At 65.8% G+C, this 57,671-nt stretch carries 51 protein-coding genes, 1 tRNA gene and 2 pseudogenes (1 of these 54 cut by a window edge); 32 read left to right on the top strand and 22 right to left on the bottom strand.

The genetic code is table 11. The features are described 5' to 3' along the window. Positions 1-136, bottom strand: the 5' end (the start) of a protein-coding gene (gene aceE / locus LY41_RS03715; protein WP_253862388.1) for a pyruvate dehydrogenase (acetyl-transferring), homodimeric type. It extends 2,672 nt beyond the left edge of the window; 136 of the gene's 2,808 nt are visible here — the first part of the coding sequence; the start codon lies at positions 134-136; its stop codon lies beyond the left edge, outside the window. Positions 137-682: 546 nt separating this feature from the next. On the opposite strand from aceE, the gene LY41_RS03710 reads away from it, so the two are divergent. The 5 genes from LY41_RS03710 to LY41_RS03690 all read left to right on the top strand — a co-directional run bounded on the left by LY41_RS03710 (position 683) and on the right by LY41_RS03690 (position 3,669). Next, on the top strand, positions 683-1,108 hold the full coding sequence (locus LY41_RS03710) for a DUF3052 domain-containing protein (RefSeq protein WP_253862387.1): 426 nt from the start codon (positions 683-685) through the stop codon (positions 1,106-1,108). 124 nt (positions 1,109-1,232) lie between these two features. Beyond that, the gene (locus LY41_RS03705) at positions 1,233-1,694 is read left to right on the top strand and encodes a peroxiredoxin (RefSeq protein WP_253862386.1); all 462 of its coding nucleotides are present in this window, start codon (positions 1,233-1,235) and stop codon (positions 1,692-1,694) included. A 46-nt stretch (positions 1,695-1,740) separates the two neighbouring features. Beyond that, positions 1,741-1,812: transfer RNA gene (locus LY41_RS03700), tRNA-Val, on the top strand. Positions 1,813-2,149: 337 nt separating this feature from the next. Continuing rightward, positions 2,150-3,040, top strand: coding sequence for a tyrosine-type recombinase/integrase (locus tag LY41_RS03695; RefSeq protein ID WP_253862385.1), 891 nt, complete (start codon positions 2,150-2,152; stop codon positions 3,038-3,040). A gap of 62 nt (positions 3,041-3,102) precedes the next feature. Then, positions 3,103-3,669: a GntR family transcriptional regulator gene (locus LY41_RS03690; RefSeq protein WP_253862384.1), complete on the top strand. Its 567-nt coding sequence runs from the start codon at positions 3,103-3,105 to the stop codon at positions 3,667-3,669. 11 nt (positions 3,670-3,680) lie between these two features. Here the strand turns inward: LY41_RS03690 and LY41_RS03685 are convergent, their stop codons facing one another. From LY41_RS03685 to LY41_RS03610, 16 genes are all read right to left on the bottom strand, one after another. Beyond that, positions 3,681-4,319, bottom strand: coding sequence for an NUDIX hydrolase (locus LY41_RS03685; protein WP_253862383.1), 639 nt, complete (start codon positions 4,317-4,319; stop codon positions 3,681-3,683). Positions 4,320-4,440: 121 nt separating this feature from the next. Then, positions 4,441-6,978: a bifunctional FO biosynthesis protein CofGH gene (locus LY41_RS03680; protein WP_253862382.1), complete on the bottom strand. Its 2,538-nt coding sequence runs from the start codon at positions 6,976-6,978 to the stop codon at positions 4,441-4,443. 52 nt (positions 6,979-7,030) lie between these two features. Continuing rightward, positions 7,031-9,307, bottom strand: a complete 2,277-nt coding sequence (locus tag LY41_RS03675; RefSeq protein WP_253862381.1) for a xanthine dehydrogenase family protein molybdopterin-binding subunit — start codon at positions 9,305-9,307, stop codon at positions 7,031-7,033. After that, positions 9,304-9,777: a (2Fe-2S)-binding protein gene (locus LY41_RS03670; protein ID WP_308292196.1), complete on the bottom strand. Its 474-nt coding sequence runs from the start codon at positions 9,775-9,777 to the stop codon at positions 9,304-9,306. Before LY41_RS03670 ends, LY41_RS03675 begins: the two co-directional genes overlap by 4 nt. A gap of 8 nt (positions 9,778-9,785) precedes the next feature. Further along, complete coding sequence (locus LY41_RS03665; protein WP_253862380.1) at positions 9,786-10,646, bottom strand: FAD binding domain-containing protein; 861 nt, start codon at positions 10,644-10,646, stop codon at positions 9,786-9,788. Between the two features lie 279 nt (positions 10,647-10,925). Further along, the gene (locus tag LY41_RS03660) at positions 10,926-12,065 is read right to left on the bottom strand and encodes an XdhC family protein (protein ID WP_253862379.1); all 1,140 of its coding nucleotides are present in this window, start codon (positions 12,063-12,065) and stop codon (positions 10,926-10,928) included. Positions 12,066-12,181: 116 nt separating this feature from the next. After that, the gene (locus LY41_RS03655) at positions 12,182-12,742 is read right to left on the bottom strand and encodes a YybH family protein (protein WP_253862378.1); all 561 of its coding nucleotides are present in this window, start codon (positions 12,740-12,742) and stop codon (positions 12,182-12,184) included. 65 nt (positions 12,743-12,807) lie between these two features. Next, positions 12,808-13,779 (bottom strand): DUF1028 domain-containing protein, encoded by a 972-nt coding sequence (locus LY41_RS03650; protein ID WP_253862377.1) that lies wholly within the window; start codon positions 13,777-13,779, stop codon positions 12,808-12,810. After that, a complete protein-coding gene (locus LY41_RS03645) occupies positions 13,776-14,588 on the bottom strand; it encodes an alpha/beta fold hydrolase (RefSeq protein WP_253862376.1) in 813 nt (270 codons plus the stop codon). Before LY41_RS03645 ends, LY41_RS03650 begins: the two co-directional genes overlap by 4 nt. Then, positions 14,581-15,714 carry a vWA domain-containing protein gene (locus LY41_RS23785; RefSeq protein ID WP_253862375.1) on the bottom strand — a complete coding sequence of 378 codons (1,134 nt, stop codon included), beginning with the start codon at positions 15,712-15,714 and terminating at the stop codon, positions 14,581-14,583. The genes LY41_RS03645 and LY41_RS23785 overlap by 8 nt, the downstream gene beginning before the upstream one ends. A 63-nt stretch (positions 15,715-15,777) precedes the next feature. Next, positions 15,778-16,659: an AAA family ATPase gene (locus tag LY41_RS03635; RefSeq protein ID WP_253862374.1), complete on the bottom strand. Its 882-nt coding sequence runs from the start codon at positions 16,657-16,659 to the stop codon at positions 15,778-15,780. A gap of 98 nt (positions 16,660-16,757) precedes the next feature. Continuing rightward, entirely contained in the window at positions 16,758-17,084 is a 327-nt protein-coding gene (locus LY41_RS03630) for a hypothetical protein (protein ID WP_253862373.1), read from the bottom strand. Positions 17,085-17,153: 69 nt separating this feature from the next. Beyond that, on the bottom strand, positions 17,154-17,495 hold the full coding sequence (locus LY41_RS03625) for a purine-cytosine permease family protein (protein WP_253862372.1): 342 nt from the start codon (positions 17,493-17,495) through the stop codon (positions 17,154-17,156). Between the two features lie 20 nt (positions 17,496-17,515). After that, positions 17,516-17,908: a purine-cytosine permease family protein gene (locus tag LY41_RS03620; protein ID WP_253862371.1), complete on the bottom strand. Its 393-nt coding sequence runs from the start codon at positions 17,906-17,908 to the stop codon at positions 17,516-17,518. A 30-nt stretch (positions 17,909-17,938) separates the two neighbouring features. Further along, positions 17,939-18,115, bottom strand: coding sequence for a hypothetical protein (locus tag LY41_RS03615; RefSeq protein WP_253862370.1), 177 nt, complete (start codon positions 18,113-18,115; stop codon positions 17,939-17,941). Between the two features lie 246 nt (positions 18,116-18,361). Next, the gene (locus LY41_RS03610) at positions 18,362-19,972 is read right to left on the bottom strand and encodes a PucR family transcriptional regulator (RefSeq protein WP_253862369.1); all 1,611 of its coding nucleotides are present in this window, start codon (positions 19,970-19,972) and stop codon (positions 18,362-18,364) included. A 112-nt stretch (positions 19,973-20,084) separates the two neighbouring features. Here LY41_RS03610 and LY41_RS03605 point away from each other — a divergent pair, with 112 nt between their 5' ends. The 13 genes and pseudogenes from LY41_RS03605 (at position 20,085) to LY41_RS03540 (ending at position 32,659) form a co-directional block, all read left to right on the top strand. Beyond that, entirely contained in the window at positions 20,085-21,179 is a 1,095-nt protein-coding gene (locus LY41_RS03605; RefSeq protein WP_253862368.1) for an S-methyl thiohydantoin desulfurase family protein, read from the top strand. After that, on the top strand, positions 21,163-22,725 hold the full coding sequence (locus LY41_RS03600) for a hydantoinase/oxoprolinase N-terminal domain-containing protein (protein WP_253862367.1): 1,563 nt from the start codon (positions 21,163-21,165) through the stop codon (positions 22,723-22,725). Before LY41_RS03605 ends, LY41_RS03600 begins: the two co-directional genes overlap by 17 nt. A 34-nt stretch (positions 22,726-22,759) precedes the next feature. Further along, complete coding sequence (locus LY41_RS03595) at positions 22,760-25,147, top strand: xanthine dehydrogenase family protein molybdopterin-binding subunit (protein ID WP_253862366.1); 2,388 nt, start codon at positions 22,760-22,762, stop codon at positions 25,145-25,147. Next, a complete protein-coding gene (locus LY41_RS03590) occupies positions 25,144-26,007 on the top strand; it encodes an FAD binding domain-containing protein (RefSeq protein ID WP_253862365.1) in 864 nt (287 codons plus the stop codon). Before LY41_RS03595 ends, LY41_RS03590 begins: the two co-directional genes overlap by 4 nt. 11 nt (positions 26,008-26,018) lie before the next feature. Next, positions 26,019-26,528 (top strand): (2Fe-2S)-binding protein, encoded by a 510-nt coding sequence (locus LY41_RS03585; protein WP_253862364.1) that lies wholly within the window; start codon positions 26,019-26,021, stop codon positions 26,526-26,528. Next, a complete protein-coding gene (locus LY41_RS03580; RefSeq protein ID WP_253862363.1) occupies positions 26,525-27,130 on the top strand; it encodes an SRPBCC family protein in 606 nt (201 codons plus the stop codon). The genes LY41_RS03585 and LY41_RS03580 overlap by 4 nt, the downstream gene beginning before the upstream one ends. A gap of 49 nt (positions 27,131-27,179) precedes the next feature. Next, the gene (locus LY41_RS03575; protein ID WP_253862362.1) at positions 27,180-28,166 is read left to right on the top strand and encodes an LLM class flavin-dependent oxidoreductase; all 987 of its coding nucleotides are present in this window, start codon (positions 27,180-27,182) and stop codon (positions 28,164-28,166) included. Between the two features lie 21 nt (positions 28,167-28,187). Beyond that, a complete protein-coding gene (fgd, locus tag LY41_RS03570; RefSeq protein ID WP_253862361.1) occupies positions 28,188-29,231 on the top strand; it encodes a glucose-6-phosphate dehydrogenase (coenzyme-F420) in 1,044 nt (347 codons plus the stop codon). 226 nt (positions 29,232-29,457) lie between these two features. After that, a complete protein-coding gene (locus tag LY41_RS24175) occupies positions 29,458-29,673 on the top strand; it encodes a hypothetical protein (RefSeq protein WP_443678869.1) in 216 nt (71 codons plus the stop codon). Further along, positions 29,588-30,269, top strand: a pseudogene (locus LY41_RS03565) (alanine dehydrogenase); the annotation flags it as partial. The gene LY41_RS24175 and the pseudogene LY41_RS03565, both read left to right, overlap by 86 nt. Positions 30,270-30,311: 42 nt before the next feature. Continuing rightward, positions 30,312-31,593: pseudogene (locus LY41_RS23975) on the top strand (IS256 family transposase). A gap of 3 nt (positions 31,594-31,596) precedes the next feature. Continuing rightward, entirely contained in the window at positions 31,597-32,046 is a 450-nt protein-coding gene (locus LY41_RS03545) for an alpha/beta hydrolase (RefSeq protein ID WP_253862358.1), read from the top strand. Positions 32,047-32,059: 13 nt separating this feature from the next. Continuing rightward, positions 32,060-32,659 carry an LppA family lipoprotein gene (locus tag LY41_RS03540; protein WP_253862357.1) on the top strand — a complete coding sequence of 200 codons (600 nt, stop codon included), beginning with the start codon at positions 32,060-32,062 and terminating at the stop codon, positions 32,657-32,659. A gap of 492 nt (positions 32,660-33,151) precedes the next feature. On the opposite strand, the gene LY41_RS03535 is transcribed toward LY41_RS03540, so the two are convergent. Beyond that, positions 33,152-33,802 carry a TetR/AcrR family transcriptional regulator gene (locus tag LY41_RS03535; RefSeq protein ID WP_308292195.1) on the bottom strand — a complete coding sequence of 217 codons (651 nt, stop codon included), beginning with the start codon at positions 33,800-33,802 and terminating at the stop codon, positions 33,152-33,154. 266 nt (positions 33,803-34,068) lie between these two features. On the opposite strand from LY41_RS03535, the gene LY41_RS03530 reads away from it, so the two are divergent. The 3 genes from LY41_RS03530 (at position 34,069) to LY41_RS03520 (ending at position 35,946) form a co-directional block, all read left to right on the top strand. Beyond that, complete coding sequence (locus LY41_RS03530; RefSeq protein ID WP_253862355.1) at positions 34,069-34,359, top strand: hypothetical protein; 291 nt, start codon at positions 34,069-34,071, stop codon at positions 34,357-34,359. Between the two features lie 196 nt (positions 34,360-34,555). Continuing rightward, the gene (locus tag LY41_RS03525; protein ID WP_253862354.1) at positions 34,556-35,701 is read left to right on the top strand and encodes a serine hydrolase domain-containing protein; all 1,146 of its coding nucleotides are present in this window, start codon (positions 34,556-34,558) and stop codon (positions 35,699-35,701) included. 59 nt (positions 35,702-35,760) lie between these two features. Then, on the top strand, positions 35,761-35,946 hold the full coding sequence (locus tag LY41_RS03520) for a hypothetical protein (RefSeq protein WP_253862353.1): 186 nt from the start codon (positions 35,761-35,763) through the stop codon (positions 35,944-35,946). 277 nt (positions 35,947-36,223) lie between these two features. Here LY41_RS03520 and LY41_RS03515 read toward each other — a convergent pair whose 3' ends face one another. Further along, entirely contained in the window at positions 36,224-36,871 is a 648-nt protein-coding gene (locus LY41_RS03515) for a winged helix-turn-helix transcriptional regulator (protein WP_253862352.1), read from the bottom strand. Positions 36,872-37,111: 240 nt separating this feature from the next. On the opposite strand from LY41_RS03515, the gene LY41_RS03510 reads away from it, so the two are divergent. Further along, positions 37,112-37,543, top strand: coding sequence for an SRPBCC family protein (locus LY41_RS03510; RefSeq protein WP_253862351.1), 432 nt, complete (start codon positions 37,112-37,114; stop codon positions 37,541-37,543). A gap of 151 nt (positions 37,544-37,694) precedes the next feature. Here the strand turns inward: LY41_RS03510 and LY41_RS03505 are convergent, their stop codons facing one another. Next, positions 37,695-38,891, bottom strand: coding sequence for a hypothetical protein (locus tag LY41_RS03505; RefSeq protein ID WP_253862350.1), 1,197 nt, complete (start codon positions 38,889-38,891; stop codon positions 37,695-37,697). A 304-nt stretch (positions 38,892-39,195) separates the two neighbouring features. On the opposite strand from LY41_RS03505, the gene LY41_RS03500 reads away from it, so the two are divergent. The 10 genes from LY41_RS03500 (at position 39,196) to LY41_RS03455 (ending at position 55,801) form a co-directional block, all read left to right on the top strand. Beyond that, positions 39,196-40,662, top strand: coding sequence for an ABC1 kinase family protein (locus LY41_RS03500; RefSeq protein WP_253862349.1), 1,467 nt, complete (start codon positions 39,196-39,198; stop codon positions 40,660-40,662). Positions 40,663-40,721: 59 nt separating this feature from the next. Continuing rightward, complete coding sequence (locus tag LY41_RS03495; RefSeq protein ID WP_253862348.1) at positions 40,722-41,342, top strand: cysteine dioxygenase; 621 nt, start codon at positions 40,722-40,724, stop codon at positions 41,340-41,342. 208 nt (positions 41,343-41,550) lie between these two features. Next, positions 41,551-42,582 (top strand): hypothetical protein, encoded by a 1,032-nt coding sequence (locus tag LY41_RS03490; protein WP_253862347.1) that lies wholly within the window; start codon positions 41,551-41,553, stop codon positions 42,580-42,582. Positions 42,583-42,769: 187 nt separating this feature from the next. Then, a complete protein-coding gene (locus tag LY41_RS03485) occupies positions 42,770-43,840 on the top strand; it encodes an MFS transporter (RefSeq protein WP_253862346.1) in 1,071 nt (356 codons plus the stop codon). A gap of 329 nt (positions 43,841-44,169) precedes the next feature. Continuing rightward, on the top strand, positions 44,170-45,153 hold the full coding sequence (locus LY41_RS03480) for a DUF1702 family protein (protein ID WP_301296477.1): 984 nt from the start codon (positions 44,170-44,172) through the stop codon (positions 45,151-45,153). A gap of 22 nt (positions 45,154-45,175) precedes the next feature. After that, positions 45,176-47,062: a CRTAC1 family protein gene (locus LY41_RS03475; RefSeq protein ID WP_253862344.1), complete on the top strand. Its 1,887-nt coding sequence runs from the start codon at positions 45,176-45,178 to the stop codon at positions 47,060-47,062. Next, the gene (locus LY41_RS03470) at positions 47,059-48,105 is read left to right on the top strand and encodes an RnfABCDGE type electron transport complex subunit D (RefSeq protein ID WP_253862343.1); all 1,047 of its coding nucleotides are present in this window, start codon (positions 47,059-47,061) and stop codon (positions 48,103-48,105) included. The genes LY41_RS03475 and LY41_RS03470 overlap by 4 nt, the downstream gene beginning before the upstream one ends. 21 nt (positions 48,106-48,126) lie before the next feature. Further along, complete coding sequence (locus LY41_RS03465) at positions 48,127-53,928, top strand: type I polyketide synthase (protein ID WP_253862342.1); 5,802 nt, start codon at positions 48,127-48,129, stop codon at positions 53,926-53,928. Position 53,929: 1 nt separating this feature from the next. Next, positions 53,930-54,340, top strand: coding sequence for an acyl-CoA thioesterase (locus LY41_RS03460; RefSeq protein WP_253862341.1), 411 nt, complete (start codon positions 53,930-53,932; stop codon positions 54,338-54,340). Between the two features lie 48 nt (positions 54,341-54,388). After that, positions 54,389-55,801, top strand: coding sequence for an MFS transporter (locus LY41_RS03455; RefSeq protein WP_253862340.1), 1,413 nt, complete (start codon positions 54,389-54,391; stop codon positions 55,799-55,801). Between the two features lie 52 nt (positions 55,802-55,853). On the opposite strand, the gene LY41_RS23780 is transcribed toward LY41_RS03455, so the two are convergent. After that, positions 55,854-56,903 (bottom strand): GlxA family transcriptional regulator, encoded by a 1,050-nt coding sequence (locus tag LY41_RS23780; protein ID WP_372493113.1) that lies wholly within the window; start codon positions 56,901-56,903, stop codon positions 55,854-55,856. A gap of 32 nt (positions 56,904-56,935) precedes the next feature. Continuing rightward, positions 56,936-57,535: a cysteine hydrolase family protein gene (locus tag LY41_RS03445; protein ID WP_253862338.1), complete on the bottom strand. Its 600-nt coding sequence runs from the start codon at positions 57,533-57,535 to the stop codon at positions 56,936-56,938. Between the last annotated feature and the right edge of the window lie 136 nt (positions 57,536-57,671).

The following is a 57,671-nucleotide window of genomic DNA, read 5'->3' as shown; positions in this document are numbered from 1 at the left end:
AGTCGAGCCATTCGCCGGTCTCCTCCGGGTCGATGTCGGGCAGGTGCGCCGCCAGGCCGTTGCGGATCACGTGGACGCGCGCCGGGTTGCCCTGGCCGGCGTTGTTATGCCCGGCCTTGTCGTTCTGCGGGGCCAAGGGGTCTCCTCGCCAGTCGTCGCTGTTGTTTCCAGCTTCTCGTCACTGTTGTCACTGCGTTCTCCGGGGCCGCCGTCCTCCTGGGCCCGCCGCGACCGGGTGCGCGCGGGTGTTCGGCGCTCATCCGGCGGGCCGGGTACGGATTCGGTGTGGTCACCCGGTGTGGGCCGTTCGAGGGACATGGTCGTCGCATCCACGAGCCGTGTCATCGCTACTCGGTGGTAACGCTGACGCGGCGGTTTCCCGGTCATCGGCCCCGGTCAGCCCCCTGTCGGGGACTGCTGAGCCCACCCTAGACCCGCCGCGGTCGCGGCGTGCGTCGAGTCGGTTCCATGCCTCTTCTACGCGCGCGCGTGCGCGCGCGTCAACTCCGGCGCCGGTAGGACCGCGGCAGGTCCGGCGTGCGATGCTGGGCACGGGCGAAGTGCCGGATCCGGTGTGGACGGTTGCATCGGAGCCGCGCTCAGTGTTCGCTTGACGCAACCGTGCAAGCAGTGCGGCCGGAATCCGCCGGTCGCACACGTCGTTCGTTGGAGGATTGAAGTCGTGGTCGCCGCGGGAGACGCTGATCAGCACAGCGTCGCCGAGAGGCTTGGCATCAAGCCGGACATGGTGGTCCAGGAGATCGGCTGGGACGAGGACGTCGACGACGACCTGCGCACGGCCATCGAGGAGCACACCGGCGCGGAACTGCTCGACGAGGACGCGGACGAGGTGATCGACGTGGTTCTGCTGTGGTGGCGGGACGGCGACGGCGATCTCGGCGACGCCCTCGTCGACGCCAGGGCACCCCTCGACGACGAGGGTGTCGTGTGGGTGCTGACCCCGAAGACCGGGGAGGCCGGTCACGTCGAGCCCAGTGACATCGCCGAGGCCGTGCCGACCGTCGGCCTGTCGCAGACTTCCAACCTGTCGGTCGGCGACGGCTGGACGGCGACGCGGCTCGTGCCGCGGTCCACGTCCCGTCGCTGAGCGCACGGGCCGCCGGTCACCGGCGCCCGATCATGCCCGGGCCGCCCGCGTTAGGGTGGACGGGCACATGCGGCCGCGCCGGGTCTCGGCGGGCCGGACGAGCACGCGCGCGAGAGGAATCTCTATGGCGGTCGAGGTCGGTTCGCAGGCCCCGGACTTCACGCTGAACGACTACAACAAGCAGGAAGTCACTCTGTCGTCGTTCCGCGGGGACAAGCCGGTCCTGCTGGTCTTCTACCCGTTCGCGTTCAGCGGCATCTGCCAGGGTGAGCTCTGCCAGCTCCGTGACGAGTTCGCCGACTACGACAACGAGGGCGTGCAGGTTCTCGGCGTCTCGGTGGACACCCCGTTCTCGCTCAAGGCGTGGGCCGAGCAGCAGGGCTACCAGTTCCCGCTGCTGTCGGACTTCTGGCCGCACGGCGACGTCGCCACGAAGTACGGCGTGTTCAACGACCAGGCCGGTCTCGCGGTGCGCGGTACCTTCCTGATCGACACGGAGGGTGTCGTCAAGTACGCCGAGGTGAACCAGCCCGGCGAGCCGCGCGACCAGGAGGCCTGGAAGAAGGCCGTCGCGGAGCTCGGCTGACGAGTTTTCTCGGGTGGCCGGTGCCGCAGGCGCCGCCACCCGTGACGGGCGCATAGCTCAGCGGAAGAGCACCTGCCTTACAAGCAGGGGGTCGCTGGTTCGAACCCGGCTGCGCCCACCGTTGTGACCTGGGAAAATGCCGGTTCGGGGCCCAAACTGGGTTACAGTGGAATCGATGGCAGGATCGAAGACTTTCCGGAGGAAGCGCCAGCAGGGTGTCATCGACACCCTGGCCAGTGGCGCGCTGCGCGTGGACGCGGGCGTGGACCCGGTGACCAAGCGCCGCCCCGGCGGATACGCCGGACAAGGACGCGGAGGCCGAGAAGGTTCGGATTCAGCTGCTCAACGAGGTCTACGAACGGCGCAATCCCAAGACCGCGGCCAAGGTCAGCCAGCTCGTCGAGCGTTACCTCAATGACTTCGACGGCGCGTGGAGCACGGTAGAGAACTACTGGTTGCTGTGGCAGAAGCACGTCGAGCCGTTTATCAGCGACGAGAAGGTCGGTGACGTCGATGCCGACACGCTCGAGTCGCTGTATCGGGAATCGAAACGTTGCCGCGAGCATTGCACCGGCCGGTACGTCCAGCACCGCACTCCTCGCCAACACGAGTGCGACCAGCGATGCCGCCAGCATGTGTGCACACCGCTAGGCACGTCCGCGCGGCGACAGATCCACTGGCTGCTGTCCGGAGCGTTCCGTGGTGCGGTGCGCTGGAAGTGGATCACTGAGAACCCGGTCAAGGACGCGAAACCGGTATCAGCGCCGGTTCCGAAGCCGCAGCCGCCCACGCCCACCCAAGCGGCCGCCATCGTGAACGCGGCGGCCGCACGTGACACGGACTGGGCGACGTTGGTCTGGCTGGCCATGACGACCGGGGCACGGCGTCATGAGCTGTGCGCGTTGCGATGGACCGACGTGATGACCGAAGACGATACGACCGTCCTGTGGATCCGGCGCGGCATCAGCAAGGACGACGATGGCCAGTGGGCTGAGCAGGACACGAAGACCCACCAGCAGCGTCCGGTGACGCTCGATTCGGAAACGGCAACGGTGCTGCGTGAACACCGAGACAGATGCGAACGTCGGGTTGCGGAGGTGCATGCTGGATCAGCGTCCGGGCTTGCGGAAGGCGCCTTGCTGTTCTCGCCAGCCGTGGACTATGTCCGGTTCTGCACTCCGGGCGCGATTACCCAGCGGTTCGACACGATGGTCGGGAGGCTGGAGATCGACACAACCTTTCACAAGTTGCGCCACTACTCAGCGACCGAACTGATCAAGGGCGGCGTTGACATCAACACCGTGTCCGGGCGACGGGCCACGGCGGTGGAGGTGCTACCACACTGAGAGTCTATACGGCATTCATTTCGGAAGCCGACCAACGAGCAGCGGGTGCGATCGGAGCTCGCATGCCTGAGCGGAACTGGGGCTCGGACAGCGATGGGCTTCAGCGTGCAAAGGACGACCCTCAGGCGCCTTATGAACTGGTCGCTGTGGGAATCGGGAGGCAAATCTTGGATGGCATGCTCGTTGCCGGAGATGTCGTGCCGCCTGTGCGTGAGCTGGCTAAACAGCACGGCGTGTCGCCGGGCACAGTCAATCGCGCCATGACCTTGCTGATGAAGTGGGGTCTTGTATCCGAGTCCGGCCGCGGACACAGGGCGAAGGTTCTCCAGCCTACGGGTACGGACAGCACGGCCAGCCGGTCGGCGGCAGGGGACACAGGCATTAACGCATGTTCCGGCAGCGCGACCGGCGAGGAAAAGGTCTTGCTCGACTTGCGCTTGCTGTGTCTGGGCACGGTGGTGCGAACGTTCAAAGCACAGGCTGTGCTGGGCGACCCCGACCAGATTCAGGGGTTCCTTGAAGGTGCTGCCCGTCGCCATCATGGCGGCGACGGCGCACTGGCTGACTACGAGCTCGAAGTCCGACATGCGGACACCGCCGAGCTGATCGGTACGTTCGCCGCGTTGTGATCAGCGGTTGCTCACGCGGGCATCTCAGCCGCCGGACTTAGGGGCCCTTGGTACACCCCAGGACCCCTTAAGGCCGCAAGCACGGGCTCGTAGATGTGTTCTGCGGGAATGAACCGGGTGAGATCAGGCGTCTCGGCCCAGAGCACGTCGATGTTCTCAACGACATCAAGATTCTTGGCCATTCCAGTCACGTAGTCGCACAAGACGTACTCGCATACGACCTTGGTCGTGGGATGCAGCCTGCTGCCGAGAGCGCGGGCGACGACACAATGGATTCCGGTCTCCGTGAACGTTTCCCGGACGGCCACACTGTGGGCTGACATGTCGGGCTTCACGAGGCCAGCGGGGAAGTGCCACGAGATCCCGCTCGGCTCCTCGCCTCTGCGGCAGACGAGCAGTACTTTCGAGTCGGAGACGACGACGCTGATGGCTGCCCGCAGCGACTGAGCTGCCGAGGTGCTCTGCGGGGTGGCGAGCAGCTCGGCGACGCTCAAGCCGAATATCCGCTCCAGTAGCCGCGCCGTGGCTGGCCGGACGGATCCCAGCGGTCGGCCATCGGGTCGGCTTCCGGATACGAGCCGTTGCAGATGGCGGACGCTGAGGGTGCCAGGCTCGCCATGTTCGCGGGCGAAGGTTTCGGCGTACTCCACGAACTCCTCGAATGTCTGCTGACGTTGTCGGATCCGTTGTTCAAGCACGGTCCGCGCCGCCAGGTGCGGCTCTTCCTTGCCGAGCGATGCCGTATCCCAAGATTCGCCGTAGCTGTGCAATTCACGCGGGCGCTCGCAGGATGTGGCCGTAGGTGGTGCTGCGTTGGCGGGGTGGCCTGCCTGCCAGGGCGGCGAGTTGGTCGAGTTCCTCGGTGGTGCGGGAGGAGCCGTGTTCGGAGCCTGCCATGCGGGAGATGGTTTCTTCCATGAGTGTGCCGCCGATGTCGTTGGCGCCGCCGCGCAGTACTTGGGCGGTGTGCTCGTCGCCGAGTTTGACCCAGGAGCATTGCACGTTGTCGATCAGTCCGTGCAGGGCGAGGCGGGCGAAGGCGTGGATCGCGCGGTTGTCCCGCGCGGTCGGGCCGGGGCGGGCGATGCCGGCGAGGTAGACCGGGGCGTTGTGGTGTACGAACGGCAGGCCGACGAACTCGGTGAATCCGCCGGTGTCGGCCGCGATGCGGGCGAGCACGCGGAGGTGGCCGAGCCAGTGTTCGGGGTGGTCGACGTGGCCGTACATCATCGTCGACGACGAGGGAAGGCCGAGCCGGTGGGCGGTGGTGACGACGTCGATCCAGGTGGCGGCGGGCAGTTTGCCCTTGGTGAGCACCCAGCGGACGTCGTCGTCGAGGATCTCCGCCGCGGTACCGGGGATGGAGCCGAGCCCGGCGTCGCGCAGTTCGGTGAGCCACTCGGTCACGCTGACCCCTGCCTTCGACGCGACGGAGACGATCTCCATCGGGGAGAACGCGTGGACGTGCATGTCCGGCACCGCTTTCTTGATCGCGCGGACGATGTCGGCGTAGTAGCTCACCGGCAGCTTCGGATCGATCCCGCCCTGCATGCACACCTCGGTCGCGCCCGCCTCGGACGCTTCCACGGCGCGGGCGGCGACGTCGTCCACCGAAAGCCGGAACGCGTCCGCGTCACGCTCACGCTGGGCGAAGGCGCAGAACCGGCACCCCACGTAGCAGACGTTGGAGAAGTTGATGTTTCGGTTGACCACGTAGGTGATGTCCTCGCCCACGACGTCGGCGCGCAGCTGATCGGCCTGGCGCGTCAGCGTCTCCAGCGCGTCGCCCTCGGCGGTGAGCAGCGCCATCGCCGCGCCCGCGTTTGCCTCGGACAGCAGCGCCGCCGGGTCGTCGGCGGCCAGCCGCAGCCCGTCCCGGGCCTCGCTGTCGAGCCGCTCGGGCACGGTGGCCGCGGGCACCTGCCCGGCGAGCATGTCCCAGTCGCCGTAGACGCTGTCGAAGTCACCTCTGCGGTCGGACGTGCGGCCCTCGGTGTCGATCGCGGCGTGCAGATCGGCGCGGCCGGTGGTGTCCAGCCCGCCGTCCGGCTCCTGCCAGGGACGTCCAATCGCGGCGGCATCGGCGTCGGCGAGCCCGTCCGAGCCGGCGAGCGCGGCGACGTGGTCGTGCAGCCGGATGTCGATCCACTTCTCCGCATTGCGCACGTACTTCGGGTACGCGGTGAGCCGCTGGCGCAGCTCGAACCCGGCCTGCTCGGTCCAGGACGCGAGCTCATCGATCCCCGGCCACGGCCGTTCCGGGTTGACGTGATCCGGGGTCACCGGGGACACCCCACCCCAGTCGTCGATCCCGGCGGCCAGCAACCGGGCGTGCTCGTCGCCTGCGAGGTTCGGCGGAGCCTGCACGCTCACCCCCGGCGGCAGCAACAGCCGCGCCACCGCGACGGTCGCGGCGAGGTCTTCGAGATCGGCGTCCGGGGCGGCTCGCATCGCGGTGTCCGGCTTGGCCCGGAAGTTCTGCACGATGACTTCCTGGATGTTGCGATACTGCCGCGCACGCTGCCGAATCGCGTGCAGCGACTCGGCGCGCTCGCCGCGGGTCTCACCGATACCGAGTAGCACGCCGCTGGTGAACGGGACACCGACCCGGCCCGCGTCGTCGAGCACCCGCAGCCGCACGTCGGGGTCCTTGTCCGGGCTGGCGAAGTGCGGGCCGCCCTTCTCCTCGAACAGCCTGCGCGCGGTGGTCTCGAGCATCATGCCCATGCTGGGCGCGACCGGCTTCAGCCGCTGCAGCTCCTCCCAGCTCATGACACCGGGGTTCAGATGCGGCAGCAATCCGGTCTCCTCCAGCACCGCGATCGCACAGGACCGCACGTAGTCCAGCGTCGAGGCGTAGCCGCGCTCGTCGAGCCACTGTCGAGCCTGCGGCCAGCGCTCCTCCGGCCGGTCGCCCAGGGTGAACAGTGCCTCCTGGCAGCCCTGCTCTGCGCCCGCCCTGGCGATCTCCAGCACCTCGTCGCGTTCGAGATAGAGCGCGTCGAGATTGCCGGGCACGTCGACGAAAGTGCAGTAGTGACACCGGTCCCGGCACAGGCGGGTCAGCGGGATGAACACCTTGCGGCTGTAGGTCACGACCCCGCTGCGCCCCTGGTCGGCGAGATGCGCGTCCCGCACCCGAGCCGCGGCGGCGAGCAGGGTCTCCAGGTCCTCACCTCGGGCGTGCAACAACACCGCCGACTCCGCGACGTCCAGCGCTACGCCGTCGTTCGCGCGCTTGAGCACGCGGCGCATCGCCGACGAACTCGGATGGGGTTCAGTGGGTGTAGTCAAAAGGTCATCAACCATGATTCGGGTTATGGATCCGTGCAGGGCAAGTCGATGCGGCTAGCCACGTGATCTAGCTTTCCTTTATCGCTTGCAGCACGGCGAATGGCGTGAGCGGCAGCTCATTGATGGGCTTGCCGATCGCATCGGCCACCGCGCATCCGATCACCGCGGCGACTGGGATGATCGGCGGCTCCGCAGCGCCTTTCGCGCCGAGTGGGCCGTAGGAGCAGGGGTTTTCCAGAATGGCGGCCTCGATGGGCGGTGCATCGGCGGCAGTGGGGAGACGGTAGCTCTCCAAGTTGTCATCGATCACCTCACCGTTGTCGCCGAGCCGCAGGTTCTCGAACAGGGCGTAACCGATGCCCTGCAGCACGCCTCCCTGGATCTGCCCTTCGATCATTTGCGGATTGATCGCTCTGCCGACATCTTGGGCTACCACGTAGCGCAGCACAGTCACTCGACCAGTGTCCGGATCGACCTCCACCTCGGTCATGTGAGCCTGATACAGCGCCGCCGGGAAACTCGTGACCGCAGCGCCCGCCATACAGCCGGAGTCGAACGGAATCGGCGGGGTGGCGAACTTGCCGGAGGCTCCGATCGGGCCGGAGTCGAACATCGCGGTCCCTACCACGCTGGGTATGGCCACTTGCTGATCGGGAACACCGGAGACACGTACCGACCCGTCGACGATCTCCAAGTCGTCGACCGCCGCCTCGAGCATGCCGGCAGCGACCTCGAGGACCTGGTCGCGGACTTTGGTCGCCGCGTCGAGGGCGGCGTTACCCATGCCGTACGTTGTTCTGCTGCCCTGGGCTCCGCCGTCGAAGCCGCCCGTATCGGTGTCCGTGGGGCTCACTCGCACGTCCTCGAGCCGCAGACCCAGTCGCTCGGCGACGATTTGCAGGACGCCGGTAGTAACTGCGCCGGTGCCGATCTCGGCGCCGGCGCAGGTCACCGTCGCGGTGCCGTCTTCTTCCAGCTTGACCGATGCGGCGGCCGGTAACGGGTTGGTCAGCCATGTCAGCGGCACCACTGCCACACCGCGGAATGGCCTCCGCTCGGCCTGTGCGTCCTGCCAGGGCCTGATCTCGTCGACCTTGTCCATGGCTTCTACGAGGAAGGCGTCGTCAAGCTGCTGGCCATTGACCATCGACTCCCCGCGGCGGATCAGATTGTTCATCCGCAGTTCCTTGCGGTCCATGCCGAGCTCGCGCGCGATGTGGTCCAGGTGCTGTTCCTGGGCATACACACAATAGGGCCCGTTGACTCCGCGGAATGCCGCAGTCGGTGTTGTGTTGGTGTAGGCCACCTTACTGGCGTAGCGCGCGTTCGGGATCCGGTAGGTGCCGCCCAGAACGAGCGGCGCCACGTTGGCGACCGCGACGGTCTCGCCGCTGCTATTTGCGCCGTTGTCGGCGAGGACCACGCCATCCTGGGCCAGAATCGTGCCGTCTGATGCCACGGCGGTGCGTAACCGCACGATGGCGTTCTCCCGCGGCCCGCAAGTCGTCATTTCCTCGCTGCGGCTGTTCAGGATCCGCACGGGGCGCCCGGTCTTACGCGCGAGGACGCAGGCGAACGGCTCCACCATCACGTCCAGTTTGCCGCCGAACCCACCTCCGATGGTTGGCACGATCACCCGCACGTCGGAAAGGCGGATACCGAGCAGCTCCGCGATGCGACCCCGCACGTTGTGCGGAAACTGTGTCGGTGTGTGTACGACGTATCGTCCCTGCTCGTAGCGGGCTACCGCGGCGTGCGGTTCGATGGGGCTCTGGTGCTGGCGCTGGGTTCGATACTCGTCCTCGACGACCAGATGTGCTGTGTCGAACGCCGTGTCCACGTCGCCGCGCTCGACCCGCGTTTCCCATGCCAGGTTGCCCTCGCGCGGGCCGGGCATCGCGGTCTCGTAGCTCTCCCAATCGGGGTGGATCAATCGAGTTCCCTGCGCGAGGGCCTGCTCGAGGTCCAGGACAGGTTCGAGTTCGTCGAGCGAAACGTCAATCGCGGCAAGAGCGGCTTCAGCTTGCTCGGCGGTGTCGGCCGTCACCGCGGCCAGCGGCTCGCCGACGTAGCGGATCACATCCCTGGCGAACAACGACTGATCCTTGACGATCATCAGGCCGGACAGTCCGGGAGCGTCAGCAGCGGTCGCGACGGCGCGGACTCCAGGCATCGACGCGGCCTTCGAACAGTCCAGCCTGGTGATACGCGCAGCGGGCACCGTGGACCGGAGCACCTTCGCGACAAGCGTGCCGTGCTCGAGGTAGTCCATGCCATATCTCGCCGCGCCGCGAACCTTGTCTTCCCCATCCGCCCGACGTGCGGACGTGCCGACGAGAGTCATCGCGGACCTCCATTCGAGCTCGCAGCTGCTTGCGCCGCGTCAATAATCTTCTGATACCCCGTGCAACGGCAGATGTTTCCGGTAAGCGACGACCGTACAGTGGAATCATCTGTATTGGACTCTGTTTCGAGTAGCGCCGTGAGCGTCATAACCACTCCGGGTATGCACGCACCGCACTGCACCCCACCATGTTCCAACAGGGCGTCCTGGATCCGAGTCAGCGGCTCATCGTGTGATGCCAGGCCTTCGACCGTACGCACCGCCGTTCCTTCGGCATTGGCGACCGGGTAGATGCATGAGTCGACGGGTGAGCCGTCAACGAGGACGGTGCAGGCGCCGCAACGCCCCTCACCGCATCCGCGCTTGGCGCCCAGCAGGCCTGACTGATCTCGCAGGACCGACAGTAGCGACGTCATGCCCGCCGCCGTGGCTTCGACGGGTTGTCCGTTCAGTGTGAAGGAATAGGACACGGGCTCTCCTAGTTCGAGTCGGTGGCCAGGCGTGCGAGAGCACGCTGAATCAGCGTGGGAAGCACGGAAGTTCGGTACCAGCCCGGAGCGTCTCGGCCGTCCCGGGCGTTGAGTTCTGCTGCTGCGGCCTCGCCTACGGCTTTCATCGCCGTAACGTCGTCAGCGGGGCGCCCGATCAGTTCGGTCGCAGCCGCGCAAAGCTTGGCTACAGGTTCCACACTGCCGACCGCAATTCGCGCCATGCGCACGACACCGTCTGCTATGTCGGCCGATACGGCGACGTTGACTATGGGGTACTCCCCGGTCGTCCGGACCGTGAGGCGCTCGAATGCGGATCTCCGGTTACTCGGTGTGGGTATCTGCACGCGTGTGATGATTTCGCCGGCAGGCCGCGTTTCGCGGCCTGCGAGGTAATCAACAAGGCCGACGACCTCATTGCCTCCGGGCGAGTGCAGCTTCAGCTGTGCCTCGGCAGCCAACAACGCCGGTACCAGATCAGCCTCGGCGAAGCCGATCGCCCGGATATTGCCACCGACCGTGGCTACGTTACGCACCTGCGGAAACGCCGACTCTCGTGCCGCCGAACGCACGCATTCGAATGCCGGTCCCGCGTCGATGGCGGCCAGTTCGCTGTGCGTCATCAGTGCACCCAGGTCGACTGCGTCCCCGGGCTCAAAGCCGTGCAACTCGGGGAGGCGCTTGAGCGCTATGTACCCATGCCGAGGGGTGACGTGTCGCTGCAGTGCACGCATGGTCCATGTTCCGCCCGCGACGGCTTCGCCGTCCTTACCAAGGTCGGCGAGCATCGCGGTGGCCTCGGCCAACGATGTCGCGAGGTGGACCTCTCCAGGGGCCACTGTTGTTGACACTCGCTACCTCCAACTTCAGCAAAGTCGACACGCGCTTGCGGGTGCATCGTGCCCTCGTAGCATCGCAGTCGAATGAGTTCGCCGCTATGAACGCGCGCCGGCGTCGCTAAGACGCTGTGCCGGCGTCGACCTCGCGGTGCCATGATCCGAGTATGAGCAAACGATCACGCATTCAGTGTGTGCAGTACGCACCCGAACACCCAGTATCCGTAGCCGTATGCACAGCGGTCGTAGCTCCGTTCGGCACCGTGCGGTCCTCGTTGCTGCATGTGTAGTGGTTTAGCTTGGGAGGTGGGCAGGACGCTGCCCGGTATCACCATGGATCCTCCCCGTAAGTTCCGATAGCGGCCGAGCGTCTGCGCCACCTCGCTTCGCGATGATCTCTGCCGCGATGGAGATGGCGGTTTCCTCGGGGGTATGCGCTCCCAGATTGAGGCCGACGGGAGAGGATAACCGCGCGAGCTCAGTATCCGATAGTCCCAGCTCCCGCAACTGATCGAGCCGTTGTTGATGGGTCCGGCGCGATCCCAGGGCACCGATATACTCCGCTCGGGTGCGCAGTGCCAGTTCCAATAAGGGAACGTCGAACTGGTGGTCGTGAGTAAGCGCGCACAGTACCGTGCGGCTATCTATCAGTTCGTTCTCCACAGCGTCACTGAGGAACCGATGTGGCCACGAAACGACGACGTCGTCGGCTTCCGGGAAACGTTTGTGTGTCGCAAACATTGGACGCGCATCGCACAACGTGACGTGGTAACCGAGAAATTTTCCGACACGGACGACTGCCACTGCGAAATCGATGGCTCCGAATACAAACATCCGCGGCGGCGGAGCGAACGCGTGCACGAACACCGCGACCTCGTCACGCCTACGCTCGCCATGAGGGCCGTAGTGGCGAACGCTGCTCGTGCCTTGCTCGAGCACGGCGAGCGCGTCTTCGATTACCGCCGCATCCAGTTGGGGGTCGCCGAAGCCGCCGCGCACGCGATCCGGCCAGAGGACAATCTCGCTGCCAAGACTTTCGCCCGTGGTCACTACGGTCGCGGTAGCAACTGGTCGACCAGCGTTGATCGAGTCGGACAGCTCACCGAACTCCGCGTAGGACGCTGGATCGACCGGATGGACCAAGATGTCGATGATTCCGCCGCATGTGAGGCCGACAGCGAACGCGTCGTTGTCAGCGATACCGTAGCGTTGCACGGTAGGCTGTGCGGTTCTGATCACCTCTTGAGCCGATTCGTATATCGCGCCCTCGATGCATCCGCCTGAGACGCTGCCCACTACCTCACCGTTGGGGGAGACCACCATTGCGGCTCCAGCAGGGCGTGGTGCGGAGTGGAAGGCGTCGATCACGGTCGCGACCGCGAAGCGCCCACCTCCGGCATACCATGGCTGGTTTTGCTGGAGGACATCACGCATCTTGGACCTCCCGGCCGATTTCCGTGATGCTGTTGTCACGAATCGACGGATTGCCTGATCGTCCGGCTTCGCCGTCAGAACGCGGACTTGAGCGCAGACGGAGTCACGGGTCAAGATCAGCTGCGGGTACCGCTACGGGTGACTCGCTTAGGGGTGATCCCGGGGCCGTGTCCGACGCCGCGCTCGTTCTGAGTTCCACCCACTCCGGGGCGCTCTTCGTCGGCCGGAGCCATAGGCGAGGCGTGGAAGTGCCACATCTTCCAGACTGGCTTGCCGTCACCGTCATCGCGCTGGTAGATCTCCGTGGCGCGCAGCAGGAAATTGTCGTAGTCTCTCTCGGAAAGTTCCCAAGTCGCCGAGCCGGTACCGCCAGCTCCTATCGCACGTATCGGGAAGATTCCCTCGCAGGCCAGCCACGCCATGTCCCCGGAGATCGCTAGCCGCATGATCTCGATGTCGGGATACATCACGATATCTATTTCTTTCTGGTAGTGCTCCCACAGTTTGGTTTTCTCCTCGATTCCAAAGTACTGGTGCCCGTTCAGGTTGAACATCAGGTAGGACATACCGGACGGGAACACCGACTGCATCTCGGGGATGACCAACTGGTGGTTGGCTTCCCACCAGATCCGGTGTAGTTCGAGGATCTCCTGTCGATCTTGCTCTTCGTTTGCCAATTCTGCTCCTCCTCCTTCTTTCTTGTTTCGTCACGGTGACGGCCGTGATCGCGGAGCCGCTGGCTTCAGTGGCTCCGTTCCTGTCGAGCTTTCATCATGTCCCGTGAATCGGTCGGTGTGAGCAGGGCTTCGAGGGTGTCGGGATCACCCGGCCACATCCCGGCGCGGCCGAGGCGCCGAACGAGCTCGGCGGTGCGGGGCTTGACACGTATGGCGCGCTGAAACGCATGTTGAGCGTCGGTCTCGTAGCCACCGCGGGCCAGCAGCAAGCCCTTCCAGACTGTCGGTTCTAGATTGTTCTCGCCGACGGTGCGTTGGGCGGTGTCGAGTTCGGCTAGCGCCTGACGGACGAGTGCCGCGTCGGCGGTGTGCTCGCCGCTCAGCAGACCCTCGGTCTCCAACATCCGTAAAAGACCGCCGAATGCCTCAGCATGGTCAACGAGTCGCTCCAGCTCGTCGAGTGGGTCGGTGGCGTCGTCGACGCGAACATCGATCACACGGTCCTGGGCGAGCTGACCGGTCGGTGTGCCGCGTACGACAATCATGGCGGCGGACTGGCGACCTCGGATATCACCACCTTGGCGCTCTGCGGCGCCTAGCGCCGCCAGCATCCGGTGTGCCAGGTTGCCCTCCGCAGTCCGGAATGCATCAGCCATCGCCGGCCACACGGTTTCGGATTCCACGAGGTTGGCGTGCGTGCTGAGCCCGTGGTCGATGGTGTGCCCGGCGGCCGGTATACACGAGGAGCCGGTGTGGACAACTGCGGTTCCGTCCGCGGCCATCAGCGCTACTTGCCTGCGCTCGGCTTCGGAATCCTGCTCGACCAGCTGGGTGAGCGCCTCCTGCGGTCGGCTACCCCTGCTCATGAGCTCCAACCCTTGCGAACCATAGGACGGCTCGACGATGGATTGGGTAGCGACTGCACCGACACCGGCCGTCGCCCACGGCACGAGACGGCCGACCGCGAAAAAGTGAGATTGAACGGCGACTCCGATGTCACCGGTGCTCGGGTCGCGTGCGAGGAGTGAGTAGGTCATGGCGACCCAGCTCGATTGACCTGTTGAGTGAGCAGCAGGGCGACGCGCTCGGGACATTCCAGCATCGGCATGTGTCCGATGTCGGGCATGATGACCTGTTCGGTTCGTAGAACTCTGGCCAATTCGAGGCCGAGGGCAGGAGTGCACGTGGTGTCGTGCTCGCCGTTGATCACCAGGGCCGGGCAGTCCAGTTGGCTTGCTTGCTCGGTGGCGTCGCTTGCGATCGTGGCCGACCACACGCGTTTCACTGTCGCGACATCGTTGGGGTTGGCGAGTGCGAGTGCCTTATCGATAACGTCCTGCGAGGAGCCAGGGCCAAAGGTCATGGTCGGGAATACCGTCCGGAAGGTGCCTGCGACTCCCAGTCGGTCGAACATGTCGAGCACACCGGACACCTCGACACCGTCGAAGTTGAGCGAGCTGCCGATCGCGGTCACCGAGCTGACCCTTTCTGGCAGCGCGGCGGCCACGCAACACGCCAACGGTCCCCCGAGAGATCCGCCGACGACATGAAACGGTCCGCTTGGCAGTTCCTGCTCGATCACCGCAAGACAGTCGGCCGTCCACTCGGCGAGCGAGAATTCGCCCGAAGCGTCGGAACCGCCGTGGGCACGTAGATCGGGCATAACGTAACGACCCTGTGGGTCCAGCAGGTCGATCAGGTCGGCCCAGATGCGTCCCTGGGTGTTAATGGGGTGGATCAGTAGCACCGCTGGCTTGTCCGACGCGTTTTCTCCAGCTGACCAGCCGGCGAGACGGCCAGCCGGGCCGCTGATGTCGAGTTCCTGCAGTTTCATCGCCTCACGCATGACGTATCACGTCCAGTAGTTCCTCCAGCGCGGCCAAGGAGTGGCCGGCTACGAAATGATCTATGTGCGGTAGCACCGCGACGATTCCACTTTGGACCGGCGCGTAGTCGGTGGCGCCTTTGTGTGGATTGACCCAGACAACGGCTCGTGCCAGTCGGCCAAGCCGCGCTACCTGCTCGGCCAGCTCGTCGGCTGCGCCACGCTCCCACCCGTCGGAGAAGATCACTACAACGTTTCCGCGAGCGGTCCCTCGGTGCCCCCACCGGTCGACGAACGCGTGCAGCACTTCCCCCAGCCGCGTCCCACCGGAGTAGTCGGGGATCGTATCCGCGGCTGCCCTGAGTGCGGCATCCGGATCGCGCATCGTTATCGACCTGGTGATCCGTGTTAGTCGAGTGCCGATCGTGAAGACCTCGGATGCGTTGGGCCGATATCGAGCTACCACGTGTGCGAAGCGCAGCAGGGCGTCGGCGTACGGGGCCATGGAGCCTGAGACGTCGATCAGCAGGACGATCCGCCGAGGGCGGGTACGGCGCCGATGCCGTCTCGGAACGGCGAGCTCACCGCCGGCGGCGAACATGGCGCGCACGGTACGACGCGGGTCGATACGTCCGGTCGCGTGTGAGCGTCTGCGACGAGACTTTCGCTCCGGCAAGCCTGGACGCAGCAATTCCAACAGACGCGCCATCTCCTGTTTTTCCGCACGACTGAGAGAGGCGAGATCGCGGTTCCGTAGTACCTCTTCCGCGCTCGCTCTGGCTCGGACTACCGGTGGAAGCGCGTAACTGTCCTCCTTCGGTTCCTCCCTCGATTCGCTATCCTCGGTCAACGGAACGCTCGCCTGCAGAACCGGTGCCTGGCGGCGCACCGTGGACTGGTCATGTTCGGGGTCGAGGGAGAAGTACGTCGCGAAGACCGCGTCGTAGATAGCCAAGTCGTCGGGTGACGAAGCCAGCGACAATCTGCCTGCCCAGTAGATCGCCCCTGGCTCGTCGTACCTAAGGGCAGCGGCCGCGGTGAGAAAGGTGGCCGTACGCGTCGAGCAGACCGAAACGCCGGCGGCGGCGAGAGCGCGCGCGAATCCGACGAGAGCGGTCGGAGCATCATCGATCCGCTCAGCTACCACTCCCGCACCACGGTGGCTCCCGGAGTGCCCGCCGGACGTCGTCATCGCTGCCTCGTTTCGCGTTCAGGACGCAATGAGCTGGGACAATCCCTCTAGTTCCACCCGCTCGATATCCTCGCGGTATTTGAGGACGGATCCCAAGGTCAATGCCGCGAAGCCATGATCCAGTTGCTCGCATCCCAGCGCCTGCAGCGCGCTGGCCCAGTCCAGCGACTCCGCCACACCCGGCGGCTTGATCAGCTCCGCGGCCCGCAGCCGGCTCGCCGCGTGTGCGACATCGCCCGCAAGTCGCTCGGTGACTTCGGGAAGTCTGCGCCGCAGAATCGCGACCTCCCGCTCCAGTGACGGGTGCTGCACCCAGTGGTAGAAGCAGCGTCGCTTGAGTGCGTCGTGTACTTCACGGGTGCGGTTCGAGGTCAACACCACCAACGGCGCAACGTCGGCCTTGATCTGTCCCAGTTCTGGAATGGATACTGAGAAGTCCGAGAGCACCTCGAGCAGAAACGCCTCGAACTCGTCGTCGGCACGGTCGATTTCGTCGATCAGCAACACCGAATTAGGGGTACGCAGTGCTCTCAGGAGGGGACGAGCCAGTAGAAAGCGCTCGTCGTATAGTTCCGACTCGGCTGCGGCTACGTCGATCGTCCTGTCGCCCACAGCCTCGATCGTGCGAAGATGTAGCAGCTGGCGGGGGAAATCCCAATCGTAGAGCGCTTGCGATGCGTCGACGCCTTCGTAGCACTGCAATCGGATGAGCTCGCTGCCACGCGCCTGCGCCAGCGCCGAGGCTAGAGATGTCTTGCCAACACCGGCCTCGCCCTCCAGAAACAGCGGCCGCGCCAGGGTGTCGGCAAGAAACGCCGCCGTGTTGATTCCAGTGTCGGGCAAGTACCCGGTATGCGATAACGCGGTACCGAGGGCCTCAGGTGTTGAACACGTAGCCATGATGCAATTATGAGCAAGCTGCGGATCGTGCTGTGTGTGCAGAGCGCACTCCAACCACTCGTGCACCTCGCAGTCTGCACCGCCAGAGCGTCTCGACCTCAGGATTCCGCCGCTTCTCGGCGGACCTGCCTGACGAACGTTGGGCTGGTCTGTGCGCAACTGGCGCAGATCGGCCGGTGCTCACTGCTCGGGTCACGGTCCATCTCGACGGCGATGTAGGCCCTCTCACCGCGGTGGCAGCGCACCCGGGCCTCCCACGGGTCGTCCACCTCGCCCCTCGGATCGTGCGGGCGCGACAGTCCCGTTGCATTCGCCGTTCCGGTGGACAGCACGACCAGTTCGGTGACCGCCGACACCACGAACGCGGCCGGCAGCGCCAACGTCGCCGTCCACGAGGTCTGCTCGCCGAGACTGATCATGAGCATGCCGACCCCGGTGCCCAGAGCCCAGGCGAGCAGGTACAGCGGCTTGACGGCGGGTACCCGGCCGGAGCGCTACTCGGGCCGGGTGGCGCGATCGCGCACCCGGTTGCGGACGACGAACACGAGCGCACAAGTGGTCCAGGTGACGCAGACGACCGACGTGTACCGCAGCGCGATCAGCAGGTAGCTGAAGACATCACTGAGCATGATCACGGAGACGATCGTCCCGACGATGACGACCCACGCCACGCGAGGCAGCTTCAGCTTGAACGTCTGTGCGAAGACGTTGGAAAGGTTGCTCGTGGCCAGATAGAAGTTGGCGGTGTTGATCCGGGTCTGGCTGATCCAGACGAACAGCAGGCCCCAGATGCCCATCAGCTCGACGATCCCGATGAGGCTCGATATCTCGGACAACGGTCCTTCGGTCGGGATGGTCAGCGCGACGAAGATCCGATCAAACCGTTGATCACGATGGTGAACAGATAGAACCCGGGGCCGAAGGCGAACCGTCCGTTGGTCCGGACGTCCCGCTTGTTCGTCCGGCCGAAACGCGCGAAGTCCCAGTTCGCCATCATGAGCACCCAGTCACCCATGTACACGCCGAACGCGAACAACCAACCTGGGCCGGCTACCGACGGCGATTCCGGTTGGTAGGTCAGCCAGCCCGACGTGGCGTCCAACTCGACGACGGTCCAGACGACGATCGCGACGAGCCCGAAGACGTAGAACGGGAACAGGCATCTGTTGAACTTGTCCAGGAACGCCCGTATGCCACCGATAGCCAGCGGTATGCTGTACAGCACGACGACCAGGTACCACAGGCTCACCGTGGTCCCGGTGCGCGCCGCGTAGACCGACTAGACATAGTTGACCGCGCCGTAGACCACGACAGCGAGCACCATGCCGATGATGGCGTCGCGGGTGTCGACGGTGAGTGTCACCAGCGCCGCGATGATCACCCAGAACATCGCGGTACCCAGCGCCCACCAGGCGCCGAACAGCGACCGTGGCGGCAGACGCCATTCGCGCCGCACGACGTGTGCGGTGTTGCGAGTATGAGCAGCCTGCGGATTGTTCGGTGTGTGCACGAGATACTCGAGCTACTAATTCATGGCAGTGCGCACCCGGGTGGGTGAATATCGCGCTAACGCGGAGTGATCGTCTTGGACGTGTCCAAGCGGTCGACGTCAGGTCACCGGGTACTCAGCTCGCCCGCAACAGCGCCGCGAAGTTGACGAGCGAGCCGCAATTGATCGTGGGTCGCGTGCGGCTCAGGCGGCTCACGAGTGGGACGTGCCGACGATGCGGTGTGAGCGGCAAGCCAAGTGCAGGAACAACCGTTGGTCCGGATCATCGATATCGACTCCGAGCAGGTCGATCGCCCGTTGCAGCCGTGCGCGCACGGCGTTGCGATGCAGATGAACCGCCTCGGCGGTGCGGGCGATCGAGCCGCCGAAATCGAGGTACGTACCGATGATTTCGATGGTCTCGTTACGCCGTGCCTGAGACACCTTGTCCAACGGCGCGAACAAGACATCGATCGATTCCTGCACCGTCGGCGACCCGTACCACTCCACGAGTGTGCTCCGGATTCCGATGGCGTCGAAACTGATCGGATGGTTCGCGCCCCGCTGCGAGCGCGCATGGGTCGCGGCCACCTTCGCCTCGGTCGCGCTGCCGGCAACGCCGGTCATCCCGGCGTGTACTCCGCCGATCCCGACATAGGCGCGCAGCTCCGGCACGGCGTGCTGTAAGACGGCCAGGACCGAGCCCATCAGTCGATGGACGCGCAGTCCCACATCACGCGGCGGGGATGACCCGTGGTGGCTGTGTAGCAACCACAGCGCCGCCGGTTCCTGCGCCGTATGCCAGCTGCCTCCCGAGGAAGATGCGGTTGTCAGCGCGATCCGGGCAAGACGCTCCCGAGACTCGTAGGCCAGCAGGCCGTCCGCGATCCCCTCCTGTGGGATGTCCAGTTCGAAACGCGCCACGATGTGCCAGGCATCGACCGGAATCCCGAGCTTGCGGGCTTGCGACGACAGGTCGTCGCGGGTCTCGCGGCTGGCTCCCAGGAATTGCCGGAGCACCTCATCCACCGACAGCATGTTGGTGCGCTCGGCCTGCTCGGCGACGAACGCCGCTCGGCTGGCCTCGGAGGCGAGGCGCCATAACACCATCTCCAGCAGTGTGTTGGCGTCCGCGTCGGGCAGCCGTCCGGTGACGAACTGTTCGCCCTCGGGTTGACTGACGATGACCGGCACAGCCAATAGATCGGTGTGATCCTGGGGCAGGGTGGCTGTGACCTGGATGTCGTAGCTGAGGACATGCGAACCTATGGTCGCGAGATCTGTCGCTGTGCTGCCCTCGCCGGCGTGTTGATCAATAGCGTCAATAGCCCGGCGAACCCTTTCCATCGTGAGATGCAGTTCGTCGGCGATTTCTTGCGCGACCACGTTGAGCACGGTGTTCAAGTCACGATCCGGCGATAACCGCACGAGCCCCAGCCCGCTCCTGCGGCACATGCTGCGAGCTGTCAGCGAGACATCAGTGCCTTCGGGGGCGGTCAACATCAGCCCCGCTACCTCGCGACTTACCGCGCGACGCACCGCCACGTCCAACAGGTATCCGTCGGCGATGTGCGACAGCCTGCGGTCGAGAACAACCAGCGCCCCGGCACCGACCTCATCAAGCTGATCGACCGAGTCGATCAATCGGACTTCGGCGACGTCGCGGTCGATGTCGCCGTCCAACACCACCGCATCCTCAGCCCGGTTCTGCTGCAGCTCGGACAGGATCGCGCGCAGGGACCGACGGGACCTGCCGGACGGGAGATCCTGCTCACGTGGAACGTGAGGGCGATCATGTGCAACACGCACCGAATGGCTTGACATGGGTTCACGATGCACCTTTCTCGGCGCGCTTGGCAACCGTAGATTCACTTCCGACAAGCGGAGGTTGATTGATGAGCGGATTCGCAGACGTTCGATCCATCGAGGACGAATCATGACTGAGGAATTCGAGACAGCTCTCGGTGAGCGCGAACTGGCCGACCTGGCCGTGGGCTGCACGGTGCTCGCCGGCGGTGGGGGAGGCGATCCCCGCGTCGGGCTGATGATGGCCGTCAACGCGGTCCGGCGCCACGGCCCGATTTCGGTGATTCAACTCGACGAGTTAGCCGATTCGGACACCGTCTTCGCCGCGGGAATGGTGGGCGCGCCCACGGTGATGGTGGAGAAGATCGCCAACGGCGGCGAGGGCAAAGTCATCCAAGACACCCTGCAGGCCCGCCTCGGTACGGAGATCACCGCGATGATGCCCTTGGAGATGGGGGGCATCAATGGTGTCCTTCCGCTGGCTTGGGCCGTCAATGCCGGGTTACCACTCGTCGACGGGGACCTGATGGGCCGCGCATTTCCCGAGCTTCAGATGTGCACCCCGCACCTGCATGGGATCCCGTCCCGGCCAAGCGTCCTGGTCGACGAGCGGTCACAGGCGATCACGTTCGATACGGCCGGGAATGTGTGGCTGGAACGCCTGATGCGCAATGCGGTGTCGGTGTTGGGAGGCTGCGCATCCGCGGGTCTGTATCCGATGTCCGGCGCCGTAGCGCGGGGGCCGGTGATCCGCGGCACGGTAAGCACCGCGGTCCGCATCGGCCGGGCGATCCGAACCGCGGGAGCCAGCCCGTTCGCGGCCCTGGACTCCGAGACCGAAGTTTATCCGCTGATCACCGGAAAGGTGATCGACGTCGAGCGCCACACCGCGGGCGGATTCGTCCGCGGATCCACCGTGATCGAGGGCACGGAGTCCGACTCCGGGCGGCTGGTGCGCGTCGAGTTCCAGAACGAGAACCTGGTCGCACTGGAGGACGGGGAGCCCATCGCCACCGTGCCCGACATCATCACGCTGCTCGATCGGTACACGGCCCACGGCATCGTCACCGAGCACATCCGCTACGGGCAGCGGATCATCCTCTCCGTACTCCGGGCGCCCGCCCAATGGCGGAGTGAGGAAGGGCTGCGGGTGGTGGGCCCACGGGCCTTTGGTTATGACGTTGAGTTCAAGCCGGTGGAGGAACGCCATGCCCGCACCCATTGACCTACGCATCGGTATCGACGTGGGCGGTACCAATACCGACGCGGTCGTGGTGGACAACAACCAGCGACTGCTCGCCCAGTTCAAAACCCCGACCACGGACGATCTCGGCACAGGCATCCACGAGGCGATCGCCGGGGTAAGTTCGGTTCTCGACGCGCCACTCGACCGCGTGACCCATGTGATGCTCGGGACGACACACGCCACCAACGCGATCCTCGAGCGCCGCGAGCTGCTCAAGACGGCGGTCGTGCGGATCGGTGCGCCCGCGACGTTGTCGATTCCGCCGCTGCTGGACTGGCCCGATGAGTTGCGCGCCGCGGCATCGGCCGGGGAGGTGATCATTCCGGGTGGCAGCGAAGTCTCCGGAGACCCGATCGTGCCGTTCGAGCGACAGGAGTTGGTTCGCTTCCTCTCCGAGCACGCAGGCACGATCGAAGCGGCCGCGATTACTTCGGTCTTCTCGCCGGTCTCCGCGGAGCACGAGCTGGAGGCGGAGCAGGTGGTTCGCGAAGCGCTCGGGGAGATCCCCATGTCACTCTCGCACCGCATCGGCGCCCTGGGGCTGCTCGAGCGGGAGAACGCCTGCGTGCTCAACTCCACGCTCGTCGGCGTGGCCCGCAAGATCGTCACCGGCCTGACCGGCGCTCTCGAGCGCAACGGGATCGACGCGGTCGTCTACCTCACCCAGAATGACGGCACTCTGATGGGCTTGGACTACGTGCTGCGCTTCCCGGTGCTGACCATCGGCAGCGGACCGGCGAACAGTATGCGCGGAGCCGGGTACCTCACCCAGGAGACCGACGCACTCGTGGTCGATGTCGGCGGCACCTCCACCGACATCGGAGTGCTGGTGAACGGGTTCCCGCGGGAATCGGCCGCGGCGGTGAACATCGGCGGGGTCCGCACGAACTTCCGGATGCCCGATCTCAACAGTATCGCCGTCGGCGGTGGCACCAAGATCGTCCAGGACGGCAGTGGCGTCAAGGTCGGCCCCGAAAGCGTCGGCTACCGCCTGGTGAACGAAGGTCTCGTGTTCGGCGGAGCATGTCCGACGTTGTCCGACGCCGCGGTCGACGCCGGTCGGGCCGACATGGGCAAGCGAGATCTGTTAGCCGATACGTCGGTCGACCTGGCCAGGGCGCTACGGATCTCCGATGAACGTGTAGCGGTCGCGGTCGACCAGATGAAGACGACCCGCGGCGAGGCGCGAGTCATCGCGGTAGGTGGTGGCAGCGTCGTGCTGCCGTCGGAACTCGAGGGAGCCAGCGACGTGCTCCGTCCTGAGCATTACGACGTGGCCAATGCTATCGGAGCGGCGATCGCCTCGGTATCCGGCCAGGTCGACAAGGTGTTCAAACTGTCCGGACGCACCCGCGAAGAGGTCACCGATGAGGCGACGACCGATGCGCGCAATGAGGCGATCAGCGCAGGCGCCGACCCGGCCGCTGTCGAGATCGTCGAGCTGGAAGAAGTTCCCATGGCCTACCTGACCGAGCCAGTGATCCGAATCCGTGCCAAGGCGGCAGGCCCGCTCAGCGTGGTCTGAGACCAGTTTCTTAATCCCATTTCGAGGAGTCAGCGTGACGACCACCGCAGAACCCCAGGAGACCAAGTACACCGGAAAGTCACAGCAACGTATCGAGGACCCGAGACTGCTGACCGGGCACGGGACATACATAGACGACATCACTGTCCCGAGGATGATTGAAGGCGCGGTGTTACGTAGCCCCGTCGCGCACGCCCGGATCACCCGGATCGACGTGAGTAAGGCGGCCGAGCTCCCCGGCGTATTCGCGGTGATCACCGGCAATGATCTGGTCGAATTCGCGGGTGAGCAACCCGTCATTTGGTCTGTGATACCCGAGCAGCGCATCGCCCGGGCACACGCGCTGGCCACTGACACCGTGCGATGGGTCGGCCAGGGCGTCGCTGCGGTAGCCGCCGTCGACCGCTACGTCGCGGAGGACGCGCTCGAACTGATCGAGGTCGACTACGAACCGTTACCAGTCGTCGCCGACCTCGAGCAGGCGCTGGCGCCGGACGCGCCCAAGCTCTACGAGGACTGGCCGGACAACATCAGTGGATCGATGACATTCCCGGCCGGCGACGCTGATGCCGCCTTCGCCGAAGCCGATGTCGTGGTCGGGGCGAGTTTTCGGCACCACGCCGGTTACGGATGCTCCATCGAGACTCGGGGCTGCATCGCGAACTGGGACGTCTTCGCGGGCAAGCTCGACATGTGGCTGGGTACCCAGGCGCCGAATCTCGCTCGTGATCTACTCGCCCAGGTTCTCTCGCTGCCAGTGGACAAGATTCGGGTGCGCACGCCCGACCTTGGCGGCGGATTCGGCTTGAAGTTCGACTTCTACCCCGATGAAATCATCGCCGCGATCCTGTCTCGGCGCACCAAGCGCCCAGTGAAACTGCTGGAAGACCGGCAGGAAAGTTTCGTTTCCTCATCCCGGGCACGCGATATGCGTCACGACTTCGAGATGGCGTTGCGCTCGGATGGAACAATTATCGGTCTGCGTGGTACAGCCTACGCCGTGCTCGGAGGTGCCCTGGGTACGGTGGGATCCGGCCCGCCGTGGGCCTCGGTACTCGCCTGTATGGGGCCGTACAAGATCCCGAATCAGGAGCTGACGCTCAAGGCGGTGATGACGAACCGGTCACCCTACGGTTCCTACCGCGGTTGGGGCATGCCCAAGGCGAACATCGTGCACGAACGACTCATCGAATTCGCCGCTCGCAAACTCGGGATGAGTCGTATCGATCTGCGGCGCATGAACTTCCCTACCCCGGAGGAGTTCCCGTATTTCAGTGGAGCGGCATTCACCTACGACAGTGGCCGATACGCCGACTGTCTGGATCTCGCCACCTCCGCCGTCAACGAGCGCGGCTGGAATGTCCGGCAACGCGAAGGACGCGAGGCTGGGCGATCGATCGGGATCGGATACGGGTTCCACACCGAGGTCGGCGCGTTCGGTCCGAGCCGCGTCCTCAACATGGTGGGCCTGGACCATTCCGGCTTCGACGAGGTCCGTATCCGCATGGACTCCACGGGTAAGGTCACCGTGCTGTCCGGACAGAGCGCGATGGGGCAGGGAACACATACGACCTACGCGCAGCTGGCGGCGGATGGGCTCGGCGTCCCGATCGAGGACGTTACGATCGTGACCGGCGATACCGAGTCCTGTCCTTATACCGGCTACGGCACCGGCGGCAGCAGGGCGGCAACACTGGGTGGCGCGGCGATCGTCAACGCCAGCGGGCGGCTGAAGTCGAAAATCCTACGCATCGGTGCTGAACTGCTTGAGGCCAACCCCGACGACCTCGAGATCTCCGACGGCCGAGTATCGGTCCGCGGCGCCGCCGATGCCTCCGTTTCGACCGCCGACATTGGCTATTCGGCGTACCGGATGCTCAACGGGCGGCTTCCAGAGTCCGAGACGCCGACTCTGGAAGAGATCGATGTTTTCGACCCAGCGAACATGACCACCTCCTACGGCTGCACCGCTCTGTTGGTGGAGGTCGACCGGCAGACCGGCGCGGTCACGCTGCTGGACTGCCTGCAAGCCCACGACGCCGGTGTGATCATCAACCCGTTGCTCGCCGACGGGCAGCTGGCAGGTGGCCTGGCACAGGCCTTCGGCGGTGGGTTGTTCGAGGAGTTCGTGTACGACGAGGACGGTCAGATTAACACTGCGAGCTTCATGGACTACCTACTCCCGAGTGCGACCGACATTCCGCCATTCCACTTTTATCACCAGGAAACTCCGGCCCCGCACATCCCAGGAGGCATGAAGGGCCTGGGCGAGGCGGGAACCATCGCCGGGGTGTCGGTGGTGGCCAGCGCGATCGACGACGCATTGTCCGACCTCGGGGTGGCCGTGACCGAGTTCCCGATGACACCGCCCCGCTTGCTCGAACTCATCCGCGCGGCCCAGTCAGCAGGAGTCACAGCATGAAACCACCGCCTTTCGAATACCGGAGTGCGCACGACAGCACGGAGACAGTCGAGCTGCTGACCGAGTACGGCGACGATGCAAAGATCCTCGCAGGCGGGCAGAGCCTCGTCCCGCTGATGAACTTCCGCATGGCGCGCCCATCGGTGCTCATCGACATCAATCAGACACAGGACATGACCGGCATCCGCGAGGATGATGGGCACCTCGTCATCGGCGCGATGGCCCGCCAGCGTGTACTCGAACGCGACCCGACAGCAGGTGTCGCCGTGCCGCTGTTGCCTGCCGCGCTGGCACACACCGGGCACACGACCAACCGGAACCGAGGTACGTTCGGCGGCAGCTTGGCCCACGCCGACCCGGCCGCGGAGCTCCCCGCTCTGTTGGTGGCAATGGGCGGGGAGCTGACCGTGAAGGGCCCGTCGGGAACTCGAATCGTTCCCGCCGAGGACTTCTTTCTCGCGCCGCTGACGACCACCCTGGCATACAACGAGATTCTCGTATCCGCGCGGCTGCCGCGGCTGCCCAGCGGTACCGGAACCGCCGTCGAGGAACTCGCCCGTCGGCACGGCGACTTCGCGATCGTGTCGGTGATGGCAGCGGTTCATCTCGACTCGAACGGACGGGCGGATCTGGTGCGTCTCGCGGCCGGTGGGGTCGATTCGACACCGATCCGGCTGCACGAGGCCGAGTCGGTACTCTCCGGCGGCACGCTGGATGAGACCAGTATCGATGCCGCTGCCACAGCCGCGGCCGACGCGTCCCACCCGGTCGACGACGTCCACGGCACGGCCTCGTACCGGCGCGACATGGTGCGAGTGCTCGTTGCTCGCGCGATTCGTTCGGCAATCGCCAACCGTTAGGAAGGGCACCCATGAGCGACAAACACACCGTCACTGTCACTGTCACTGTCAACGGGCAGGTTTACACTGGCGACTGCGAACCGCGGATGACCTTGGCGGATTTCCTGCGCCACGAGTGCGGGCTCACCGGGACCCACCTCGGCTGCGAGCACGGGGTTTGCGGCGCCTGCACTGTGTTGTTGGACGATGTCGCGGCCCGGTCGTGCCTGACCTTCGCGGTCCAGGCCGACGGCGCTCGCATCACCACCGTCGAAGGGCTCGCCGAAGGAGAGCAGCTCAATACGTTGCAGAAGTCATTTCAGGAGCATCATGGGCTGCAGTGCGGATTCTGCACCTCCGGAATGCTCATGTGTGCGACCGAATTGTTGCGCGAGAACCCGAACCCGACCGAGACCGAGGTGCGGGAAGGAATCTCGGGGGTCCTATGCCGGTGCACAGGCTATGACTCGATCGTCAAGTCGGTCATGGCCGCCGCCGGCGACCAGCGTGACGCGGTATCCGAAGCTGGGAGTGCCCGTTGAACATCGAGCAAGAGATCGTGGTCGCTGCCCCCAAGCCCGAAGTATGGCAGTTCTTCCGCGACGTGCCGTCGGTTGTGGAGTGCCTACCGGGTGCCGAGATCACGGAACAGGAGGAGGACGGCAGCTACCGCGGTCAGCTGTCCACCAAACTAGGGCCGATCGCCATCAAATTCGAGGGTAAGGCCACCGTCGCGTTCGACGAAGACGCATCACAAGTGACCATTCGTGGTTCCGGCGTCGATCGCAAGGGCGGCAGCCGCGGCGACATCACCGTGGTGGGCGACATCCATTCCACCGATTCCGGAACGCACGTCGCGATCAATAGCGACGTCACTCTGGCGGGTTCCGCAGCCAAGTTCGGGCGGACCGGGCTCATCACCGACATTTCGCAACGCATGCTCGGTGAATTCGCCACGTGCGTCGAAACCAAACTCAACGCCACACCCGAAACAGCAGCAAAAACTGTCGCTGCCGAGCCGCAAGGAATAAGCATCATTCTCAAGAGCCTATGGGCACGACTGAGGCGCCTCATCGCGCCACGTCACTCCCGCACTGCGACGGAGCGAACAAAACAGGATCCGGACCAACGAGAGCGTGAGTAACCCCATCAGACTCGGACAGTGAGTCCAGACCAACATCAAGGAGCAGCCAATGTCGAACGAGCCACCTGTCGGTGTATTCGTCACCACATCGACCCCGCCAGAGCAGATTCCGTCGGTGGCCGCCGCGGCCGAGGAACTCGGATACGGGGAGGTGTGGGTCGCCGAGGACTATTTCTGTTACGGCGGATTCACCGGCGCGGCCCTCGCGCTGCAGGCCACGGAACGAATCAAGGTGGGGCTGGGGGTAGTCGCATCGACGCCCCGGCATCCTGCCGTCACCGCCATGGAGATCGCCACCCTGGCCCGAACCTATCCTGGCAGGTTCCTGCCGGGCATTGGGCACGGTGTCCCGTTCTGGACGCACCAGATGGGGCTGACCGCGAAGTCACCGTTGACCGCGCTGACCGAGTGCATCGATGGAGTCCGTGGTCTGCTTGCGGGCGAGACTCTCGACGTGGAGGGCGATTACTTCGCGTTCCGCTCAGTGGCCGCCACTCATTGCCCCGAACAAGAGGTGCCCCTGCTGACCGGGGTGGTAGGACCTAAATCACTGCGGCTGTCCGGCCGGATTGCCGACGGCACTGTCATGAGCGTCCTGACTGGCACTGCCTACCTGGACGGTGCCACGAAGCACATTCACGAAGGTATGGCCGAAACCGGGCGCACCAATCACCTCACTCCCACGTTGGCGCTGTTCAGCGTTGACAAGGACAGGAAGCGAGCCAGAGATGCAGTACGTGAGGTGGTTGCCCAGTACATCACCGTTCTCGGTCCGAAGAACCCCCTGACCGGAGCGTTCGGCTACAACGACCACGTCGCGGAGCTGCTCGAGCGGGAACCGGACCGATTCGCCGAGGCGATGCCCGACGAGTGGATCGATACTCTTGCCGTCGCCGGGAATCCGGACGAAGTCGCTGCTCGGATTACCGAATTGCGTGCCGCGGGGGCGACGAGCGTCGTGCTCGCTCCGGTCAACGGCGACACTGTCCATGACGAGCTCCAACTCACCTCGTCCGCAGTCTTGCCACATCTCTGAGCTGAGAGGAGCGGCCCTTCAATGTCAGCAGCTACATCGACGGCCCTGCCAACGAAACCCCTCACGGTTGGCTATAAGGCGTCTGCCGAGCAGTTCAGCCCCCGGGACCTGGTGGAGTACTCGGTCCGTGCGGAAGAGGTTGGCTTGGACAGCGTGTGGGTATCCGACCACTTCCTGCCCTGGCGTCATCATGGTGGTCACGCGCCCTTTGCCCTCGGCTGGATGGCGGCGGTGGGCGAGCGAACCCAGCGGGTGCAGATCGGCACCAGCGTGCTGACCCCGACGTTCCGCTACAACCCGGCCGTGATCGCCCAGGCTTTCGCCACCAGTGCGTTGCTGACCGAGGGCCGGGTCGCGCTGGGCGTCGGGACGGGCGAGGCGCTCAACGAGGTTGCGGTCTCCGGGCGGGAATGGCCCGCGTTCAAGGAACGCTTCGCCCGGCTGTGCGAAGCTATCGGCCTGATCCGGGAGCTGTGGAGCAGCGACTCGGTGGACCACGAGGGCGAGTACTACACCCTGCGCAACGCGATGATCTATGATCGGCCTGCGCAGCCGGTTCCGGTCTATGTCGCCGCGGGTGGGCCGGTAGTCGCGAAGTATGCTGGGCGGGCCGGTGACGGGTTCATCTGTACCTCTGGCAAGGGTATGGAACTCTATAATGACAAGCTCATGCCAGCTGTCGATGAGGGCGCGGCCGCCGCAGGACGCGACCCTTCAGCTGTGGACAAGATGATCGAGATCAAACTGTCGTATGATCGCGACCGGGATGCAGCGTTGGAGAACACCCGGTTCTGGTCGCCGCTGTCGCTGTCGGCTGAGCAGAAACACACGGTCGATTCCGCGGAGGAGATGGAACGCCTCGCCGAAGAATTGCCGATCGAGCAGATCGCCAAGCGCTGGATCGTGGCCTCCGACCCAGACGAGGCGCTCGCCCAGATCAAGCCCTACATCGACGCGGGCCTGACTCACCTAGTCTTCCATGGCCCAGGACACGACCAGAACCGCTTCCTCGACCAGCTCGCCACCGACATTGTCCCCAAATTGCGCGGGCTGGCCGGGAAGTAAAACCCATTCAGGACGGCGACCAAGGTGACCGGCGGGACCGTGTATCCGCCTCCGTCGACAGTGATTCAGCTGCCAGTACGGTGCTGTGTCGGTATCCTGACGAGACAACGTGCATGGTGCCTGTAAACGTATCAAGCAAATGCATAGTGAACACCGACGTTGCGGTTTTGTCGCTCTATGGTGAGAGATATCCGGGCCAGTGTAGACGGAACCGTATGGAGAACTCATGAAGATCGGCATCCCAGCGAAGGTCAAGAACCACGAGTACCGGGTGGCCATCACCCCAGCCGGGGTCAACGAACTCGTACGCAACGGACATCAGGTGCATGTACAGACCGAAGCCGGTCTCGGCTCACGGGGGCCGTGGAGTCCTTCTGGGTGGGGTCCCGGGCGTGTACGGCGCCAAGGTGGTGGTGATCGGCGCTGGGGTCGCTGGCCTTAACGCCGCCACGATCGCCGCCGGTATGCAGGCTGAGGTTCACCTGCTCAACATCGACATCGACCGTCTCCGCGCAGTCGAGGCAACCCACCGTGGTCAGTTCCGAACCGTCGCCAGCAACGCTATGAGGTCGAACGCGCCGTCCTTGACGCCGACCTCGTTATCGGCGCCGTGCTGGTCCCGGGCGCGAAGGCGCCGACACTGGTGAGCAACGAACTGGTGTCCCGAATGAGCCCGGCTCCGTGCTGGTCGACATCTCGATCGGTCAGGGCGGCTGCTTCGCGGACTCACGCGCGACCACACACGCCGAACCGATGTATCCGGTGCACAACTCGGTGTTCTACTGCGTCGCCAACGTGCCGGGCGCCGTGCCGAGTACCTCCAGCCATGCCCTCACCAATGTCACCCTGCCCTACGCGGTTGCACTCGCCAACAAAGGCTGGCTCCAGGCGTGCGTGGACGACGGCAGCCTCATGCTCGGCGTGAACATCCATGCCGGCCGTCTCGTCAACGCCGCTGTCGGCGAGGCAACCGGGCTGGGCACTGTCGCCCTCGAGGAGCAGCCAGGGACTTTCCGTGATCTTGTGGGCGGTGGGTGATCTTGACCATGCTGGAGCGGTCGTTCCGGTGGGAAGCTATCCATGGTGACAAGTGAAGACACGGTGGCCACTTCGGCTGGCCCGGCTCCTACTGATGATGATCTTGATGTGCGGGTAGCGCGGGAGTTGATCGACAAGGCCCGGAAGGAGGGCGTGTCGCTGATCGGCCCGAACGGGCTGTTGCGGCAGGTAACGAAAACGGTGTTGGAATCGGCGCTGAACGCCGAACCGGATGATCGCCTCGGCTACGAGAAGGGCGACGTTGCCGAGAAGTTCGGGACCAACGAACGGAACGGATCGTCGTCGAAGTCGATACGGACCGATGTGGGTGACGTGCGAATCGACGTTCCCCGTGATCGAGACGGTACGTTCACCCCGCAGATCGTGCCGAAATATGCACGCCGGGTCGAGGGTTTCGACGACACGGTCGTCTCGCTGTATGCGAAAGGGTTGACAACCGGGGAGATCCAAGCGCATTTGCCGACATTCATGACGCCCAGGTCTCGCGCGAGCTGATCTCGAAGATCACCGACAAGGTCGTCGATGATCTGAATTTCTGGCAAGTGGGGCCGTTGGATCGCGTGTATCCAGTTGTGCTGATTGATGCCATTCATGTCAAGATTCGGGATGGTGCGGTGGCAAACCGTCCCATCTATGTCGCGGTCGGGATCACCCTGGCTGGTGAGCGGGACGTGCTGGTTATGTGGGTCGGTACCGGCGGACAAGGAGCCAAGGGCTGGCTGAACCACCTGTCGGACCTGAAAACCGCGGCGTGGAGGACATCCTGATCGTCGCCTGTGACGGCGTGAAAGGGCTCCCCGAGGCGATCTCCGCGTTGTGGCCACAAACAGAGGTCCAACTGTGTGTCGTGCACCTGGTGCGGGCCAGCCTGCGCTACGCCTCGAAGAAGTACTGGCCGGCGATCACCAAACGACTCAAACTGATCTACACCGCCCCCACAGCAGAAGCCGCAGAAGCAGAGTTCGCCGAATTCTGTACCGAATGGGAGGACAAGTATCCCGCGATGATCCGACTGTGGCGCCACAGCTGGGAACAGTTCACGCCGTTCCTCGCCTATCCGCCCGAATTGCGGAAGCTCGTCTATACCACGAACTCGATCGAAAGCCTGAACGCCCGGTTCCGACAGGCAACCCGACATCGAGGCCATTTCTCCAACGAGCAGGCCGCACTCACAGTGCTCTATCTCGTGATCAAAAATCCACTCAAAAACCGTTCCAACATCACCGGGAAAGTAGTAGGTTGGAAACACGCGTTGAACACGCTCGCCATGCACTACGGCGACCGCCTCGACGCGCAGCACTGACAGGTGATCACGTCATCACCCACAAGATCGCTGACACTCCCTTCCTGGGGGTCGCTCACCCAAGGCTATGCCCTGCGTGACCATGAGACGGGCGTCGACGAAGCAGGATTCTTCGGCTCCCCGGGAATCGGTACTGACAGTGGCAAGGAGTTGAATGTCCCTGAGAACCACGTCTATGCGTGGGAGGCTCGCGAGGACGCCGTCGCGAACATCCCGGGTGTGGTAGAGCGATACGGCAAGGATGTCGTCGAGCAGGACGGCATCCATCACATGTCCACCGAGGAATACGAACCTGTTCCAGGTCAACGCACCGAGGCTTCGACGGGCCACAGTGAGTACATGAAATCGGAGCGGAGCGAGGGGCAGAGCTCGGAGGTCTATCAGACGAGCGAGTATGCGATGGCCCGGATAATGATCGGTTCCCCTGACTTTACGCCTGTTCCCGAGCCGTAGATAGGTAGAAGTAGTGCACCAGCAACCGTCAGTCGCCGGCCGTTCTGCGAAGCTCGCCATGCCGTTCTTCTTGGCCTTGGCCATGGCTCTGGCGGCATGTGCGAGTGGGCCCTCGACGGGAGGTCAAGGGAAAGACATGGATGCTGAGCCATCACAGAGTGCGTTCCAGGAGCTTGCGGCGCGCCCGAACATCGAGGCGGTGATCAGCGAGCACGCGGAGATCGAGCGCGAGATTCAACGTCGCCTGGTCACCGAAGTCGGTTTGCCGGACTCCTGGGAGACAACAGACGAGGAATCCGAGAATTGGTGTACCGGGGAGTATGAGGACCTCGATGCCGTGACGATCCATATGCCCAACTGGGCCAACTTCGATCACCCCATCCCGGAGGCGGACTGGCCCCGAGCGTTGGAGATCTTCACCGAGGTCATGGGCAAGTACGGCTTCGACATGCCCAAGGCTGTGGTCGACCGGCCGAACGATCACCTCGTGAGCGCGCACCACGACAACGGTGCGGAGTTCTCGTTCGGGACGAAGAAGGCCACCTCGCTGTCGTCGGTTACGGGCTGCCACCTGACCGAACGTGCACACCCCAAGACCGCGAACGGTTCGTGATCGACAAGCAGGCACCGGACCTTGCTTGCTGCGATCGAGAATGGGACCCACGATGGGTGCGAAACGGGTCCGTGTGGGTGCAGCAGAGCCGCTCTATACGCAGGTGAGGTCAGGCTGACCTGCGGTAGGCAGCCGACTTGTCGCATGTCCGCGCACTTACAAGCAGGGGTCGCTGGTTCGAACCCGGCTGCGCCCGCCGTTGTGACGTGGGGTTTTGAGGATTCTTTGATCGGTGGCTGCGGCTTCGTGGTCCCATTCGCGGCGTGAACCGACCTTAGGGCTGATCCGTGGCCAGGTCGAGCACGAGGCGACAGCGTCTGCGCGGAACCGTTGAGGAATTGCCCAGCGGAGCCCCGTGGGTGAAGGTCGCTGCGAGCGTCGACGTCGTGACGAAGCGCCGGCACTGCCTTCGCGAGACCGTCCCGGCCGGGCCGTCCCTACGCTCCTGCCTTGCGTCCGGACGCTGGCCTGAAGCAGTGCCTGTCCGGATCTTCACTCCTCGAGTAGCTCGTTCAGGATTTCCCTGTCGATATGGCGCAGTCCCGCGCTTGTCAGTGAGGAGGCCAGTTCGCTGGCTTTGGCGGGGTCGAGTGGGTGTATCAGCAGCGCGTGGCGGGCGCCGTGGATTGCGATACCGACGATCATCGCGGCCAGCAATTTGGCGTTCGCAGCCGGCTCCGCGGCTGTGCGCTCGTCGAGGACAACCTGGATTCGTTGCGCGATCCGGTGCGTGATCGTTTGCTGGAGATTCTCGCGTACCTGTGCGCTGTCGACGGAGCTGTAGTCGTCGAAGAGCAGTCGGAACCCGTTGGGATGGGTGGCAGCGTAGTCGAAGAACGCACGCATGTCGGTGCGGACCTGCTCGTGGATGGCCAGGTCAGCTGTTTGCCGGTAGGTGGCGAACAACCACTGCGCCAATTTGTCGGCTTCGCGTTGCAGACACGTCCGGTACAGCTGTTGTTTGTTTCCGAAATGGGTGTACAACGTGGGCTTGGTTGAGCGTGCCTGATCGGCGATCGCGGCCATCGATGCTCCGCGGAACCCACTCGTGGCGAACACTGCGCTCGCCGTGTCAAGTAGGTGATCATCCGAGGGACGTGCTGCCGTGCTCGATCGCGTGTCGTGGCTGGCTCGTTGCGTCACGACAGCACTTTACCTGACGGTAAAGCCGTGCTAAACCTTTACCGTCAGGTAAAGCGTGGTGCGGGTCACCGCGTCTGCAACGGCACCAAGCGGGGTGGCTCATGCGCTCTCTGTCTCTGCGGTCGCTCGTGGCGGGCGTGGTCATGGCTCTCGTGGCTGCTGGTGTCCATGGTTCGACCGCTGCGGCCGCGCCACCAGCGCCCTCGGTCGGGAAGTACTTGCCAGCCGGACCCGGCTGGGGGGATGCTCAGCACCGGGCTATCACCGTGCGTCAGCTGCTGACCCAGACCTCCGCGTCGGAACAGTCCGTCGGTGCGGAGGCCGCATCGAACAGCGAGCTCGTTCATGGTTTTCTGCGCATTCTCGGCCAAGCTTTTACCGATGTGAATCTGCCCGACCCGGGGCCGTATCAACACGAGTGCAACTTCGATTTTCAACCCGAGCAGTTCGCGGACCCTCGGCTGTTGCTCGGCGCCTTCGGCGTTGGCCCCTACGCCCCCAGCGATTGCAACGTTGTCGTGTGCCGGGATGCCATCCAGGGGGTAGGGCTTGCGTAGAACGGCGAAGCCATCGCAGCTCCCTGTTCTCGGGCCTCGAAGGTTGATACGCAGTCGCCGGGGAAGGCGGAAACCGTGTCAGGGCGCACCGCGCCGAAGCACGTGGCCGGCCCGTCGGTCCGCTGTGCGCTCGCGGACACGGCCATGACCCCCGCGTCGCAACAAGGTTGATCTCCCAATTTGCAAGGAGTTGATTATGTCTGAGCCTCAGCTGTGGGGAACCTGCACGGATCGCTTCCGAGCCGTGCGTACAGCTCTGGAAGAGAATCTGCGCTCTGGTGAAGAACTGGGCGCGTCACTCGTGGTCGAGATCGACGGCGAGACCGCCGTCGATCTGTGGGGCGGCTATCGCGACGTGGCCCGCACTCTGCCGTGGGATGGCGACACCATCGTCAACGTGTGGTCGACGACCAAGACCGTCACGTGCCTGGCTGCGTTGATGCTGGTCGACCGCGGCGAGGTGGACGTGCACGCCCCGGTTGCCAAGTACTGGCCGGAATTCGCAGCCAACGGAAAGCAGGACATCGAGGTACGCCACCTCCTCGCGCATACCTCCGGTGTTTCCGGGTGGGAACAGCCGTTCACCACCGAGGACATGTACGACCGGGACAGATCCACGGCCCGGTTGGCTGCCCAGGCGCCGTGGTGGACGCCAGGCACTGCATCCGGCTACCACGCCCACAACCAGGGTCATCTCATCGGCGAGGTGGTACGTCGGGTCACCGGTACCCATCTCAAGGAGTTCGTGGCAAGCGAGATCGCGGGACCGCTGGGGGCGGATTTCCAGATCGGGGCACGTGAGCAAGACTGGGATCGGGTCGCTGAGATCGTGCCTCCGCCGCCATTGCCGTTCGATCTGTCCGCTCTGCCCGCGGACAGTCCCATGATGAAGACCTTCACCGGCCCGCCGGCCAACGCCGAGGCCGCCAACTCTCCCGCGTGGCGGCGCGCCGAGATGGGAGCGCTCAACGGCCACGGCAACGCGCGATCGGTGGCCCGCATCATGTCGGCCATCGCTCTCGACGGCGTCGTCGACGGTGTCCGGCTGCTTTCTCCGAAGACCATTGACATGGTCTTCGAGGAGCAGGCCAACGGAGCCGACCTCGTCCTCGGTGAGGAGCTGCGGTGGGGTCTCGGCTACGCACTACCGCAGCCCAGCGCGGTCCCCTACCTTCCCAGCGGTCGCCTCTGCTTCTGGGGAGGCTGGGGCGGTTCTCAAGTTGTGATGGACCTCGACCGTCGCATGACCGTCTCCTACGTGATGAACAAGATGGGGCCCGGCGTGCTCGGTTCACCCCGAACCGAAACCTACCTTCGCGCTGTCTACGACGCCGTGGCCTAAACCCAATTCAGAGTTCCCAAGGGCGCTCCGCCAGCGAATCTTCGTGAGCAGGAGCCAGGATGACCGGCACTGATGCCGCTGTCGCCCCGACCATGCAGCAGGTCTCCGACGACTGCGCGGGCCGTTTCGGCGCTCTTCCTGCGCAGCGAATCCACCGCAACGGTCGCTGGGAAGACCTCTCGCACACCGAACTGGCCACCGTGGTCGACGAGCTCGCTCGGGGACTCATCGCCCTGGGTATGTAACGTGATCGCGGCCTCGGTGGTCGCAAGAAGGGGGTCGCTGGTTCGAACCCGGCTGTGCCCACGGTTTTGACGTGGGAAAATGCCGGTTCGGGGCTGGGTTCGCTGCGTGCACGAACGCATCGCGACCCGAACTCGCAAGTGGGCGCACCAGCCGTAGCGATAGGTGGGTCCGAGGTCGCCGAGCCACTCCCGGAGGCGGGCGGCGTCGGTCAGGCAGCACAGGCGGTTCCGGTCGACGTCGACGGACCAGCCGATCCGGAGCTCGGAGTCGGGGGAGTTACGACAGGCCCAGTAGGCGGGTGCAGTGCTGTACGACGGCGGCGTCGCCGGTCATCGTCAGCTCCCCGGACGCCAGCGCGTCGACCGGGTTGATCAGCTGAGCACCGATGCGGATGAACGTGGTGGGCTCGCAGTGGACCACCAGATCCGGCGATTCGCAGGGGCCACGGGCGACACCGACGCTGCCGGGTTCGACGGTGACGTGGAAGACGTCGCTACCCACTCGGAACTCGTACGACTCGGGGACATCGGGAGTGCGGGACTCGTCGACCATCGATTGCAGCGCCAGCAGCCCCCACTCGGGACGGACCGCACCCGCACTGTCCTCGTCCTGCAGAAAAGAGAGTCCCCACTTGGCGAGGGCGAGCACGGGCTCCCGGAGGCCTTCACCGACAGGTGTCAGGCGATACGCGCGCGCCCGGCCGTCGCCCGCCACCGGTACGTCCTCGACGACCCCGTCGTTGACGAGGGTCTTCAGCCGGTCTGCGAGGAGGTTCGTACCGATTCCCGGGAGGTTGTGGAGCAGGTCCTTGAATCGCGCTTCGCCGATGAACAGCTCCCGCACGATGAGGAGCGTCCACCGTTCACCGATGACGTTCATCCCTGCGGCCAGACCGCAGAACTGGCCGTAGTCGCGTCTCGTCATCGGTTGGGTCACCTCCACTTGGTATAGAAAGCTATCAGACGGTCTGTGGCCTCCCGTGCCCTTGCCGGGCGGTCCGGTTCCGGAGTTGTCGCGGACAGTGGTGTTGGTCCGTGGCACCGGAGTTACGGTCCGACTTGCCCGATCCGGCGTTATCCAGCAGCATATCGATACTGCTAAGTATAGCGATCGCGACCTCGATGGTCGCGATCCGCATGGATATCCGAGGTGAAGGGTGACGACGTGACCGACACGGACGCTGCCGGCGTGCCCCAGGCGAGCCGGCTCATCGCGGCCACTCGCGCGCAGGTCTGGGCGGCGCTGACGGAGGCGGATCTGCGTGCACAGTGGTGGGACGGGATGGAGTTCGACGCCCGCGTGGGCGCGCGCCTCGAGGAATCGTGGAGTGACGGCACCGGAACGGTGCATGTCACCGAAGGCACGGTGCGCGTCGTAGAGGAAGGCGAACGCTTGGAGTTCGACTGGATCGACGAGGGGTGGGCCGCCCCGAGCCGGGTCGCGATCACGCTCGAGGACGGCGCGTCCGGGGTCACCGTGTCGGTCGCGGAGACTGGACTGCCGGACTCGCCAGGGTTGGCCGCCGAACACCAGGAGGGCTGGGAGATGCATCTCGGCCATCTGGCCTCTGTTGCCGCATCGGCCCCTGTGCGCTGAGCCTGTCGAGCCGGGCCGACGGCGTTCCCGGGTGTGTGAGCAGGCCATGCTCTGCCCCGGTGGCCGCCGGGGCGGTCCCGGTGGTCGTTGATGTGGCCGGTGCCCGGCGAGATCCGCGGGCACCGGCCACATCATTGTGTGACGGCGAAAATCAGTCCGTGCCGAACTCCGCACCGTTCTCGACGACGTCGATCGAGCCATCGGGCTTGCCGTGGCACTTGATCGAGTTGAGCGTGTACTTGCCCGAACCGGTGTAGTCGCCGGCCTTGCCGCGGAAGCTGCCGTACAGCTTCGCGTTGGTCATCGGGCCGGCGACCGGGTCGGTCGGGTTGGACAACTGGACGTCACCCGCACCGACGGTGCCACGATCGAACGCGCGCTCGAGGTTCACCGCGGCCCAGCCGAAGTAGCGGCCACGGACGCTCTGCACGAACGGCATGTCGGCCTCGCGGAGGCGCTGCGCACGCGGGCCGTCACCCTCGATCGACACCTCGCCGTTGCGGGCCAGCGACGTCAGCGCGATGCGGCCCAGCGACACCGGGACCTCGACCACCTCGCCCTGACCGAGGCTGCCGCTCGGGTAGAACGGCCGCATGGTCTCCGACAGGTAGTTGTGCTCGAGGTTGTTGCCCTCGTACTCGACGCTCAGCCCACGGAACGGGAAGATCTCGTAGTGGGACGTCCCGTCCTCGTGCAGCCCCTTGAGCTCCTTCTCGATTGTCAGATCGGTCCGGATCGTCTCCGCGTTCGTGCTGGCGAGCACCCGACCGAGGATCGAGTCGAACCACAGCGGGGACAATACGGCGCGCACGGCGCCGACACCGGGCATGACCATGATCACCTTACCGCCGATGATCAGCGGAACGGTCTGATCGAAGTACCCGGTCTCCTCGACCTCGGCCTCCTGGTACAGCCGCTGCGGCTGCTGGCCGGTGATGTCACCGATGAGTACCCGAGCCCAGTCGGCCACCTCCGGATCGGCGTCCTCGGTGTACTTCTCCAGGGTCGGCAGGCTTTCGGAGCCGACGGAACGCAGCGCGAGCCACAGCGCACCCGACCGAACGTCCCGCGAGACCTCGGTGCCGATCACGTGGTCGATGAACGTCAGTGCTCCGGAGGGGTCGCGGTCGGCGACCTCCCACAGTGCACGCTCACGCTCGAGTGCGCTGTCGTGTCCTTCCGCGACCTCGCGCAGCTCCGTGGTACTGCGGCTGTCGTAAGGAAGGAATTTCTCCGTGATGGGACGAGCGAAATCCAGGTACTCGGCCGGATCGTTGTACCGGTCCGCAGGCGGAGGTGTCAGCGCCACCAAGCCGGTCTGCAGATCAGTCTCCATGGACTGCGTCATGTTTCCTCCAGGTTCCGTGGATCATCTCCAATCTGGAGATAACTATATGAAAATAAAGTAGTCCTGTCGTGTCAACACCCGTTCGGCGCTACCCGCCACCTGGATCGGTCGCTACGTTGCAGGGGCGATATGTCGAGTATCAGTGGATTCGGCGCCACTCCGGGAGGTGTCCGACACATGGAGGACGTCGTGGCCAACGCTGTCCGCATCATCGAAACGTGCTCGGGGGTGGATATACGAAACACAAGTCGAATCGGGCGACAGGACGAGGATCCGGCGGTGGCGTCGCCACTGGGGAGTGTGTATGAACAGCGATGACCTCCGTCGAGCGCAACAGGTCGTGCGGCGCGATGGCACGGTCCTCGCGGGCGTGCTCAGGGCGGCGCGGCTCGCGCAGGTCGCGGGCGTCGTCGCCCGCAGGTCCTTACTGCCTCACCTCCGGTCGGTCCTGAGTCGGCGCTCACTGGTGCGGCCCGCCGCGGAGACCGCGCATGACCTGGCCGAGACGGTCGAGCGCCTGGGGCCCGCGTTCGTCAAGTTCGCACAGATCGCGAGCACCCGAGAGGACGTACTGCCTCCGGGTGTTTGCGCCAGGCTGAGTCGTCTGCACGACCGTGTCGCACCGATGTCGCGCCGCGAGCTGGACCGGTCGCTGGCCGAGGGCTACGGCGACGACTGGGAGCGGCACCTCGGAACGGTGTCGCCGGCGCCGCTCGGTGCGGGCAGCATCGCCTGCGTGTACTCGCTCACGGCGCGAGACGACGAGGACCTGGTGCTGAAGTTGCGCAGACCGTCGATATCCCGCCGCATGCGGCGGGATATCGACCTCGTGGTCACCGTGTGCCGGTTCGCCGAGAAGCTGCCGCCGGTTCGCCGGGTACCGCTGGGGGAAATGGCGGAGGCCGTCGGTTCGGCGGTGCTGGGCCAACTCGACATGATCGCGGAATCGCGGAACCTCGCCCGGCTCGGACAGGATCTGCGGAGACTCGAGTTCATCACCGTCCCGCGGCCGGTCTCCGAAACCGTGACGGAACACGGCTTCGCCATGACCTACGTTCCCGGTGCGGACCGTCCCGTCGAACTCGACGGCCTCTCCGGTCCCCGGAGGCGGTTACTGGCGGAACAGGTTCTGAAGGCCGTGTTCGAGATGCTGTTCTCGACGGGGATGGTGCACTGCGATCTGCATCCCGGCAATCTCAGGCTGACGTCGCACGGGTCGATCACGATACTCGACGGAGGCTTCGTCTACCGGGTTCCCGAGCGGACGCGGCGGCTGTTGGCGACGTTCTTCCTGAACCTCGGGTTTCGGAACGGACCCGCATGTGCGACCGCTGTGATGAGCAGCGCGACGGACATTCGCGACGACGCGGATGTCGATGCGTTCCGCGCCGAGATCATCGAGCTCGTCGACCGCTACGGAGGTGCTACGGCGAGGGATTTCGACCTCGTCGAGTTCTCGAAGCGACTGTTCGGCAGTCAGCGCCGGAACGGCATATTCGCCTCGTCGGAGTTCGCGTTCCCTCTGTTGGCCTTGCTCATGGTCGAGAACACGGTGAGACGCCTGGACCCCGACGTGGACTTTCAGGGGTTGGTACGGCCCATCGTGTTCCGCGCGGCGCAGGGCCGGGCGCCGGGCATGACGGCGGGTGTCGATGCCGAGAACGTCGCGGGGCCCCAGGACGTCGATCGAGACGACGTCCGTCGGCGGGGTCTCGGGTGGAGCGCGAGCTGGGGTCTGTCCGTGGTCAGTCTTGAAAACCCTGGATCATAGATATATCTTTCTCAAGCATAAATGGTCCCACGTCGGGTCGACGACAAGGGAGGTCACGCATGCTTCCGGACAAGCTAATCGATGAAGTGGCGCGGATGCACGCCGAGCAGGATCGCCGTTATCGCAGCAGTCTTCTCTCGCAACTCGGTGATGAGCTCGGGGCGTTCGTGGAAGATTCGCGGAACCAAGAATACGTCAATGCCTTGACCCCGGAGAAGAACTACCTCCGGTTGCTGCTCAACTCGCCGGACGATCCCTTCCAGGTTGTGCTGGTCATGTGGGGGCCGGGGAAGGGAAGCCCCATTCACGACCACGACGGAACGGTGGGCGTGGTCAGCGCATTGACCGGACGTACCCGCGAGGTCAAATACGAGATCCTCCATGAAGGAGGTTCGGAGGTCGCGCTGGCCGCCGGTCAGGACCAGCTGGTCGTTCCGGGACGAGTCACGACGATTCTCCCCGAGGACGACATGCAGCTCCATCTGATGGTCAACGAGGCCGAGACGTGGAGCGTGACGGTTCACATCTACCTCGACGCGATCCACAACTATCGGACCTACGACAAGCAGAGTGACGGTCTTTACCGAGCGTCACCGCTGCAACTGTGGTTCGACCAGATCAACGTGTCCGACGACATGAACACGTGGCGATCCCGAGAGCCGGCCCGCGTCGCTCCGTGATCCCGACTCCTTCCGAAGACAGTGGAACGACCTTCCCGATCGACCTCGAGGGTGGATGATGACTTCGACAACAGATAGTGAAGAAGCGCTTGCAGGGCCGCAGTTGACCCCTGAGGAACTACGGCCCCGCAACGTCCAGCAGAACTATTCGGTATCCGTCCTGACACTGGATTCCTCGGAGTCGGGGATCCGGGAACTTCAGGAGCACATGACGTCGACGCTGGAGACCCACGGCCTGGCGTACCTGCCGAGCCTGCACCGCACCGTCGACACGAACTACGTGGTCGTCGCACACCTGCCGACCGAGCTTCGTCCGGACGACATCCTGGTCACCGACCAGGCGACGTTCAGCGTGAAGCTGGTGCGCGACGGGGTGTCGCGGCCGTACCTCGATCTCAGCAGTTGGTGCAAGGCACACGTGTGGTCCACGGCGGTGGCGCCCGACCGCAAGCATGTGTATGTCTCGATGAGCGGTATGCGCGGACCCATCGCGAACATGGTGGGTGTCGAAGGCTCCAGTGCCGTGCTGGAGGTCGACACGGAGACCGGGAAGCTGACTCGCGCGTTCACGGCGTTCCGTGGCGGCCTCGGCCATCCTTACACCGACATGTTCATCGATATCGCCGGAATCGTCGTCTCGCCGGACGGGCAGTTCATCTACACGTGTGATTTCAACGGCTGGCAGGGCAACGGGAAGGTTATTGCGATCGACAGGTCGACCGGTGTACCGAGCGTATTGGTGGACGGGCTGGACCAGCCGTCGACCTTGAGCCTCGACGGGCCCTATCACCTGCTGGTGGCCAATACGCGACAGCCGGGAGGGCAGGCGAGCGGCGGCCAGGTGGTCAGGATCGACACTCGTTCCGGCGCGTCGACGGTCGTGACCGACATCGTCGACGTCGAGGCCTCGCTCATCGGGGTCGTGCGGCTCGACTCCGGAGATCTGATGGCGACGATGAGCGAAGGAACCCAGGACCAGTGTTTCGTCATCCGTATCAACGGAGAAACCGGCGAATGGCGTCGCGTCTGGCATCCGGAGCCCGGATTCATCGGTTCGGGAATCCATTCGGACGGAAAGGTGGTCTGGGTGGCCGAGACCTTGCGCGCCCGCGTCTACGCGATCACCCCGGACGGAGATCCGGTCCGATTCCACCAGATCCATGACGACGTCGATCTGGCCGATCCCAAGAAGATGATTCGAGGGTTCGACTCCCTCGAAGCAGTGACCGTCGTGTCGTGATTGAACGGTTTCGAGGTGCTTTTAGGTTATGACGGACGATTCGAGTTCCGGGAGTTCTTCCTCTTCCTCGGTCGCCGCCTCAGCGAAGGATGATCGCGGGGCATACCGTGGGCTACGAGGGGCGCTGCTGGCGCTGAGTGTCGCTTTCGGAGCGGTCCTCGGTGTTCAGGGCGTCATCTGGGCGAAGGTGATCGTCGAGCTCGCACTGAGTGAGGGCGGGTTCGCGACGGCCCAGCTCGCGCTGCCGTTGATCGGCGTCGTGGTCCTCGCTTACAACGGCAGGATCTACACGGCGATAGGCGCCCAGCGGCAGGCGTTCCTGTCAGCGTTGCTGCTGCTCGGCGGCATGGTGGTGATCGGGGCGATCCCCCACGTCGTGGGGCTGGTCGTGGGCTTGCTGCTCTGCGGCCTCGGTTCGGCGAGTCTCGACGCGGCGACCAACGCTGCCGCCATCGATCTCGAGCGGGAGACCGGGCGTCACTATCTCAGCTTCATGCACGGGTTCCAGGCCGGCGCCGCCTTGCTGGGCGCGGCCGCCGCGAGCGGGTTGTTCGCACTGGGCTGGGAATATCCGGCGGTGGCGATCGTGACGACGGCGGCCGTGTGCCTGCCGACGGCGGTCGTGACGTTGTGCGTGCGCTTCGCGGTGACCGGGGATCCGGAAGAGGTCGAGGAGATTCCCTCCTCGCTGTGGCGCAACTCCACCTTCGTGCGTCTGGTGTTGTTGTGCCTTGTCGGTAGTGCCGCCGAGGCGATCGCGACCGTGTGGGCGGTCATCTACCTTCAGGAAGGCGGAACGTCGATTGCCGTGGCTGGTGCGGTCTTCGGCGGCTTCAACGGCGCCATGATCGTGGGCCGGTTCGCGAACGGGCCGCTGATCGAGGCGTTCGGGGCTCGCGTGTCGTTGTGGGTGTCGGGAAGTCTCATGGCGGTGTCGGGACTGTTGTTGTTGACAGCTCCGAACGAGATCGTCAGCGCGGTGGGCGTCGTTCTCCTCGGCCTCGCGGTCGCGGGTGTGCAACCGTCGACGATCAGTGCGGCAGGCACCCTGGGCAGCAACAGTGGTGCTGCGGCGTCGGGCATTATGCTGTCTGCCTATCTCGCGCTCGTCATCGCGCCGTTCGTGTACGGCTGGGTGGCGGACTGGACCTCGCTCGCGAGCGCCATGAGTATCGTTGCCCTGTGCGGTGTCGTGGGAACGCTCCTGGTGGCCGGACTGCCGAAGGGAGGCAGGGCCGGGGCGTCGTCGGAAGCGTGAGCGCGGCAGGCCGACCGATTCCTCGGCCGCACCGGGTCGCATTTCAATATCGGCTCGGAAACATGCTGTCGAAATTCTAAGATTATTGTTGACGTACCGCCCGTGGACCGTCGCGTGAGCGACGGTCCACGGGCGGTTTACGGTACGGGACGGAAGTCGGGCAGAACTGTGACAGCGAGGCTTCGGCGGTGTTTCGGCGGATCCCGCAGGTACTACTTCCGGATTCGTGCAAATGGCCGTGTTGACACCTTCGACGATGCGCTGGAAGGATATCGGCACGAATTGTCCTGGGTTTCTAGATATCGCCATCGCAGTCGACATGGGGAAAAATGTGTACCCGAATTCATCGACACGGCCCTGTCCAGGTGAACGGGAGAAGGCGTCCCGTAAAGCGTAAACCGACCACAATTACTGTACCGCGAATTCCCCACTCGCTGGCGGATTTCGACCGGCGTGGATTTCGTACCGATATTCCTGTGGCGCGTGCTCTGCTCGAAGGGCACGCGCGCAGCTTTCTCGACGGATTCAACATCGCAGCCGCCGACTGGCGGTCGGTTCACGAAGGCTTGCGCGAGGTGTCGTCGGACGAGCGCGGGTTCGCCTACGAGGGAGCGGCGATGTACGCCGCGATCCGGGATGCGGCAACGATGGGCCGGGCGCAGGCAGTGAGCCTGCTGTCGTCAGGGCCGGGAGACGGCTACGTCCATCTCATCCGGGTGGGCACCGGATGGCCGTACGCGCTGGTCTCGAGGCCGCCCGTGGCGCCGGTGGGGTCGACGCCGCTGCTCCGGTGGCTCGGCCTCGACGGCGGGGGTTTCGCACTGGCCTTCTTCGGCGGAAAGGCGCGGTTGCGTCGGTTCTGCTCCCGGACGCCTACGCCGGCGTGGGCGGAGAAGGTGGCCGGATGCGGCAGGGCACTGTGGTTCATCGAAAGTGCCGGCGTGCCCGCCGTGTGCGCGACGATCGGAGCGGCTCCGGCAGCAGCCCGCCCCCATCTGTGGTCCGGGGTGGGACTCGCCTCGTGCTATGCGGGCGGGGTCGAGGCCGACGGATTCGCCGAGCTCGCCGCCGCCTGCGGTGATTATTGGCCCCACCTGGCTCAGGGCAGCATCTTCGGAGTAGCCGCCCGGGTCCGGTCGGGTGTCGTACCGCGGTACACGTCCGTCGGCTCCCGTGCGGTACTGGACCGGGACCCGGCGACGGTCGCGAACTGGTCCGAACAGGCCCTCGCGGGGATCGAGTCCCGTGGGGACCTGGCGGCCTACGGGGAGTGGAAGTCCCGCCTGCGCCACATCGCTGGCGCCCATCGCTGACCCTATTCTCGGGAGCGCCCACATGCCGGTTTCCTTTCGCAGAACCCTGCCAGCACTCGTCAGCATCATCCTCTGTATCGCCATCGCGATCCCGACGGTCAGGCCCGGCATCGGGGAGGCCGAGAAGCGGGACATGTCCCGGTCGTTCTCGTTCTCGCCCGTCACGGTCAACTCGGCACCGGAAGGTGCGCGCAGTGAACGAGCGGTGGCGCCCGGCCTGGAACACATCCGGAGCTGGATCTCCGCGGTCGGCGCGGCGACCGCACTCGCCGACCTCCGGGGAACCGGGCGTTCGGGCGACATCTGCCTGGTGGATCCGCGAGACGACTCCGTGACCATCCGGCCCGCGCCACGCAGCGGCGGCACGCAGTACGCCGCATTCGAGCTACGTCCGGAGGGATTGCCGTACGACCGGACGATGGCACCCATGGGCTGCGTCCCGATGGACGCCGACGAGGACGGCGACCAGGACATGCTCGTGTACTACTGGGGACGTTCGCCGGTGCTGTTCCTCAACGAGGGCACCATGCGGCCGGCCGGCTTCAGGGCGGTGGACCTCGTGGAACCGATGGAAACCTGGAACTCGACGGCGCTCAACGTGGGTGACGTCGACGGCGACGGGCACCTCGACATCATGGTCGGGAACTATTTCCCTGACGACGCCCGTGTCCTCGATCCGGACGCGACGTCCGACTCGCGCATGGCGATGCAGGATTCGATGGGGAAAGGCCGCAACGCCGGAACGAACCGGCTACTGCTGACCCGGCCGACGGGTGAGCCCGACACCAAGCCGGAACTGCGTGACGTCAGTGACTCCCTGCCAGCGGAATCGGCCGATGCCTGGACGTTGTCGTTCGGCCTGCAGAACCTCGGCCGCAGCGGCATCCCGGATGTCTACGTCGCGAACGACTTCGGACCGGACCAGTTGCTCGTCAACCGGTCGGCACCGGGGAACGTGCGATTCGAATCGGTTCGCGGTGACCGGGACCTGACGACACCCCGGTCCGAGGTGCTGGGGCACGATTCGTTCAAGGGCATGGGTGTCGCGTTCTCCTACGAGACGGACGGGCGGTTGCCGCGCATCCTCGTCAGCAACATCACGTCGCCGTATGCGCTACACGAGAGCAACCTGGCGTTCGTTCCCACCGGTGACGCGGACCGTCTGCGCCGGGGCGAGGTTCCGTTCGACGAGCGGAGCGAGGAACTCGGGATCTCCCGGAGCGGTTGGGCGTGGGACATCAAGGCCGGGGATTTCGACAATTCCGGCGGGGACGAGATCATTCAGGCCACGGGCTTCGTCAAAGGTGAGCACAAACGGTGGGCCGAGCTCCAGGAGCTGGCGATGGCCAACGACGAACTGCTGCGGTACCCGGAGGTCTGGCCCGAATTCACGAAGGGCACCGAGCTCTCCGGACATGAGCACAACCCGTTCTGGGTGCGTTCGGCCGACGGCACGTATCACGATCTCGCCGGGACACTCGGCATCGCGCAGCCCGAGGTGACAAGGGGCTTCTCGCTGGGTGACGTCAACGGCGACGAGCTGTTGGATGTCGTGGTCGCCAACCAGTGGGAGGACTCGCGGCTGCTGGTGAACACGGCGCGGAACGCACCGCCCGCTGCGGTGGTCAGGCTCGTCCGCCCCGGTGCGGCGGGTGGGGACCGGCCCGCGATCGGTGCGGAGATGACGGTGCGCCTTCCCGCGGGCGCGGAGCGGGACCAGTTGTATCCGGCGAACGGTCACGCGGGGGTCTCGGACTCCATTCTCCACTTCGGACTTCCCGGGGAGGAGAGTGTTACGGCGGAGGTCACCTGGCGCGACGAATCGGGTGTGCACAGTGACCTGGTTCGGCTCACCGCAGGACAGCAGACATTCCGACTGACCGAGAAGGGCAGCGTGGACCGGTTATGACCAAGATCGTGCCGACGCCGGCCGGGGAGGCCGGTGACCAGCAGACAATCCAGATCGACGATCCGGAAGCGCCGAGTCCCGCGAGCAGGGACGGCCGTACAGAGAACGGGCAACGCCCTGCGCAGGCGACAGACAACCGGGTGAAGGCCCTGCGTCGGTTCGGCGCGTCGATCACGGTGTTCACGGTCCTCGGGCATGTCGTGCTCGGTTTCGAACAAGCACCGATCACGCCGGTCGTCGCCGCATTGGTCAGCTACGTCGTGGCGATCGGGCTCGAGTTCGTCGACAGTTGGTCGCGCGGCACGCGGCCGGCGTACACGGGAGGGTTCGGAGCGCTCGTCGTGTTCCTGCTCCCCGCGCACATCACGGCGTTGGCGTGCGCGATGCTGCTGTACGGGAACACGTCGTTGTGGCCCTACCTGTTCGCCGTGGTCGTCGCCCATGCGAGCAAGTACGTGTTCCGCGTCACCGTGAGAGGAAAGGGCCGGCATTTCCTGAATCCGTCGAACTTCGGCATCGTGATGACGCTGCTGCTGTTTCCCTGGGTCGGGATCGCACCTCCGTACCACTTCACCAACGTCACGATCGGCACGTTGGACTGGCTGGTTCCGCTCGCCGTGCTGACGCTGGGAACGATGATAAACGCCAAGATCACCGGGAAATGGCCGTTGGTTCTGGGGTGGATTGGTGGTTTCGTGCTGCAGGCGGTGCTGCGGTGGATTCTGGTGGACCATTCGCTCGTCGCGGCATTGCTGCCGATGACGGGGGTTGCGTTCGTGCTGTTCACCAATTACATGATTCCCGACCCCGGCACGAGTCCGTCGAAACCGTGGAATCAGGTGGTTTTCGGCGTGACGACCGCCGTTGTGTACGGCGTTCTCGTGTCATTCGGGGTCGTGTTCGGGTTGTTCTTCGCTTTGGTGATCACCTGTGTGCTCCGTGGGGCCGTACTCGTGGTGAGTTCCCGAATGTCCGGAGAGACGCGCCACCGCTTGGCGGCGCTGGTGTCGCGGACGACCCTGCTCCGCAGCCCGGCCCACTGAGACATCGACGTGAGGAATCGGATGGGTGCCGAGATTCGAATCGCAGTTGTCGGGATGGCATGCCGGTATCCGGATACGAAAAGCCCAGCGGAACTGTGGCGGAACACCCTCGCGCAACGCCGGGCGTTCCGCGCACTGCCGGCCGAGCGGCTCTCGTCCGGTTACCGCGGCGATCCGGACGATCCGGACCGGACCTACGTCCGCCGTGCCGGGTTGCTGAACGGGTGGCGGTTCGACCGCGCCAGATTCGGCATACCCGCGGGGCTGTATCGCGCGGCGGACCTGACGCACTGGCTCGCGCTCGAGACGGCTTCGGCCGCACTCGCGGACGCCGGGCACGTCGACGGTGACGGGCTCGACAGGGATGCGACCGGAGTGGTCATCGGCAACTCGCTCGCCGGCGAGTTCGGTCGCGCCGCCCAGTTGCGTACCCGCTGGCCGTACGTGCGTGACGCGGCCGAGACGGCGTTGCGGGAGAACGGTACGGACGAGTCGATGGTGCTCGACGTGCTGTCGAGAATGGAAGAGCTGGTCAAGGACCCGTTCCCGGTCCCGGGGGACGAGAGCCTCGCAGGAGGGCTGTCGAACACGATCGCGGGGCGCATCTGCAACCAGTTCGACTTCCACGGAACCGGATTCACCGTGGACGGAGCGTGCTCGTCGAGCCTGTTGGCCGTCATGGCGGCGTGCCGTGCCCTGGCCGCCGGTGAGCTGAACTTCGCGCTCGCGGGCGGTGTCGACTTGAGTCTCGATCCCTTCGAACTCGTCGGCTTCGCGCGGCTCGGCGCTTTGGCGACGGACCGCATGCGAGTCTACGACAGCTCGCCCACGGGGTTCCTTCCCGGTGAGGGCTGCGGCATCGTGGCGCTCGCGCGGGCCGAGGACGCGGAAGCGCAGGGCCTTCACACGTACGGGCACATCGTCGGATGGGGGACTTCGTCCGACGGTTCAGGTGGACTGACACGTCCGGAGCCGACAGGACAGGCGCTCGCGTTGACCCGGGCCTACCGGATGGCACAGCTGCCGCCCGAGTCGGTCGCGCTGGTCGAGGGGCACGGCACCGGCACGGCCGTCGGTGACGAGGTGGAACTCGAGGCTCTGGCGACCGTACGGGGCGAGCGGGCGCAGCCCGCGGCTCTGGGCAGTATCAAGGCGAACATCGGGCACACCAAGGCGGCTGCGGGAGCGGCGAGCCTGGTCAAAGCGGTGCTTGCCGTGCATCACGGTGTGCTGCCTCCCACGACGGGATGCGAGTCGCCGCACGATCTGCTCCGGCGTACGCCGGCACTGCGGGTTCTCGGTGAGGCTGAGCCCTGGGACGAGGACATGCGGCGGGCGGCGGTCTCGTCGATGGGGTTCGGCGGGATCAACACGCATGTGGTGCTCGAATCGGTCAGGTCACGTTCGTCATCCCCTCGTTCATCACTCGATCCGGTGTGGACACGGCGTACCCCGCGGCAGGTGATCGTCGTTCTCGCCGCCGACGACGCCGCGACCCTGGGCGATCGACTGGAGGAGTTCGCGATGCGTGCCGGCGCATACAGCGACGCCGAACTGCATGACCTGGCGGCCACGCTGTGGTACGAGCGTGAGGGGACATCCCCCGCATACCGTGCGGCGCTCGTGGGTGAGCACGCCGATGCGCTCGTCTCGGCGGCGCACCAGGCGCGGGCGGCGCTGTCGAAGGCAGACCCCGTCGTGGTCGACACGGCGGCGGGCTACGTGGTCGGGCACGGCCGGGTGCGTGTGGGCCTGCTGTTCCCCGGACAGGCCGCACCCGTACGGGACGTGTTGCCGGACTGGGCGACCGATCTGGCCGTGCCCGCATCCCCTGAGGGACTGCGCGCGGACGTGACCGACACGTCGATCGCACAGCCCGCGATCGTCTGGCAATCGCTGGTCGGCATGTCCTGGCTCGAGCGGATCCGGTGTCACGTGGTGGCGGCGGCCGGTCACAGTCTCGGCGAACTGTCAGCGCTGGCATGGTCGGGCGCGCTCACAGCCGACGACGCGGTCCGGTTGGCCGCGGCACGCGGCAGGATCATGACGTGTCACGGAACGCCGGGAACGACCATGGCGAGTCTGTCCGCCGGTTCCGGCGAAGCGGAGCGGTTCATCCGGTCGAGCCGAGTCGTCATCGCCGCCCGCAACGGTCCGGCCAACACGGTCGTCTCCGGTCCGGCGGACGAGGTTGCGGCGGTGGTCCAGAATGCCGCGAACGCGGGTGTCGCGGCCGTGGAACTTCCCGTTTCCCACGGCTTTCACAGTCCGGCGATGGAAGGCGCTGCCGAACCGTTTCGCGACCACCTTCGATCCGTGCCGTTGAACGAGCCGCGCACACCGGTGCTGTCGACGATCACGGGAATCGACCTCACCGATGACGATCTCGTCGAGCTGCTGGTGCGGCAACTGACCCGGCCGGTGCTGTTCGAGGACGTGCTCGACCGGATGAACGAACGCTGTGACCTGCTCGTCGAAGTGGGAGCCGGCACCACGTTGTCGGCGTTGGCCACCGCGACCGGTGCCGTTGTGGTGAGCCTGGACTGTGGCGGTCCGGACCGCCATCATGCACTGGCGACGGCGGCCCTGGCCGTCGCGGGGGCAGCGGACCTCGAGGCGTGGTACGCGGGCAGGCCATACCGCCGGGTGGATCTCGGCTACAGGCCGGAGCTGTTGGCCAATCCCTGCGACGCCTCCGCCGGGCATGCCGGTATCGCCCCGGGACGCGACCCGCGTCCGGCCGATGCGGCTCCGGCTGTCCCGTCCCCGGGCGGGCCCCCGGCTGCAACTGCGTCGTCGCCGGCCGCCGCGTCGTCGCCGGCCGGGCCGTGGCCGGACGATCGGCCGGACGACCCGTCGGCCGGCGCCCTGCCCGACGCGTCCGGTGGGGGAGACGTGGCCGCCACCGGTGCGCCGCAGGATCCGTTGGGCGTGCTCACGGCGGAGCTGGTGGCCGTACTGGAGCTGCCGGCCACTTCCATCACCCCGGACAGTTCCCTGTTGGCGGACCTGCACCTCAACTCCCTGCAGGCCACACAGATCGTCGGTCGCGCCGCGGCGGCGCTCGGTGCGCGAATGCCCGCGGCCCCGCACTCGTTGGCGGATGCCACGGTCGAACAAGCAGCGGCGCTGCTCGACACGCTCACTTCGGAAGAGCCCCAGCGAGGTGACGAGCCCGGGATTCCTCCCGGAGTGCGTGGCTGGGTACGCGCCTTCGGGCACCACCGCGTGCCCGCGCGGACGGTGGACGAACACAACGGACTCGACTGGGCGGTGCGGGCACCTGCCGGGCATTGGCTGCACGCTTACGCGACCCCCGCACACGCCGCGGGTGATCGGTCCGGGAACGTCGCCTTGGTACTCGACGCGACCACGGATCACGCGGACATCGCGGCGCATCTCGCGGACCTGGGACGTGAGCCGTTGCGACGGTTGCTGCTCGTCGACGCCGGGTGCGCGGCCGCGGCCGCAGTGGGACGGAGCGTCGCCGTCGAGCGCGAACCCGAGTGGGTGCGCGTCGTGCGGCTCGATTCCCCGGATCTGACGTTCGATCCGGGCTACATCGCCGAGGCCACTGCCGAGCCGTACGCCGAGCTGCACCTCGACGGTGACGGCACCGTCGAACGGACGGTCCTTCGGCACGAACCGCTCGGCGGGAACCGCGAGCCGGCGCTGGAACCCGGCGACGTGTGCCTGGTGACCGGAGGTATCCGGGGAATCACGGCCTACACGGCCACCGCCCTGGCGCGGCGTACTGGATGCACCCTCGTGATCCTCGGGCGTACTGATGCCGGTGATCCGTCGATCTCGGCGGCACTGGAGGAACTGCGCTACGAGATCGATGTCCACTACGTGTCGTGCGATGTGACCGTCCCGGCATCGGTCGGGGTGGCGCTCGCCGAGGCACGCCGGCTCGGCCCCGTCCGCGGTCTGCTCCACGGAGCCGGGGTGAACGAGCCGCGGCGATTGAGCGATATCGGGCCCGGAACGCTGTGGCGCACGATGGCGCCGAAGACCGACGGGCTGGCCGCGGTACTCGGGGCCGCCGGGGACGAGCTGCGGCTCGTGCTCGCGTTCGGCTCGATCATCGGCTGCGCCGGGCTGCCCGGCCAGGCCGAGTACTGCGTCGCGAACGACAGCATGCGCCGTCGGGTCGAGTCGTGGGCCGCCGAACACCCGGAGTGCCGCAGCCACGTCCTGGAGTGGTCGGTGTGGTCGGGCATCGGCATGGGTGTCGAGCTCGGCGTCGTCGACACGCTCCGGGACATGGGGGTCGCTCCCATGGGCCCGGAAGAGGCGAGGGACGCGCTGCTGGACGTGCTGGCCACCGATGACGCGCCGGTCACCCTGCTCGTCACCGGGCGGTTCCCGAATCTGCCGACGTTGGCGTTCGACCGTTCCGCGACGCGACTGCTCCGGTTCGACGAGGACCGCCGTGGCCGTGTCCCCGGGGTCGAGGCGGTCAGCGAGGCCACGCTGACCGCGGCATCGGATCCTTACCTCGAGGACCACCGCATCGGTGGAGTCGTCGTCCTGCCTGCGGTGCTGAGCCTCGAAGCACTGTCGCAGCTCGCCACGAGCGCCGTCGCCGAACTCGGGACGGCCGAGTCCTGGTCGCTGGCAGACGTGGACCTGCGGCAGCCCATCACTGTGGACGGGCCGACGACGATCAGAACGGCGGTGTTGTCCACCGGCGACGCGGTGGACGCGGTGATCAGGACCGAGCACGACGATTTCTCGTCTGATGCCGTCACCGCTCGCGTCGTCCCGGCTCCACCCCGGCCCGCCCGCGCCGCGGCGCGGGCCGTTCCGCCGATGAGCGGTGAGCATCCGTTCTACGGGTCGGTTCTGTTCCACGAGGGCAGGTTCCGGCGAGTTCAGCATTACGACCTGCTCACGGCCTTCCGAGTCGAGGCGTGGATCACCGCGGAGGACGGGCAGGAGTGGTTCTCGCCGCTCCACAGCTCCGACCTGCTCTTCGGGGATCCGGGCGCTCATGACGCGTCGTTGCACGTGTTGCTGGCGTGTGTGCCCCACCGGCTGGCTCTTCCGGTGGGCGCCGGGCGGTTCACCGTGTGGCGTCGCCCTGACGGTCCGTTGCAGGTGGTCGCGACGGAGATCGCGCACACGGGCGACACCTACGACTTCACCGTCGACGTGCGTGAGCCGGATGGATCCGCGGTGGCCCGCTGGGACGGGCTGCAGCTGCGCGCGGTCGAACCACGCCGGCTTCCGTCGCGACTGCCGGTCCCGCTCGTCGGACCGTGGTTGTCGCGTCGGCTGACCGAGATCGGGATCGCCGCCGACGTCGAGGTGACGGCATGCTCCGGCGACCGCGCCGCCGGCAGCGCAGCCGAGGTGGCGTCCCTGCTGTGCGGGGTACCGGTGGGTCACGACCTCCGGGGAGCGCTGATGACCACGACCGACCGTAACGGTGACGAGGCCCATGTGTGTGGTTCCTACACGGGCGATTTCGTCCTCGTCGGACGGTGCAGCCATGCCGTCGGAGTCGACTGGCAGCGGAGCGACCCGGCAGTGCCGATGCAGGGGACCGAGTTGGAACCCGGGGACCGCGCATCCGCCGCGGCCCTTCGGGCCGCGGCGGGGGAGACCGAGGCGGAATCCGTGCTGAGGATGTGGTCCGTGCGAGAGGCGTTGGTGAAACTCGGTCACAGCCAGGACCTCGCACTCGACGTCCGCACCGTGACCGACGACGGCATCGTCGTGGCGGACGTCGGCCCGGTGGAGATCGTCAGCGTCCGGCTTGCCGTCGGTGAACTCGGCGACACCACGATTGCGCTGGCCGTGACGGCGAAGGGTTGACATGCGCACCTACACCTACCGGCACGTCGTGACCCTGGACGAAACCAATCTGGTCGGAAACGTGTACTTCGCTCGCCATCTCCATTGGCAGGGGCATTGCCGGGAACGATTCCTGGCGGACCATGCACCGTCGGTGCTGCGCCAACTCACATCGGGCGATCTGGTACTGGTCACGATTTCGTGCTCCATGCGGTATTACGCGGAGTGTTACGCGCTGGAGGAGATCGCGGTCGTCATGAGGTTGCGGGCGGCGAGCGGGAACAAGCTGGCGATGAACTTCGAGTTCCACCGAGACGGCCAAGTGGTTGCGGAAGGGACGCAGGAGGTCGGATGCATGCGCCGATCGGGTGGGCGGATCGAGGCGACACCGATTCCGGACGAACTTGCGCGGGTTCTCGAGTCATACCGATAGGACGGAATTCGTGCCGATACCGATAACCGCTCGCTGGAAGGGTTTGATATGACCGTCTTCTTGATCAGCGTCGTTGTCCTGGGCGCGTGTGTCGTCGGTTTCGTGCGGGCTCTGAGGACGTCCGGCGTGCCGGATGTGCCGGGAACGGCGCCGGAACAGCTGCGCGGTATGCCGATGGCGGACATGCCGGAGATGTTCGTCGGCGGCCTGGGCATCGTCGTCCTCGCGTTGATCCTCTCCTCGAGGGGCGGGCGGGCCGCTGCCGATGCCGGTGAACCGATGTCGCGTCGGCGCCGTGTGGTGGTGGCGTTCGTCGCCACGACCGCGCTGACGATCGACATCAGCAAGACATCGACGCTCGGGTTCGTGATTCCCGGAATGCGTGCCGAGTACGGGGTGACGGCGGGTACGGCGTCCCTGCTCGCCGTCGCGGGGCTGACGGGAACGGCGATGGGGGCGTTGCTGGCGGGGAAATTGACAGACCGCATCGGCCGCCGGAACGTCTACCTGGTCGCCACCCTGGGATTCACCGTGACCAGTATGTGCGGCGGGATGCCGACGTTCACCGGGAACGTGGTCATGTGCCTGCTGATGGGCGTGTCCGTGGGTGGGTTGGCGCCGGTGCTGGTGACGTTGCTGGCCGACGTCTGCCCTCCACGGCATCGTGGCCCGGTCGTGGTCGGACTGTCGATTCTGGCGAGTGCGGTCGGATACCTGGTCGCGTCCGGCACCGCCCTGTGGCTCGAGCCCACGTACGGCTGGCGCATCCTCTGGTTGATCGGAGCCCCGACCGGAGTGTTCCTCACAATCGTCACGTTCCTCGTCCCGAACCGGGCCCCGCAGTGGCACGCGCCGTCCGCACCGGATCCGGTGCGGAGTGAACGGCCGGTGGTGGGAATCCGGCTGCAGCAGAGCTACGCCGCGCTGTGCGGCGTGCTCACCTTCGGCCTGACGACCTGGGTGCCGACGTTGTCGCGTGGTACCGATATCGACCTCGACACGGCCAATGCGGTCCTGGCCGGTGTCGCGTTGGCGATGGTGCCCTGCGCCGCGGCCACCGCGTGGGCCTATCACCGGTTCGGCCCGGCGGGCCTCTCGGGTGGGCTGGCGACGTCCACGGCCGTGATGTTGGCGGGGCTGACCGTGACGGGCACTACGGGTAACGGAGTGCTCCTGACCGTCGCGCTGGCGATGTCGTTGTTCGCGGTCAATACCATGGCCGCCATCTTCCTGCCGATGACGGCCGATCTCACGGAGGACCGCACCCGGACACGGACCACCGGCAATGTGTCGTTCTGCAACCGGCTCGGTGGTTTGACCGGGCCCGTGCTGATTTCGGGGCTGGTCGCCTCCACAGCCGACGTGTTGATCGCCGTGACGATTCTGGCTCTGGCATGCGGGGTCCTGGGGTGGCGGGTGACCGGCCGGCGTAGGAATGCTCTCGAGAAGGTGGCTCGGTGAGCCGGCGCTCCGGGAATCGGCGACGCCGTCCTCGGTTGTCCGGGATCGATGCTCACGTCTGTGGAGGTGTGCCTGCGCCCGCGATCGGCGCCGTGTCGTTGCCGCGCTCGATCTGCGTGCGGATGCGGCGCAGCATGCGGGCGTCGGCGAATCCGACCGCGTGGGCGGCAGCCTCCGCGGTAGCGCCCTGGGCGAGCAGCTGGTCGGCGTGTTCCAGCCGGAGCGCGTGCTGGTATCGCAGCGGCGTCAACCCGGTGGCACGCGCGAACAGCCTGGTCACCGTGCGCTCGCTGCAGCGCGCCGCCTCGGCGAGGGTGGCCAGCGGGAGCGACTCGGTGAACCGCGCGTCGATCAGATCCTGCACCCGGTGCACCGCGTCGTCGAGATGCCCGCGGTGCCGCAGCATCACGCTCTCCTGGTGCTGCTCGCCGTTCCTGCGGGCGTAGACGACCATTTCGCGCGCCACCCGCGCCGCGACGCCGGGCCCGTGCCGGGTCGCGAGCAGGTGCAGCGCCAGGTCGATGCCACTCGCGACGCCCGCCGACGTCACGATCCGCCCGTCGGTCACGAACAGCACGTCCCGCACCACGCGGGCCGCCGGGTGGCGCCGCGCGAGCGCGTCCTGCAACTCGTGGTGCGTCGTGCAGCGGCGGCCGTCGAGCAGCCCCGCCCGCCCGAGCGCGTCGGCCCCGGAACACACGCTCGCCACCGTGCCGCCGTTGCGATGATGCCGCCGCAACCGTTCGGCCGTCTCCGGATGCACCGGCGGCCAGGCGGGTGGCCTGCCGATCCGCGACCCCGGCACCACGACGAGGTCCGCCGGGTCGAGCTCGGGCCACTCCGGTTCGGCCCGCAACGGCAGGCCCTGCGCACTGTGGACATGCCCGTCGTCGTGGGACCGCGCGGGCCGGGCAGTGGGATCGGGTTGGGCTGTGAGATCGGACTGAGCGGCGAGATCGGGTTGGGCTGTGGGATCGGGCTGGGACACGTAGTGCAGTGCGTAGTCGCAGCCGAGTTCGGCGGCGGTGGCGAACACCTGCGCCGGACCCGCGAGGTCCAACAGGTGCAGCTGCGGCAGGAGCACGAACACGACACGCACGATCCGGTCAGCCTACGCTCCTCAGTCGGAACCGGTCAGCCCGCGCCGGTCACCTCGGCGACGCTGCGGATCGTGGCGAACCGGCCGGACAGCGCGTACTCGGTGCGCGCGATGATCTCGCCGGTCTGCAGGGTGCGCGGATCCGCGAGGAGTTCGCCGACCGACCGTCCCGCCGGGGCGTCCCGGTGTGCGACCGGATTCGTCGCCGTGGCGTCGGTGACGAAGTCGACGTCGTAGCCCAGGTCGGCGGCGACCCGCGCGGTCGTCTCGCAGCACTGCTCGGTCCGGATGCCGCACACCGCCAGCTCGCGGATCCCCCGGCGGGTCAGCATCCGGTCGAGACCGGTCGTGGTGAAGGCGTTGTGCGCGGTTTTGGTCAGCACCGGTTCGCCCTCGCCCGGTGTCAGTCCTGCGAGCGGGCGGACGTGCCCGCTCGCAGGGTCGAAGACGTTGCCGGTGCCCGGTTCGGTGTGCAGCACCCACACGAGGAGATCCCCCTCGGCTCTGGCGTGGTCGACCAGCGCGGACACGGGCGTGACGATGCCGGGATTCGAGATCGTGGGCCACAACTCGTGGCGCCGGAACGACTCCTGCACATCGACGACCACCAGCGCGCGGTTCCTGTCCCTGTTCATGCCGTCCGAGTCTGGTGCTGCTCCCGCCCCACCGGAAGGCACGATCGGGCCGGGCGAGTACACGATCCGGTCAGCGCGGCAGTTTGCGGACGCGGCGTGGAGGGGAGCAGAGTGCTCGTGGAGCTTGCTCCAACGA

This window comes from Prauserella halophila (genome assembly GCF_024171895.1).
Classification (GTDB): Bacteria; Actinomycetota; Actinomycetes; order Mycobacteriales; family Pseudonocardiaceae; genus Prauserella; species Prauserella halophila.
The sequence above is the reverse complement of the archived record's forward strand: the minus strand, read 5'-3'. Positions and strand labels throughout refer to the sequence as shown.

Coding starts and splice junctions, on each gene's coding strand:
- LY41_RS03480 (WP_301296477.1), top strand. CDS start 44,170: ATGTGTACCCGAATTCATCGACACGGCCCTGTCCAGGTGAACGGGAGA.
- LY41_RS03490 (WP_253862347.1), top strand. CDS start 41,551: ATGACGTCGACGCTGGAGACCCACGGCCTGGCGTACCTGCCGAGCCTG.
- LY41_RS03605 (WP_253862368.1), top strand. CDS start 20,085: ATGACTGAGGAATTCGAGACAGCTCTCGGTGAGCGCGAACTGGCCGAC.
- LY41_RS03505 (WP_253862350.1), bottom strand. CDS start 38,891: ATGACGCAGTCCATGGAGACTGATCTGCAGACCGGCTTGGTGGCGCTG.
- LY41_RS03680 (WP_253862382.1), bottom strand. CDS start 6,978: ATGGTTGATGACCTTTTGACTACACCCACTGAACCCCATCCGAGTTCG.
- LY41_RS03635 (WP_253862374.1), bottom strand. CDS start 16,659: ATGGCTACGTGTTCAACACCTGAGGCCCTCGGTACCGCGTTATCGCAT.
- LY41_RS03515 (WP_253862352.1), bottom strand. CDS start 36,871: ATGACGAGACGCGACTACGGCCAGTTCTGCGGTCTGGCCGCAGGGATG.
- LY41_RS03675 (WP_253862381.1), bottom strand. CDS start 9,307: ATGACTCTCGTCGGCACGTCCGCACGTCGGGCGGATGGGGAAGACAAG.
- LY41_RS03520 (WP_253862353.1), top strand. CDS start 35,761: ATGACCGGCACTGATGCCGCTGTCGCCCCGACCATGCAGCAGGTCTCC.
- LY41_RS03705 (WP_253862386.1), top strand. CDS start 1,233: ATGGCGGTCGAGGTCGGTTCGCAGGCCCCGGACTTCACGCTGAACGAC.
- LY41_RS03495 (WP_253862348.1), top strand. CDS start 40,722: ATGCTTCCGGACAAGCTAATCGATGAAGTGGCGCGGATGCACGCCGAG.
- LY41_RS03465 (WP_253862342.1), top strand. CDS start 48,127: ATGGGTGCCGAGATTCGAATCGCAGTTGTCGGGATGGCATGCCGGTAT.
- LY41_RS03460 (WP_253862341.1), top strand. CDS start 53,930: ATGCGCACCTACACCTACCGGCACGTCGTGACCCTGGACGAAACCAAT.
- LY41_RS03470 (WP_253862343.1), top strand. CDS start 47,059: ATGACCAAGATCGTGCCGACGCCGGCCGGGGAGGCCGGTGACCAGCAG.
- LY41_RS03500 (WP_253862349.1), top strand. CDS start 39,196: ATGAACAGCGATGACCTCCGTCGAGCGCAACAGGTCGTGCGGCGCGAT.
- LY41_RS03445 (WP_253862338.1), bottom strand. CDS start 57,535: ATGAACAGGGACAGGAACCGCGCGCTGGTGGTCGTCGATGTGCAGGAG.
- LY41_RS03525 (WP_253862354.1), top strand. CDS start 34,556: ATGTCTGAGCCTCAGCTGTGGGGAACCTGCACGGATCGCTTCCGAGCC.
- LY41_RS03630 (WP_253862373.1), bottom strand. CDS start 17,084: ATGCTCATGATCAGTCTCGGCGAGCAGACCTCGTGGACGGCGACGTTG.
- LY41_RS03650 (WP_253862377.1), bottom strand. CDS start 13,779: ATGACCTACTCACTCCTCGCACGCGACCCGAGCACCGGTGACATCGGA.
- LY41_RS03455 (WP_253862340.1), top strand. CDS start 54,389: ATGACCGTCTTCTTGATCAGCGTCGTTGTCCTGGGCGCGTGTGTCGTC.
- LY41_RS03660 (WP_253862379.1), bottom strand. CDS start 12,065: ATGCGTGATGTCCTCCAGCAAAACCAGCCATGGTATGCCGGAGGTGGG.
- LY41_RS03590 (WP_253862365.1), top strand. CDS start 25,144: ATGAAACCACCGCCTTTCGAATACCGGAGTGCGCACGACAGCACGGAG.
- LY41_RS03585 (WP_253862364.1), top strand. CDS start 26,019: ATGAGCGACAAACACACCGTCACTGTCACTGTCACTGTCAACGGGCAG.
- LY41_RS03600 (WP_253862367.1), top strand. CDS start 21,163: ATGCCCGCACCCATTGACCTACGCATCGGTATCGACGTGGGCGGTACC.
- LY41_RS03575 (WP_253862362.1), top strand. CDS start 27,180: ATGTCGAACGAGCCACCTGTCGGTGTATTCGTCACCACATCGACCCCG.
- LY41_RS03690 (WP_253862384.1), top strand. CDS start 3,103: ATGCCTGAGCGGAACTGGGGCTCGGACAGCGATGGGCTTCAGCGTGCA.
- LY41_RS03475 (WP_253862344.1), top strand. CDS start 45,176: ATGCCGGTTTCCTTTCGCAGAACCCTGCCAGCACTCGTCAGCATCATC.
- LY41_RS24175 (WP_443678869.1), top strand. CDS start 29,458: ATGAAGATCGGCATCCCAGCGAAGGTCAAGAACCACGAGTACCGGGTG.
- fgd (WP_253862361.1), top strand. CDS start 28,188: ATGTCAGCAGCTACATCGACGGCCCTGCCAACGAAACCCCTCACGGTT.
- LY41_RS03610 (WP_253862369.1), bottom strand. CDS start 19,972: ATGTCAAGCCATTCGGTGCGTGTTGCACATGATCGCCCTCACGTTCCA.
- LY41_RS03645 (WP_253862376.1), bottom strand. CDS start 14,588: ATGCGTGAGGCGATGAAACTGCAGGAACTCGACATCAGCGGCCCGGCT.